The sequence below is a fragment of the Microbacterium sp. BR1 genome (assembly GCF_002812725.1).
Lineage (GTDB): Bacteria > Actinomycetota > Actinomycetes > Actinomycetales > Microbacteriaceae > Microbacterium.
The window spans coordinates 1-57,671 of record NZ_NMUN01000009.1; the positions used below are offsets into that span (position 1 = coordinate 1).

The following is a 57,671-nucleotide window of genomic DNA, read 5'->3' on the forward strand; positions in this document are numbered from 1 at the left end:
CGCAGGCGGGGCGGGAGCAGCCGCGGGTCCGATCGGGGCGGGCGCGGCGGCCGCGATCGGAGTGGCGCGAGCGACCGCAGATGCGGGCCGCTCCGTCGGCGCCCACGTCGGAGCGGATGCGACGGGGCACGCGGATGCCGCCGATCGTCCGTCCGCTCCCGTCCCGCCGCCACCTCGCGCGGACGTGCGCGGTGTATAGGCCACGGGAGGAGCTTCGGTGAGCGAGCAGACGTCGGTGCTCTCCCCCGTGAGCATGTCCCGGTTGCGCAAGCGCAGCGTGATCCTGGGGCTGTCGGCCGGGCAGGTGGTGGTGCTGGCGACCGGCGGGGTGGTTTTGCTGGCTGCCCTGTATGTTGCCGGGGGTGCCGGGGTGGCCTGGACCTCACCGGTCTGGGGACTGGCGCTGGGTCTGGCGTACGCGCCGATCGCGGGCCGCCCAGCCGTCGAATGGGCGCCCACCGTCGCACATTGGGCGCTTCGACGCGCCGCCGGTCAGACCCGATTCCGTCGACAGATCACCCGGCCGAGCCGACTGGGCCAGCTGTCGCTGCCCGGAGACGGAGCACGGCTCCGGCACATTCAGGATCAGGTAACAGGGTGCGCGATGATCCACGACCCTTACGCGTCGACCCTGACCGCGACGCTGACCATCTCGTATCCGAGCTTCGTGCTGCTGGACCCTGCCGATCAGGAACGTCGGGTCCGCGGCTGGGGACGGGTGCTCGCAGGCCTGTGCCGATCCCCCAGGATCGCCCACCTCCAGGTCCTGGAGCGCACGGTGCCCGACACCGGGTCAGGGCTTGCCGCGTGGTGGGCAGAGCACGGTGTCGACGACGGCTCCTGGGTCGCCGGCGTGTATCGCGACCTGATGGCCGACGCCGGCCCCACCGGAGAACGACACGTCGCGACGATCTCCCTGGCAATCGACCTTCGCACAGCCGCGCGGGCGGTCCGTGGCGCCGGCGGCGGACTGAAGGGGGCAGCGACGGTGCTACGTCAGGAGATGTCGGCGCTGAGCACCGGTCTGCGCGCCGCCGACCTGCAGCCAGGGCGATGGTGCACCCCTGGCGAGGTGGCCGAGATCATCCGGGCCGCGTACGACCCCGCCGCGACCGTAGTGCTGGATCAGCATCCTGTAGGCCGTGACCTGGCCACGGCCGGACCGCTCGCGATCGACGAGGAGTGGGACCACTTCCGCAGTGACTCGGCCTATCACGCGGTGTACTGGATCTCCGAGTGGCCTCGCGCCCAGACCTACCCCGGGTTCCTCGGCCCGCTGATTCTGACAAGCGGGGTACGGCGCAGCTTCACTCTGCTGGTCGACCCGATCCCCGCGCACGTCGCTGCCCGGCAGATCCGCAAGCGCAAGACCGGTCACTTGGCCGACTCCGCGCAGCGCGCGCGTATCGGACAGCTCGAGGACGCCGCCGCGACTGCCGAGTACGCCGACACGCTGCAGCAGGAGGCGGAGCTCATCGAAGGGCATGGGGCCCTGCGCTACACCGGCCTGGTCGCGGTCTCCAGCGGTTCCCGCGAAGAGCTCGAGGCCGCCTGCGCGGCGGTCGAGCAAGCAGCGCTGCAGTCCTCCTGCGAACTGCGGCGTCTTGCGGGACAGCAGGCGCAGGCGTTCACTGCCGCCGCCCTGCCCTTCTGCCGTGGTCTCTAGCCAGCAACCCCCGCGCGAACAGCGAAGACACGACCAAGCAACTCCGCTCGACGAAAGGCGACACATTGAAGTCACCCGCCAGCACACGCACCCCCGTCAGTGTCCGAGCGGAACGCGCAGACACCGACCTGCAGGACGACGTCCCGCCGCGCGGCGGCCAAGCGGCACCGCGGTCGCTGCGGATGTGGCGCCCGCTTCGGATACCGGCCCACCAGGACACCTCAGCGCGAGTCCGGGGCGTCTACCCCTTTCTCGCCGAAGGCAACCTGCCCACGGCAGGGGTGTACGTCGGCCGGGACCTGTACTCGGGCGGAGCGTTCGTGTACGACCCGTGGGTGCTCTATGCCGCCGGAGTCATCACAGCACCGAACCTGGTGATCGCCGGGATCGTCGGGGCCGGCAAGTCCGCCCTGATCAAGTCCCTGTACACCCGCAGCATCCCGTTCGGGCGAAAGGTGTACGTCCCCGGGGACCCGAAGGGCGAGCACTCGGCGATCGCCGAAGCCGTCGGCGGGAAGGCCATCATCCTCGGCCACGGGCTGCGAACCCGCCTGAACCCGCTTGACTCCGGTCCACGCCCCGCCGGGATCTCAGAGCCCGAATGGGAAGCGATGGTCGGCGCGCGCCGCCTCGACCTGGTCGGAGCGCTCGCCGAGACCATGCTCACCCGTCCCCTTACCCCGATCGAACACACTGTCATCGACCGCGCCCTCAACCAAGTGGTCGCGCAGGCCGAGACGCCGATCCTGCCCATGATCGTCGACCGCATCCTCGAGCCTGGCCCCGAGCAGGACGCACGTCTCGCCGATGACGGACGCATGGTCGGTCACGCGCTACGCCGCCTAGTCTCCGGGGACTTGCAAGGCATCTTCGACGGCCCCTCCACCGTGACCTTCGATCCTGCGCTGCCAATGCTCTCCCTGGACCTGTCACGCGTGGCGAACAGCGACGCACTGGTTTCGGTGCTGATGACCTGCGCCAGCGCATGGATGGAAGCGGCGCTTCTCGACCCAGCGGGCGGCCATCGGTGGGTCATCTACGACGAAGCGTGGCGGCTGATGTCGCAACCGGCGCTGCTGCGCCGCATGGACGCGCAGTGGCGACTGGCACGGCACTTCGGCATCGCCAACGCCCTGCTGTTCCACAAGCTCTCCGATCTGGACACCGTCGGCGACGCCGGGTCGGCTATGCGCGCCGTCGCCGCCAGCCTGCTCGCCAATACGGAGACCCAGATCATCTACCGGCAGGGAGCCGATCAAGTAGGCCCCACGACGCTCGCCCTCGGACTGACCAGGACCGAACGGCAACTGCTGCCCACACTCGGAGTCGGCCAGGGGCTGTGGCGGATAAAGGGGCACGCCCGCGTCATCGAACATCACCTCCACCCCGAGGAGATGCGGGCCTTCAACACCTCGAACAGGATGACCGGCCCCTAACAGGCAGACCGACCTCTTCACATCATCGAACACTCAGGAGTCTCCATGAAGCGCCGACGCCGCAGCTACGTTCCGGTTCCCAGCTCACCGCCAGCCCCAACGGAGCTCGAGGTGTTCATGCTCGGGGCGGATCTCGGGGTACTGCGCAGAAACAACATCACCGTGCCCGGCGGGTACATCACTCGCGCGGAGCTGCCCGCTCGCCTATCGGAGCTGGTCTCGGCCGAAGGCGCACCGACATCCGTCGTGATCATCGAACCCGACGGCACACGCCACTCCGACATCCTTCATCCGCCCACAGGGGACATCAATACGTCGTTCGACACCGACGTGCCCGGAGATCCTCTCCTGCACGGCGGCGGATTCCTGCCCGGCGAGGAAGTGCAGCTGCTCCGCCTCGTGTCCGCGACCCGCGCAGACGCTGACGGGCATGCCAGCGCGGGCGCCCACTACGGAGAGGTCAGTCTGCTGTACGGTGCGATCTCCGGCACGGTCGTCCGCGACCCGGGGAGCATCTGATGGTCTCAGGGGGGAGTGCGCCCGGCGGGGAGACCCTCACCAACGTGGCGTTGGGGGCCGTGGCAGTCGTGGTCGCTGGCGCGGGGATGCTGCGCCTCGCGGTCATCGTGTGCTGCTGGATCCAACAGCTCCCCAACCCCCCGGCAGGGATAGAGGCGTCCGCGGCGATCATCCGCACCCCCTGGCATCCTGGTGGCGCGGTCGGAGTGCCCGCGCTGAGTCCTGTCCTGTACTGGGTCATCGTCGCCGTCATGGTGGCAGTGGCGACCGGCGCCTGCTACCTCGCGTGGCGGCTACTGCGTTCAACCTCCCGATCAGATCCCCGCCGCATGATCGGAACAGCAACACGGCACGACATCACCGGTGCCGCATCGGCGCAGGCGCTGCGCACACGGAGCCGCACGCTGCGCCCGTCGCTCACGCACCCACGCCCCCGGGACGTCGGATACCTCATCGGATACGCCCGCGGCCTGCCGCTGTGGGCCAGCGTCGAAGACTCGATCCTCGTGCTCGGACCGCCCCGGTCCGGGAAGGGGGTCAACATCGTCGTCAACGCCATCCTGGACGCGCCCGGCGCAGTGATCACGACCTCCACCCGGCCCGACAACCTCACCACCACCCTCCGTGCCCGTCGACACCAGGGGCCGGTCGCCGTGTTCGACCCGCAGCAGATCGCGCCCGGACTGCCCTCCGGTCTGCGCTGGTCCCCCGTGCGGGGCTGCCAGGACCCGCTCACCGCGATGACCCGGGCACGCGGGCTCGCCGCGTCCACCGGGTTCGGCGGGGTCGAGAACGGCGACTTCTGGGAGGGCAAGGCGAGAGTTGCGATCCAGAGCCTGCTGCACGCCGCCGCACTCGACGGCCGCGATGCGTCGCACCTGCAATCGTGGGCGCTCAGCCCCGCCGCCGCCCAGGACGCGGTGCGCATCCTGCAGGCCCACCCGTCCGCCGCCCAGGGATGGGCGGATGGCCTGGACTCGATGCTGCAGTCCGATCCCCGCACCCGCGACTCCATCTGGCAGGGAGTAGCGCTCGCGTTCGCCGCCCTGGCCGACCCCCGGGTACTGAACACGGTCACACCCAGCGCCGGCGACGAATTCGACCCCGCCCGGTTCCTCGACGAGCGGGGCACGCTGTACATCCTCGCGGCCGGCGCGAGCGCCGGAACGGCCGCGCCGCTGGTCGCGGCGTTCATCGAGGACCTCGTCGAGGTCGCCCGGAAACGGGCCGCCGCATCCCCGGGCGCGCGGCTGGACCCGCCGCTGCTGCTGGCCCTGGATGAGATCGGAAACCTCGCACCGCTGCCGTCACTGCCGACGTTGATGGCGGACGGCGGCGGCACCGGCATCACCACGATGCCGGTGCTGCAGTCCCTCGCCCAGGCGCGCAGCAAATGGGGTGAGCACCAGGCCGCGGCGATCTGGGACGCCGCGATCGTGAAGATCCTGCTCGGCGGGGCCTCCTCACCGCGAGACCTCGAGGACGTGTCCGCGCTGATCGGAGAACACGACGAGACGACGGATTCGGTCAGCAGCGACCGGCACGGCGGACGATCGGTGAGCTGGTCCACCCGGCGGGTCAGGATTCTGCCACCCAGCGTGCTGCGCACCCTGCCAACCGGGGTCGGGGTCGTGCTGCTGCGCACCGTCCCCGCAATCGTCGCCACACTGCGCCCCTGGATGTCCCGACCGGACGCGAAGCAACTCCACCACGATCGCGCCGCCACCGAGGCCGCCATCGGGTCCCCGGAGGCGGCGGACCCGCGATTCGGCTCGCACACCTCCTCTGTGCACCCGATGGAAGGACCGTGAGAATCATGTCTCTGCGCACATCGACCGGAATCAGCGGATTCGTCGTCTCCGACCCGGTGCTCTCGCACACTCTGGAGCGGGCGCGGCTGTACTTCCGATTCGGGCAGGAGCGGCTCGGCGCCGGCCCGACTGGCGAACGCGAGTACGAGTACGGGGACATGGTGCTGTTCGGCCACGCGGCCGAGACCGGATACGAACACCTCCGGAAAGGCGACCGATTCACCGCGGAGGGAAGGCTGCGCACCGACGAGGAGACCGGGCGCTCCCAGTTCATCGCCGCCAGCATCGGACCCAACGGACAGAACCGGCACATCCGCATCCTGCACCGTCCTGCTGCCACCCGCGACCCGGCGATCTCGGACGCGCAGGAAGGCCCCGTGCGAGCGGTGGACCCGGTGACGCGCGGATGAGCGCGGGGCCGCCGAAGGGGCAACCACCGCTGGACGGGTTCGACGACCTGGATGCCGATCTCAGCGACCTGCTGGGGTCCGCGTTCCGTCCCGTGAACTGGCTGACTCTCACCGGCGAGGAGGCAGCGGAGGCATGGGAGGACCTCGACAGCTGGGTGGACTGGCTTCGGCACGAATACGGCCTCCCCGCCGGGATCATCCCGCCGTGCTGGCATCTTCACCCCGAGCTCCTCTGGGAACTGTCCGCGCTGCAGCGGGCATGGCTGACGAACTACGACCCGCAGCACAACGCGGACGGCCCGCTGACATGGCATCGGCAGTATGCCGAGGCGCGGGACCGCCTGCGGGAATGGACGACCACCGCGGGGTGCAAGCTCGACCGGCACCGCCGCACCCGGCAGACCAGCTGGCCGGGTGAAGCGCCCCTGCCGGAGATCATCGACGAGGTCATCGCGAACCGGACGGAGAGCTTCCGCGCCCACGTGCGGGACGACATCGCCCAACGCAGCCACGTCGCCGGCAACTCCGGGGATTAGCCCCGCCACGCGAGTCTATGCAGCGGACAGCGGGCTCGCGGTGCGTTCCGTCGTCGGGCCGAGTTCACCAGTCGACTCGGCGCCGCCCGTCCGGGAGACGCGGCACTCTCGCCAGCGGGCCGCGAGGAGGCGAGCGGTGGCGACCGGGACCAGCACGGCGAATCTCGCCGCGTTGTACAGCGCCACGAGCAGCACGAGATGCCACACGCTCGGTCCGCCCTGTGCGGCAAGCGTCCCTGCCAGTAGCGCGATCGCACCGTAGGCGAGGACTCCGGCCGCGCCGACCGGCAACGCCCAGCGGTAGCCCGTGCGGGTGAGGACGCGTCGGATCACAAGGTTGCTCGGTGTGAAACGGTGGACCGCGGTGACGATTCTCACGGCGACCGCCGTCGCGGCCAGAACGATGACGAACATGGGGACTCCCGGACAACCTCACGGTTGCGTTCGGTGCGCCACGCCCACGCGGGGCTTTCATCATCGCGGACCGTAAGTCCAGACCCGGACCAAAGCGTCCAGGTTGCTCGCACTGCGACCAGGATACTCCCCCTGCTCCGACGCCTGCCGGAGCGGCAGGCGTGTAGGTCGGTCACGACCAGACGCTGCCGGGTGACTCGCGGGTCGCGGGTGCGGCCGGCTCCGGTGTGGATGAGGATCCGCGGGCCAGGAGTTGCGCCCGGTCGCGGGCGTCGCGGGCGTGGTCGCGGTCGGACAGCCGCGTCCAGTCCCCGCTCCCGCCACTGTCGATTGCGTCTGGTGCGTCGATCCCGTATCGGTCTCGATAGGCAGCGACCGTCCCCGCCAGCGTGAACCACGCGCGGCGCGAGTGGACGTCGTAGGGCGGGGAGCCCAATTCGTGGATCCATCGTTCCTGGTTGCGGAGCGCCCGGTCGACCAGCGCGCGGCCACGCCGCCGCATCAGCGACTCTCGCTCTTGCAGTGCGAGGCGCATCTCCGCGTCCGCCCCGGCAACTGCCTGGGGAACCATTCCGACGATCCACCCCCGTCCACGCGCCCGTGGGTTGCCCGATTCCTGCAGGGCGTCTCGGAGCCGAGATGTCAGCACCGCCCCGGCGTCCTCGGAGCCGGTCAGCGGCCGACTCCTGATGGCTGCGGCGAGCAACACGTCGATGTCCTGGCCGGCGGCCTCGGCGCGCCACAGGATCGAGGTGAGCACGCCGAATGATTCTGAGTCGATCATCTGCGCGATCGCCGGGGCCGGGATGCTGCACCGGTGCAGGAGTTCGATCCACCGGTCGTGTTGTGCGCGCTGTGCGATCGTCTCGTATTCGCTGGCGATCTGGGCGATGGACCCGGCGGCTTCCTGTTCGTCGATGATCGTCTCGTGCGCGGAGCGCTCCGCGCCCACGTGGCGAACGACGCTTGCCAGCACATCGAGCGCGGTCATCTCTTCCGGCTGCTTCTGGTGTTCCTCCAGGTGGGGCTGGTCGGTTGCGACGTAGCAGGTGTTGCGCTGGCGGCCCCGACTCATGGAAACATAGAAGGTCTCTCGGGTCATTGCGCTGGAGTGCACCACGCAGTGCCCGGTGTCCAGGGTGATGCCCTGTGCGCGGTGCCCGGTGATCGCGTAGGCCAGCTCAACGTGTTCGGCGACATAGTCGCTGGGCAGCGTGACGATACCGCCATGAGAGCGTCCTACGCGCCGAACGGTGAGGGAGCCGTCGCGGCGGTGCCGCATCACGACCCATCGGTCGCCGTTCTTGACCCACCCGGATCTGCCGGTGCGCAGTCGGCGGTCGTTTCGGCGGGTGAGGATCTCGTCCCCACGGCCGGCTTGGCTTCCGCCGGCGAGGGTGACGCCGTCGGCGGAGACCTCGTCCGCGAGGATCCGGTCAGCGCGGGCGCGCTCGTTGAGTGCGGAGACGGTGTCGCCGGTCTCGGCGATGAGGGCTGTTGTGACGCCGGCGACCCGGTCGGCGTGCCAGGCGCGATACGCGGCCTCCAGCATGTCCTCGAGGTCGCCCCCGTGGATCCGGTCGTGCGCCGCGTAGGTGGGCAGGACCTCCACGTCCCCCATCCGCAAACCGAGGGAGGCATCCTTCTCCCAGACGTGTGCGAACCGGTGCACGGTCGTCAGTTCCGGTGGCGCGGCGCGGTCACGGACGAGCATCCCGAACGCGCCGCCGGACTCGATCGCCGAGAGCTGCGCCCAGTCCCCTGCCAGCAGCACCTTCGCACCCACCTCGCGGGCGTGCCGGGTGATCGCCTCCAGAGCCATGGTGCCTACAAGCGATGCCTCATCGACGATCATCAGGTCGCCCTGTCGCAGGGTCCACGCCTGGATCCCGTCATCAAGCACCCTTATTCTGCGTCTGGCGGCCGCGGTGAGCCGGGGGGCGAGGTTGGGCGAGTCCCACCGGGTCCGTTCCTCCAGCGTGTCCGCAAGGACCGGGGACATCGTCGCGATGCGACCACGCCAGCTCCGGGCCATCCACGGTCGCGCGCTGAGTGCGCCGACCCACTCGAGGAGACGGTCTCGTTCGGCGATCCGCGCAGGCGTCTGCCGGTGCTCGTGCAGCCATTTCGCCGTGTTGTCCGTGGGGATTCCGAGGTCTTCAGCGAGCACGTCCGCAGCGACGGAGGACGGTGCGACGCCGGCGACCGTGCCCTCGCCCTGATGCGCTTCCCACGCGCGCCGGAGCCCGCCGAGGGTGGTCGTCTTCCCGGTGCCGGCCGGGCCGACCAGCACATCGAGGACCCGGCCGGACGCCGCGATCGCAGCGATCGCCCCATGCTGCTCCCGGGAGAGCGGCGCTGAGGCTCGGGCCTGCGCGGATCGTTGGATGACATCCGCGGGGAGAGCGGGGCCGGTCATCTCGCTGGCCCATTCGCGCAGTGTGTCCTCGGCGGCCAGCAGCGCCGTGGAGGAGTAGATCGTGCCGGCCTTCTCCCGGAAGACGCTGCCGCCGTCCGGGCGTCGGAACGGGGTGGGGCTGGATGCGAGCTCTGGGGGTGTCAGCCGCAGGGAACGGCTTTCGGCACGGTCCACGATCTCGTCCAGGATCGCGGTGCGGTCTTGGGCGGTGGCGAAGCGCAACGGGAGAGTCACCCGAGCCGCCTCCGCCCAGAGGTTCCAGCGTCGCCACGTCGAGCGACGATCGCCGACGCCGGCGAGCACCTCGATACCGGCGGCATCCAGGTCCGCCGACGATAGGTCGTCGCGATGCAGGAGTCTCGTCGCTTCTTGGGCGGCGATCAGCTGCCGTGCCCACCCGGTGGCGTCGGTACCCAGCGTCTTTGTCGCGCGTTCCCGCCATCTCGCGGTGAGTTCCTGCAGGGAGTGCGAGTTCTTCAGGGGGCGGGTCTCCAGGGTGGCCTGCTGCCGCAGCTTGATGATCTGCACACGGCCCGGCTGCCGGCCGTGCGCCTCCACGAACTCCGCACGGAGCTGCTCGTGCCGCTCGTCGATGTCGAGGCTGCGGGTGCTGAAATCTCGCATGAGATCCTCCGGGATCCCGCTGATCTCCCACCCCGGATTGCGATCTCGGCCGCGGTCTCGCGATTCCCATCCCACCCCGAGGATGGCCGTGAGCTTGTCGGCGAGGAGCGCGTTGTAGGTCTCCGACAGTGCCACGACCGACGCGTGCAGGGGCCTGCCGTCCAGGCTGCGCCACTTCCCGTCGTGGGCGGCCTGCGCGCGGTTCCCGATGACGACATGGGTGTGCAGCTGCGGGTCGGAGGAGCGCGAGTCGTAGTGATCGAACGCGACGGCGATCACCCCCCGCACCTCGACCTGCGCCACCGCTCCGCGCGGGCCGCGCGCTCCGACCCGGGTCATCGCGACGCGCGCCTCGACGAGGCGAAGGACGTCGCCGACCGCGTCATGGTGCGCCTGCGCGATCAGCGCCTGGGTGCCCGCGTCGGCAACCGCCCACAGCGTGCTCACGCTCTTGGGAACGGAGGCCGTGAAGTCGAATCCGGCGACGGCGCGGCGGGTCTGCCGGGCGTTCTCCTCATTCTCGATCGCGACCAGCGCGGCCGCGCGGTCCTCCTCCGACAGTGTTGCGGGCAGTTTCCTGCCACGCGCCCGCACCCGGTCTCGCATGCCGGCGAAGGAACGGTACGGCCGTCCCAGCTGCGCGCCGCTGTTCGGGTCCTGCCCCGCCCCGAGGAAGCGCTTGAGCTGTTCCTCGGTCACCTCGTCGCCGACGCGGGTCGTCGCGGACGGGAGGCCAGCAACTCCGGAGCCGGCCCACTGACCGGGCGGGGTGCCCTTCTCCTGGTAGTACCGGGTCAGCGGTTCGGTGACGTCGCGGTCGCCGTCGCCGGCGGCGACGGTCCGCAGCAGGTAGCGGTAGCCCTGCCCCGCGCTCATCACCCGCATCGAGACCGTCACCTGGACACGGTGTGCGCGCCTGGCCATGCCATGGGCAGACGGCCCCGGCTCCTCGCACAGCCGCCGGGTCCTAAGGTCTGATCCTCACCGGCACCCTGACGCGTGCGGCCGAGGAGTCGATGTACGCATCCGTGCCGTGCGTGGGGGCTGACGCGTCCTCGCGCAGCCGCCCCTGCGGGTCTGCACGTGCCCGCCGCACGGCGGCGATGGCGCGCCGGCGCACCTCGGTCTCGAGGTCGTACGGGTCCGCGCCGCGCGCCTGCCGAGCGCGGGAGTCCAGGGTCACCTCGTCTCGCAGTCGCTCGCCGTGCTCGACGAGGTAGTCGGGGACGATCTGGCGGCGCCGGGCGAGAGCGGATTTCCGCATCCACTCCTCGAGAAGCGGCCGGGGCGTCCTTTCGAAGTGCTGCATCAGCCGCCGCCGTTCGGAGACGAGACGGCGGCGCGTGAAGAACTCGGTCGCGGCGGCGAGATTCGCCGCCCGTTCCTCCTCAGAGGCCGGATGCAGCCGACGCGGGGGGAGCCCGGCTTGCTGGCGGCGTCGCTCCCGGCGCTTCCACTCCCGGTTGTACGCACGCGCCTTCTCGGCGGTCTCCGGGTTCGAGCGGTAGCGCCGCTGGTTCTCTCTGACCTTCTCCGGATTGGCTTGCTGCCATCGCCGCTGCTGTTGTCGCCGCTTGTCCGGATCGGCCAGCCTGCGCTCGCGGGCGTTCTGCAGAATCTGCTCCCGATTGCGGTAGTAGTAGGCCAGCTGCAGGGCGCGGACGCGCTCCCGATTATTCTCGACGTAGAGTCGCCGTTGTTCCCGCTTCTTATCGGGGTTGCGTTGCGCCCATTCGCGTGCGCGTTCGACGTCGCGACGTCGACGTTCGGCCTCCGCCGCCATCTTCTGACGTCGTTGCTCGGCTTCGGCCTTCATTCGCACACGCCGCTCGCGTTCGCGTTCGCGGCCCTTCGCGCGGATGCTCTCCCGATTTCTCTCGCGATAGTCACGGTAGTAGTCGGGGTGGGCCTCGTTCCACGCCTTCCTCGCCGCGGTGTCCCGTGCCTTGCGCTCCTCTGGGGAGACACGTCGACTGCGACGATCCTGATCGTCACTGGTTGCCCCAGACCTCTCCGTCATACCTGCTCCTCGTCATGTCCGGCCTCACCCCTTTAGGTGGGGCAGGTCAGACACGACGAGGGCGTGTCAGCGGTGCGTGCGCGGCTCAGAGAGAGCGATCAGGGCGGCGAACGCTTCCTGGCGGTGCGCAGACGGGTCGACGATCGCTAGGGGGATCAGCTCGCGGAGCGTTGCTCGCGCATCAGTAGAGAGGTCAGTGAGGGGGTACATGCACCATTCGACATCTTGGTCGACCTGGTAGGCCGGTTCGTCGAGACGCACTTCGGGGTAGTAGATGAATGCGGCCAGCGCGATGCGCTGCAGCGCATCGTCAACCTTCTCGCGATCGATCATCTGGTTCTTCGTGCTCATCGCGAGTCATCCTCCGCTCCCGAGGACGGCCCGAGCGACTCGAGGATGTCTGCCGTGACCGGATCCACGTGGTCGTCAGGCTCGACGTAGTGCGCCCGCGTGATGTCCGTGGAGGTGTGGCCGAGCATCTCGGCCGCCAACTCGAGCCCGCTCGCCCGATCCAGGACCGTCGCGACCGTACGCCGGAACGCATGCGGTGTCACCCCGTGTATACCGGCCGCCTCAAGGATCGTCCGGAGCCGCCGACGGATATTGTTCGGGATCAGCGGAGTGCCGTTTCGGCTGCAGAACAGCAGCGTGTCACCGTCGGCCGGTACCGCTGCCAGTCGCTGCCGTATCCCGGCCGCGGTGTAGCTGGGAACCGCGACTGTACGTCGAGACTTCGCCGTCTTGGGATGATCCTGCCGGAACGCGGGTCGGCCCTTCGGGCAGACGATCGTGCCGGTGATCTTCACCGTCGCCGGCACCACCGTAACATCCACGTCGCAGCGGCGGATCGCAAGCACCTCGCCGATGCGGGCGGAAGTCCCCAGCATCACCTCGATGATGATTCCGAGCTGGCCATCAGGACGCGGCCCCGGAAGACCCTCAGCGGTGCGCCAGCGACTCACCGCTGATCTGATCGCCTGGATCTGCGGGACTGTGAGGGCGAGGATCTCTGATACCGGCTTGCGCAATCGCGCCGCGCCGCTGACAGGATTCCGGGGGATCGCGTCGTACCGCACGGCCAAGCCCAATGCCAGGCTCAGCACGTTCTTGGCCTGCTTCGCGCGGCTGTAGCTGGTCTTCGCGCACGTCTTCAGGAACCGATCGACGCGACTGACGGTCACTTCCTTCAGCCGCAACTGCCCGAACGCCGGCAGCACCAGCTTGCGCATGTTCCACTCATAGAGGTCGCGCGTCTTCACCGCGATCCGTCCCTCCAGATCGAGGTCGTCCAGCCAGAGCTCAGCGAGATCGGCGAAGGGTGTGTCCGGCGTCAACTCTCCTGCGACTGCCGGGCGGCTGCGTTCCGTGAGCAGAACCTTGAGCCTCTGCTCGGCAGCCTTTCGACTCCGCCCGCTGGCCTGGACCTGCCGAAGCGCGCCGTCCTCATCGCGGTATCGAGTCCTGGCTCTGACTATGCCGTTCGCGCCAGTCCGGAAGCTGATCGTTCCGAATGTTCCAATGGGGGTTCGGGTACTCGACATCAGGGCTCACCGCCCGTCTCTCGTCGGGATCGGATCCATTCGTCGATGTCGGCAACGAAGAACATGACGCGCCGACCGACGCGGATCCCGGGCGGGCCCTTCCCGTCCACTCTCCAGTCGTAGATCGTCGCGATGGGGACGCCGAGATAGTCCGACAGTTCCCGGACGGACAGTAACGGCTCCAGCTGGACGGGGTGAGCCTGTTGAGTATCCATACCCAACATGTGCGCCCGGCCGTCCCGCCTCCTCCAGGCGGCACCGATGCCTTCCGTGTGCGGAATCGGCAAGCGGGTGCGGGTGGGTGGCGAGGGAGTGGATGTGGTGACGACGTGGTGACCGGTTCAAGTCCTTAACCGCCTTCTGGCCCGGATTTCCGCAGAATTCCGGGCCAGAGCTGGCGGTGACGGTGGGATTTGAACCCACGGATGGGGGGTCTGTGGGTGATGAAACAGGTCCGGCATCTCATGGGTGGGACGAAGGACACGTTCCGCCCGGAGGCACCGCGCGTGGCGGGGACGTTGAACCTGCCGGGAGCGCGGGCGTCGGTGCAGCTGTGGGAGTTCGAGGGCATCGGGTGCGTCTACGACCCGCAGCACCGCACCGTATCCGTCACCGCGGAACTCGAGGTGCAGGGATTCCTGATGCAGGACACCCCGGACCGGTACGACCTCGCCCAGCAGTGGTCGACCGTGTTGGCCTCTTTCACGCAGCGCCCGGGGATCAAGCGGGTGACCCTGCAGGAGCGGACGATCCCGACGACGATTCGTGCTGCTCGCGACCACTTCGACACCGTCCAGATCCGCCGCGGAGTAGACGCCGGATCCCCCGTGGCGCAGAACTACCGGGACGTGATGGACCAGTCAGAGCGGTTCGCGGTTTCGCACCGCAACTACCTGACCTTCACTCTGGACCTGATCGTTCTCGGCGCGCAGCTGCGATCCCTCGGCGGCGGGAAGCTCGCGATCCAAGCCCTCGCCGCCCTCGAGGCGGGAAATCTCGCCGATGCTCTCGAGACCGCGCGCATCAAGGTTCGCGCGTGGCTCGCCCCGAGGGATATTGCGGCGCTCGCGCGGGTGACGGTGGACCCGGAGTTCGCCCCCGCGGTGCAGAACCGCACCGACGCACAGGCGGGGGTGGATCCGGTGGCGATCGGGCCGATGTATTTGGAGGAACCGAAAGGGCGGAACGGGATCGTCTACACGGACTCGGCCGTGCACACGACGATGTGGATTCACGAGTGGCCGCGGTCCGATGCGGCGGTCGGGTTCGTCGCGCCGATCGTGTTCGCCCGCCACCCCGGCAGCGGGGATGCCGTCACGCACATCCTTTCCCTCGTCCTCACGCCCGTCCCTGTCTCCAAAGCGCTGAAACGGATCCGGGATGAGAAGAAGGTGTGGCGGGGCAACGAACGGCTCCGCGCAAAACGCAGCGCCGACGGGTCGGCGGCGGACGCAGCGGACTGGGACGCACTGGAGAAGCAGGAACAGGAGATCGTGAACGGGCATGGCAAGTTCCGGTACGGCGCCTACCTCACGGTCTCTGAGCGAACCGAGGAGCGCCTCGACCACGCCGTCGCGGGGATGCGCAACGCACTCTCCCGCGCCGGCATGGAACCCCAGATCCTCTACTGCCAACAAGCCGAAGCGCTGCTCGTCAATGCGCTCCCACTGGGGTTGGGGATGAAATGACCCGCCGCATCCTCACCTTCACCCCGGGCGATGCGTCCCGGAAAGTCCGCGCCCAGCTGAGCCGCGAAATCGCCGCCGCGCTCCGCGCCGAACAACCCACACGCTCCAGCCGACGAGAGCGTGCCCTGCCGGAGCCGGCGGTGCCGGGACCGTTCGGGCCCGGTCTCGCCGCCGGCGGGTACTGGAATCTGGCGGGTCTGCACGTCCCGCCGCATGAGGCGACGTCGCAGCACATCGCTGGGATCTACCCGTTCGTGGCCGACGCGGGCCTTGGTCACCGGGGCCCGATCGTCGGCGTCGATCTGAACGCGGACGCGTTATGGCACTTCTCCCCGTGGGAGGCGTACATCGATCAATCCGACCGTGGGTCGTTCTCCACCAACATCCTTGTCCTCGGTGCGTACCGGTCCGGGAAATCGGCGACCGTGAAAACCCTCGTCACCCGTTCCATCGCATTCGGTCACCAGGTGGTCGTGCCGTCCGACCCCAAAGGGGAATGGGTCGCGGTGGCTGAGGCGATGCCCGGCGGACGGGTCATCCGCCTCGGCAACGGCACGAGTGCACGTCTGAACCCGCTCGACCGGGGCCCGCGACGATCGGATGCGTCCGATGAGCAGCACGAGCAGATGGTGAAGCAGCGCCGCATCGGCACCCTCATCGCCCTGGTCGAAATGGCGCTCGGCAAGCAGCGTCTCACCGCGGTCGAGCACGCCGCGATCCACGACGCCCTCGACCGGTGCGTCGCGCGCACCAGCGATCACCCCACCCTCCGCGGGATATATATGGAACTCGGATACCTCGCCGGAGAAACCGCGACCGCGTTCCGCGCCGCCGAAGGCGCCGTGCAACCCCGCTTCGTGCTCCGCCGGTTCGTCGAAGGCGACCTCGCCGGACTGTTCGAAGACGAATCGACCGTGGAGTTCGATCAGGACGCGCCCATGGTCGTCACCGACACCAGCGAACTCTTCGCCCGCGGGGAGCTCGCCGCGCAACTGACGCAAGTGTGCTCGACCGCGTGGATCCAGGCCGTGATCAGCGACCGTGCCGCACGCCGCACCCGATACGTGGTGCGGGAAGAGGGATGGCGGGACATGACGTCGCTGGCGAGTCTGCAGATGTTTCAGCAGTGGTTGAAGCTGTCCCGGCATTACGGGATCAGCAACATCGTCATCCTCCACAAGATGGGCGACCTCGACGCGGTCGGCGACGCTGACTCCCTCGAACGGTCCCTGGCGTACTCGATCGTGGGTGACATCGAGAACAAGTTCATCTTCCGCGTCAACCATCAAGAACAATCAGCCCTCCAAGAACGCCTCAACCTTCCCGCCCCGCACGTCGCGATGGCCAGGCAGCTGCGGAAAGGCGAGTTCCTCGCGTACGTCGGCCAGTACTCGTACCTGGTGGACTGCTTCGCCACCTCCACCCCCTGGGAGCAGGCCCTGTTCGACACCGACGACGCCGTCACCGCCAACGACCGCGACACCCCACTGCCCGCCCTGACCGACACCGACCTCGACGCGTTCTGGCCCACCGATGCGCCGTTCATGACGAGTGACTCCGAAGCCGTGGACGGGTGGTTGGCGCCCGCTCCGGATGTCGGAAGTACCGAAGTTCCCGACCGCCCCACTGCGGCGGCTTCTGAAGGAGGACAGCAATGAGTGTTCTGCATCCGCCGCGCGCGTACGCGACCGTGACCGGACCCACCGCGACCTACGTCGCGCCCGACGGGCACACCGAACCCGTCATGACGGACGGCGCCGAAGACATCCGTCACGCCGTCGTCCGCCGCGCCGCCACCGACGCCCGTACCGCCGGCACCCCGCTGGAGCTCGTCACCTCCGGCGACCGCGGCACCCATCACCTCCTCATCGACACCACCGGCTCCATCACCGCCATCCCAGCCGGTATCACCACCGCCCTCCCCACGCATCCCGGAACCAACGCGGGGCTCACCGACAAGGCTGACGACACCCGGGCCGACATCCGCACCGAGGACGCGCGACGGGCGGGGGCGCCGCTATTCGATGCCGTCTCGGTGCAGCACCACGGGGCGGTGAACGAGGAGGCTCCGCCGGCCGGACCTAGCGCGCCAACCGAGGAGGAAGATCCTCCGACAACGGCATCGCGGCCATCGTTCATCGCCGTCAGCACCGAGACCCCCGAGACCGGCACGGGGTGGCGGGCCGTCATGGCACGACTCGGACTCCCGGTACCCCTGTCAGTGCGGCAGATGCAGCATGCGGGGTGGGCGCGGTCGGTGTCGCGGCATTGGGCGGGATGCCGGAGCATCGCGGTCGCGAACGGGAAAGGCGGGGTGGGGAAGACGATGACCACCGCGATGCTCGCCGCCGCCTACGCCCGGTGGGGCGGCGGGAATGTGCTCGCGTGGGACAACAACGACACCCGCGGAACCCTGGGCTGGCGCACCGACACCGGGCTCTACGACACCACCGTCCGCGACCTCCTCCCCGCCGCATTGAAACTTCTCGCCCCGGATGCTGGGGTGTCGGACATCGCCCGGTTCGTGCATCACCAAGGTGTGGACCGGTACGACGTGTTGCGTAGCAACCCCGAGCTTCTTGCCACCGACCAGCGCATCCACGCCGACCAGTTCGATCTGCTGATGCGGGTCGCCGCCCGCTACTACCGGCTTGTGGTGTTCGACTCCGGGAACGACGAATCGGCAGACAGATGGCTGCGGATGATCGACTCCAGCGGGCAACTGGTGATCCCCACCCTCGCCGCCCCCGAATCCGCCGAATCCGCCGCGCTCCTCCTCGACGCACTCCGCACCCGCGACGAGCACTCCGCCTACCTCGCCGACAACGCCGTGGTGATCGTCACCCAAGCGGAGGCCGCGGGCCGGGATGTGGCACGAATCGCTGCAGGGTTCGAAGGTCACGTGCGGGCCGTTCACACCATCCCTTACGACCGGGCCCTGAAATCCGGGCCACTGCGCTTCGACACCCTCCACCCCCGCACCCGGCACGCGTGGCTCGCCGCCGCCGCCGCCATCGCTGACGGCCTCGAACAGCACAGTGGTGAGCGGTATGAATGAGGGACTCCTCGGCCGGATCATCGCGGTGGGGATCGCCTGCAGCATCCTGCTGTCCCTCGCGTTCTCGTTCCTCACCGAAACGCTCACCACCTGGATCTGCGGTACACGCCCCACACCGACCAGCCCGTTCTCCGGGCTCTGGCTCGCACTCACCGGCGACCACAACGCGTATATGCTGATTGACGGATGTGCGCTCCCGGTCTGGCAGATCCGCGCCGCGGATGCCGCGGTCGTTGTTCTGATCGTCGCGGCAGCGGCGGTGGGGTTGGGGGCGTGGCGGCGGTACCGGCACTCCGACCGGTACTTCCTCACCGACCTCCGCCAACGCCCCGGATTCGCCCCCGCATCCGAAATCAAAGACCACCTCTCCGCCAGGGCCGTCCTGCGGCGGGCGGGGCAACTCCGCCCCGACCTCACCCGCCCGACGCCCGCGGACGTCGGGTGGCGGGTCGGCAGATCCCGCGGGATGGACGTGTATGTCTCCATCGAAGACTCCGTCGCCCTCGAAGGACCACCCCGGTCAGGGAAGGGATACCGGGTGCTGATCTCCGCGATCCTCGACTGGACCGGACCACTAATCACCACGTCAACGACGAACGACAACCTCACCGCGACAATGCGGATGCGGCAGACCCGGGGTAACGTGCACGTGTTCGACCCGCAAGGCCTCTCCGGCATCCGTCACCCGTTACGCATCTCCCCCATCGCCGGATGCGAAGACCCGCTCGTTGCGATGCAACGCGGCACGGCGATCATCACCGGCACCGCTCTGGGCTCTTCCACCACGAACGCGGAGTGGGCGCACGCGTCCGGTGTGGTCCTTGGCCGGTTGCTGCACGCCGCCGCTGTCGGCGGGTTCACCATGGCTGACATCTACGAATGGGGATCCAGCCCCACCCTCGCCCGCCGCGCCGTCGACGTCCTCCGCGCCGACGGCACCCCCGGATGGGGCGACTCCCTCGAGGCCACAATCAGCGGCGACGAGAAACTCGTCTCCGGCATCTGGTTCGGAGTCCAAGGAGCCGTCGCACCCCTCGCCGTCCCCCAAATCCGCGACACCCTCATCCCCCGCCCCGGCGACCCGACATTCGACCCGAACGAATTCCTCACCGCCCCCAACACCCTCTACCTGATCGGATCGTCCTCCGGGTCCGCCGCGATGGGCGGGTTCCTCGGCGCGATGCTCGACGACATCGTCGAAACCGCCCGCACCCGCGCCCTCTCCTCACCCGGCTCACGGCTACACCTCCCCCTCGGACTCATCCTCGACGAGATCGCGAATATGTTCCGCTGGGGCAACCTGCCCCGCACTATGGCCGACGGCGGCGGACGGGGAATCTGCACCTTCGTCGTCCTGCAAGCCCTCTCCCAAGCCGAAACCGCCTGGTCCAAAGCCGAAGCCGACACCATCTGGGCTGCCGCGACCGCGAAAGTACTCCTCGGCGGTGCCAGCCACGTCGACCACCTCCGCGACATCGAGACCCTCCTCGGTGCGAGAGACACCCGCCGCACCCAACGGTCCTGGTCCACCGAGCGCGTCGGCCACCAAACCAGCGAGCAACACGAACGCCGCCCGCTGATGTCCGTCGACGAAATCCGGCGGATGCCCCAAACCACCGGACTGCTCGCCTACCGCAATCGCCGCGGCGTACTGCTCGACCTCTCCGGATGGGACGAACGCCGCGACGCCCGCACCATCACCGCCGGCAAGACCGCCACCGAGCAAGAACAACAATCCGTATTCACCGACACCTACATCACCCCCACCCGCCCGCCGGTCGCACGCACGGCTGAGGAGGGGGCGCCGTGAACAATCAACGCCGCGGGGACGTGAAGAACCTTTATCGGTACGGGTTCCTCCGCTCCCCCGCATGGTTCGCCCGCCGGGATAGCTGGTTCACCACTGAGACCCGAAGGGCAGGGGCACTCTTCTGCGCGGGATGCGGGGAACCAGCCACGCGTGACGAAGTCGAACTGCACCACCTGGACTACAGCGGCGTCACCCTGGAGGCGGGCAGGTGGCGGGCGCACGAAGAACACGGTGACCTTGCCGCACTGCACCCGTACTGCCACGAACTGCTGCACCGCCTACTGGAGCGCGACACCGTCCTCGCGAAGCACCGAGACAGGCGGACCGCATCCCTCGCCGCAATCGAGCGGCTGCGCACCAAACTCGCCCCGGAGACCTCATGAACAGCCACCCCGAACCCGTAGACCCCGTCGCGCTGCTCGCCGCTGACGCCGCCCGTGTCACCGGCAAGGCGAACCGCGGCGGGTCCTCCGCCCCATTGGGAGCGACGGTAATCAACTGGCGCACCCTCTCCGGGTCCGCCGCCGCAATGGCCTGGGCAGACCTCCGCGACTGGGTGGAATGGTTCACTATCCGCTACAACGTGCCCATCAGCACCGTTCCGACCTGCTGGTGGCAGCACGGAGCGCTCGTCGAGGAGCTCACGGCGCTCCGCACCGCGCACGCCGCAGCATTTGATCCCACCGACACAGGGAACGGGCCAATCGGCTGGCACGAACGGCTCACCGTCGCTCTCCCCCGCCTCACCCGCGCATACAGCGGCGGCTGCAACACCGGGCACCGCCCCCTCACACCCCGCTCATGGTCGAACGTGACCGACGAGCAGGAATGGGAACAGTGGACCAACGAGGCCCACGCCCACTGACACAGCCCGTGTCACCGACCGAAAGGAAGACAAGATGACAACCAGGATCCCGGTCACCATCGAGGGCAACCTCACCGGCGACCCCGAACATGGCACCAGCGACAACGGAAACGAGTACGCGAGGTTCAGCGTCGCCGTCAACGACCGCCGCCTCAACGACACCACCGGCCGGTGGGAAGACGCCGGCTCGGTGTTTCACCGCGTCGTGGTGTTCAACCAGCAAGCCCGGCACGTCGCCGACTCGCTGCACAAGGGCGACGCCGTGCTCGTCGCTGGCGACCTCCGGTTCGGCACCTATACCGACACCACCACCGGACAAACCCGCGAAACCCGCGACATCGTCGCGGACAACGTGGGCGCCTCCCTGAAGTACGGCGGCGTCACCATCGCCCGCAGCCCAAGAATTAGCGGCCCCGCAGCCGAAGCTACGGGGCCGACAACCGCACCGGCGGCCACCGGTGCAGCATTCGCGCGCTAAACCCTCGAAAAGGTGCGAGCGGGAGTCATGGTACTCCCGCTCGCACCGGTAACGTCACCGTCCCGTGTGGGGAACTTTCATTTCTCCGGGCTCGCCGTGCGCTCGCGTGCTACCGTAAACACATCACGATCAGCCCGCTCGCCTCACGGCTCGGGCTGATTTTCTTTTTGCGGGAGACGTGATGGTTGCATACGACAAACCGTGGTTGCCCATCGAGGCACAAATCGACAAACTCGCCAGCCGTGGCGTCGAGATCGGTGATGAGGCAGACGCCGCCAAGCTGCTGCGCGCAGTCGGGTACTACCGTCTCACCGGATACCTGTACCCGTTCCGCCGTTCGGAGCGCTACGACGACGAAGGTCGCACTCGAGTGCGCGTACTAAGCAGATACCGCGACGGCACAACAATGGCGCATGCAGCGAAGATCATCGACTTCGACCGGGCGCTCAGAATCCTCGTGCTCGACGGCATCGAACGGGTCGAAGTCTCCCTGCGAATGCAACTGGGCCACACCCTCGGTGCACAATCCCCCTTCGCACACCTGGACTCGGCGACATTCGTGCCACCGTTCACCACTGAATACACCGACCCGATCTCCGGACTCCCGACCAGCAAGCACCTCCAATGGATCGCGAAGGTCAACGCCCGCCGGGACGCATCCGATGAAGCGTTCGTCGCGCACTTCCGCGACAAGTACGACGGCCAGATGCCGATCTGGGCCCTCACCGAGATCCTCGAGCTCGGCCACCTGAGCCGCCTCTACAGCGGCCTGAACAACTCCCTCGCCACCGCGATCGCACACTCCTACGGGGCCCCGACGAAGCGGGTCATGGCGAGCTGGATCGCCAGCTTGAACTACGTCCGGAACGTCGCCGCCCACCACGCTCGCCTCTTCAACCGAAAGCTCGTCGTCGCCCCCAGCCGGCCACCCGTCGGAGACGTCCCGCTCCTGGACCATCTTCGAGACGACAGCAGAGCGAAAGCGGTATACGGCGTTTACAACGCCCTCGCTGTCACCGCCTACCTACTCCGCACGATCGACCGGGACTCCGGATGGCCAGAACGCGTGCTTCATCTCGCGCGAACCTTCCCGGGCATCCCCAGCTTCACCCTCGACACGATGGGCGCCCACCCGCGCTGGAAGCGCCTCGAGCTGTGGGCACCGTGACGTCGTCACCGAGACGGACCGCGACCCGGGATCGCTGGCGGCGAAGACGCGAGCTGCGGATGCTGTCGAAGTCGATCTTCAGCGGCCCGGTGCTCTGAACTCATCGAGCCGCGGAGCCCACGTTCCACGTGGACCTGATCGAGTTGCGCTTGGAAATGCTCTCGTTCGTGTTCCAGAACGTCGCTCTCCGCTGTGCGCGTCTTGATCAGCGCAGCGACCGCCTCCCAGGCGGGGTCGGAACCGTCGTTCGCTGAGGGGCCGCGCCCAGTCCCGTGATGAGAGCTTTCAGCGGCCGCGAGGGCACTTGCGCGTTCCAGCAGTGCGCGCCGCGTGGTGGCAAGCCAGGCAACCAGAACATCCTGTGAACTCTGCCTGGCGGTCAGCGTGGCGGTGATCGCCTCCGCGACACGATCAAGATCAGGCGCCATCCCCCACGGTCGGGCACTCGCATGATCCAGCGGAGGGATCCGATCGGTCGCGATCCCCTCCGGCGCGCCGGTTGGCTCTCGCGCCGCGCGCCCCAACTCCACCCGCGCGGCGCGTGCACCGTCCTCGATCGTGACCTCCACGGTGCCGCGCAACATCGTCTCCGCAATCGCCTGGCGTGCCGCGACCGGGGTGCGGGCGATCGTGATGGCCACGTTGTGCTCGCGGCCGCGGGTCATTCCGACATAGAGGCCCGACGCATTGACGCCCGGCCCCACGATAGACGCGTCGGTGGTCTCACCCTGGATGCCGTGCACCGTCGACGCGTACGCGAGGTGCACGTGCTCGGCGAGGTAATCGTGCGACACCACCCGCACGTCCCCCGCATCGTGCACGCTTCCAAGGCGTACCCCGCCGCGTTCGATCAGCTGAACGGTCCAGAGCGCTCGGTTCTCGACTCCGGTCGTGGTGTCGTTGCGGCGGGTCTGGACGATGTCCCCTTCGAGGATCCGCTGCTCCCCCTGCCCCACCGCAACCCTGCCCACGTGTAGCGCACCGCGGTCGAGCCGCTGCTGCTGGATGGCGTTGTTGATGGCATCGGCCTCGTCGTTCGTACTTGTCACCAAGGCCACCCGTTTCCCCGCACCCATCCACCGGAAGTAGGCATCGACCATTGCCTCGCGCGCTTCCGCATGGTCGGCGACGCGGTGGATGAGCCCGCGGTCATCAAGGTCCGCTGCGACGGTGAGAGCGGCATCCTCCGACGCAGGTTCGCGCATCCGCAGCGTCAGCGCCGCATAGTCGGGGTCACGGAAACGGTGCACCGCCGTCAGTTCCACCACCGCGGTCGCACGGCGGGTCAGACATGCCATCGCCCCCGAATGCCCGACCGGCATCGCCTGCAGATGATCGCCAACCATCGCGACGCCGGCCCCCGTCTCGGCCGCAAGCGCCGCCAGAGCGTTCGCGGTGTGCAGATCGACCATCCCGGCCTCATCGACCACCACCCGATCGCCCGGCGTCAGCGGGTAGCGGCGCGGCCCGGTGAACACGTTTCCGCTCGTCGGGTCGATGTCTCCGACGCTCAACCGGGACCATACCGGCGCGCCGGCTATGTCGTGGGTCCATCGCCAGCCGTGGTCGGCGAGCAGGGCGTGCAGGCTGGATGCTGTCGCCCCGATCTCGCGCGACGCTACCGCCGCAGCCTTCTTCGTCGGGGCGACCACCACGATGCGCCGGCCCTGCCGCGCCAATGCCCCGCTCGCCACACGAAGCGTCGTTGTCTTCCCCGCACCCGCCGGCCCCGTCACACTCACCAGCCGATCCGTGCCGGCAATCGATGCAGCCGCCTGCGCTTGCGCCGTATCGAGCACCACAGAATCGGTGAGAACTTGGCGGGCGACATCTTCGACAAGGTCTGCATCAAGCGGTTTCCCGGGCACGGCGAGAGCATCCAGGCGCGCGGCAAGATCCACTTTGAGCGACGCCGTCGCGACCGACATGAACCCCTTCACGTGCCCCGGCCGCGCACCCTCCCCCGCGAGCAAATCGACCGTGAGCGTGAGGGCACACGCCTCGACATCATCGATCAAGGGTTGGAAGGAGCCGCGGTCACCGACCAGCCCCGCGCCTGCGAGAGCGCGAATCACCCCTGCGCGTAAGTCAAAGGTGCTGAACCGTCCACCATTCGAAGCCGACCGGGCATCCGCATCCACCACCGCCTTCGCTGCCAGCACCTCACGATCCACACCCGCAGGCCGCTCCGGGCTCACTACCGGCGCGCGAGGCTCGAGCAGGGTCGGGTCGATCGCGGCGACCTCGTCTCGAATGAGGTGCTCCCACTCATCCTCATCGACCCGGGTCGGTTTGTTCGGGCGTCGGGTCGCCCACGCGAGCCGGTCGATTTGTTGCTGCACATCATGCGAGGGCTCCTGCCCTGGATGCTCAGCGCGCCACTGCGTGACTAGCACCGCTCGGTTTGCCTCGATCTGATTCGATCGGCGCGACAACGGCCGTACCGCCCGCGCCAACTCAGCGATCTCCCCGTTCGCGTCGACGGTATAGCCGTGGCGGGCGAGCGCGGCAATCCACGCAGGGTCCGTTCGCGCTGCGAGTTCACCCTCGGCATTGACAACAGTGTGGAACTTCATCGCGACCCGCGAGTCCACATTCGACCATTTGCCGTCCTGGCCCTGCACCTTCACGTTCAGCCACAGGTGCCGATGAATGTGCGGATCCAGCGCCCGCGACCGGCGATGCTGCAACTCCACCACCTCAACCCGATGAAGAGCCTCACGGAACCTGCCACCCGCACCTCGGCGCGCGTTCAGCTCCTGCTGCCAGGCTCCAATGATCCGGTCACGGAGACGGTCCTGAAGCGCCTCAAACTCGGTCGCCAACTCCGGATGTATGAGCGCAGCGATGCTGTACGACTTCGGCGCGTTGATCGTGCCATCCAGGATCAGATCCGCGGTCGGTCCAGAAAGATCCCGACCGCGCTGCTCCCCCGATTTCGGGTCTCGACCATCCACCCACTGCCGAAGTTGCTCGGCCGTGAGCGTGTCGCGAGTGATGATGCCGTCCGCGACAACGAGCCGAGTCATCCCCTGCGCACTGGACTCGCTGTATGCGGCGAGCGCGTCAACCCCGGCCGCAGTGAGCAAGTGCGAATCGCACACACCCTGGAACGCGTACGCCATCGCCTGCCGGACGCCCTGTGACCGAACGCCGCGCTTCCACCTCTGCAACCCACCCCGCACGCTCCGAGCGTACGCCGAGTCTGCGTATCACGCAGCGTGATTCACAGAAAGTGCCTGCGTGCATCGTCGTTTCGTCACTCTGGTCGCTCTTGGCGTCGTGGCTCGTATCGTCGGCGATCGCGTTCCGTCGATCGTCCCGAGGTGTCTCGACGTGTTCGCATGAGCGACCTTCATCGGGCACCTTCGCGGGCGGGACTTACGAGAATCGGCCCACTCCTCACTCCGCGGGCTGTGGAGTTTGCCGCTCTTTGGCGGTGTTCTGTGATCGCTTCGTGTCGCTAGTTGCCGATGACGAGAATGCTCGCGGCGGCTTCAATGACGTCGTCGGTAATGGTGTCGAGCTGGTTGATCTTCAGCACGCGATTGATCTGGGGGAAGAGCCGTTCGAGCAGGCGGAAGTTGCCGCGGGTGATGCGTTCGATGGCGGCGATGGCTTGAGCGTCGGTGAAGTCGTCAGGGTCGAGAGTCCTGCCGAGTCGCTTCCAGTGGCGGTCGAGAACGAAGAGGAGCTCTTCCCGGCCAAGGGCGCGGTAGTGGTGTGAGAAGCCGAGGCGGCTGTAGAGCTGGGGGTAGTGACGGAAGCGTTCGTCGATACCGGGCATGCCGATCAGGATCATCGCGAGATGCGTGCGGTCGTGACGGTCGCGGAGAAGCTCCAAGGCGGTCGGGGTGAGCCGTTCGGCTTCGTCGATGATGAGGAGCTCGACCAGGCGGGTGACGTCGTTCTGCCTGACCACTTCACCGTCGGGCATGAGGGAGCGGAGGTGCTCGTCGGCGCAGAGTCCGACTTTGATCTGCCAGTGGTCGATGTCGTGCATGAGGTCCTTGGGCCGGCAGAGGACTTCGGGTGTGTAGAAGACGGTGCGGGATCGGTTCGCCAGGGCATAGTGCTTTGCGTCGTGATCGCCTCTCGGTCCCCACGCGTTGATGTAGGGCTCGAGGGCGTCCCAGTTCGCGTAGCGGCGGGCGGAGTTGGTTTTCCCGACGCCGGCGGCGCCGTGGCAGATCCCGATGGTTTTCTCCTTTCGGACGGCGTTGGCGAACTCGGTGAAGCGTCGGTGTTCTTTGGTGACGATGAATGCCTGGTTCATCACTCGTCCTCTTCGTAGGTGCGAAGCCGTGGCCGCCGCTTGATCGGTTCGGGGGTGCGAGGTTCCTGGCGGGTGGCAACGGTCGGAATGCGATCGTGGATTGCACGACGCAGCTGCTTGCGGCGGGCGCGGCGGGCGGTTTCGATGTCGCGGAGGCTGAGGCGGAGGTTGGGGTGGGCCTCGTCGATGGCGGTGCAGATGAACGTGTCGCGGTCGTAGACGCGGATCTCGGAGATGTCCCGGGGGTCGTACCGGATCGTGATGGTGTGACCGACGAACGGCGCCAGGGTTGGGGCGAGGTAGCGCTGGCCTTGGAAGTGGATGCCGTCGCGTTGCACGACCCGGTTCTTCGGAACAGTAAGGAGCAGCCCGTCGAGCTCTTGAAGGCTCTCGGGCATCCGCGGAAGCCAGCCGTCCGCGACCCACGCATCCCGGGGTGAGATCCCCAGCTCGCTGTGGGGCCGGTCGTTGTAGGTGCCGATGAAGTCGCCGATGGCACGGTCGAGGCCTGCGAGGTCGAGCATAGGCATTGGTGTTCGGCTGCCGGGTCCGAGGTGGCCGGGGAGCGTGGCTAGGAGTTCGGTGTTGATGGTTCCGAAGAACCGTTCGATCTTCCCGCGGCCTTGGGGTCGCCCGACGGCGGAGTGGACGATCCTGATGTGCAGGGCGAGTGCGGTCTGCTCGAGGTGATGGCTGATGAAGTCGGAGCCGTGGTCGACGTGGAGGATTTCGGGGATGCCGCACATTGCCCACGCCGGGTCGGTCTTCCGCCAGATCGCCTGTCGGAGAGCGAGGGCGGTGTTGATGACTGAGGGTGCGCCGGTGAAGACCATGTATCCGCAGATGGCGCGGGAGTAGTCGTCCATGACCGTGGTGAGCCAGGGCCGGTCGGGTTTCCCGTCCGCGCCGACGATGAGGATGTCGAGCTCGGTGTGGTCGGACTGCCACGTCTGGTTGGGGTGTTCCGCCCGGCGCCGAAAGACGAGCTCGTGCTTGTCCCGGTACGAGACCGGTCCCTCAAGTGCCAGCGTGACAAGGGCCGGATCGAGTGCCTGGACGATCTGGCGGACGGTCGCGTAACTCGGCACCGGCAGTTCGTGAGCTTCCGCCTCCGCGGAGGCGAGCCGGTGCAAGGTGGCGATGCTTGGGCGTGGCCGGGTCAGCGCCAATCGTTCGATGAACGCGACAGTCTCCGCTGATGTTCGGCGGCCCCCCTTGTCGTTGCGGTCATGAGGTTCGAGGGCTGCGATGCCGCCTGCGCGGTAGAGCTGGTGCCAGCGTTGGAGGGTGCGGGCGGAGATCCCGGTCTCCCGGGCGAGGACGGCGAGCGGGATCTGGTCTTCGACATGAAGCCGAAGAACACGCCACCGTTCGGCCGCGTCCATGAGTCACTTACACGGTGGTGCTCTCGCGGGCCGCGAAGGCCTGCTGGTGGCGGTAGAGGGTGGCTCGGCTCCAGCCGACGAGTTTCGCGGCATCTGCCGCGGTCCGGCCCTTGGCCCTGGCCTCGGTGACGAGCTTGAGTTTGTCAGCGACGACGACAGGATCCGACAAGGGCCGGCCGAACTTCGTGCCGCCTTGCCGAGCAGCAGTGATCCCGGCATTCACCCGTTCCGTGATCAGCTCGCGCTCGTACTCAGCCAAAGTGGCAAGCATGTTCAGCATCAGCCGGCCCGAGGTCGTCGACGGGTCGATGCCATCAGAGATGCTCTGCACCTGGACGTTTCGCTCCCGAAGGAGCTTCACGGTGTTGAGAACATCGATCAGGGACCGTCCGAGGCGGTCGACTCGCCAGACGACGACCGTGTCGCCGGGCTTGGCGTAGTCGAGGAGTTTCTTCATTCCGGGCCGGGAGATCGCGGTTCGGCTACCTGAGGTGACGTCGGCGAAGATGTCGCGCTCCTGCACGCCGGATTTGACCAAGGCGTCGACCTGCAACTTCGCGTCTTGGCTTCTCGTACTGACCCGCGTGTACCCGAGATGCCTCACCCGACCATTGTGCCTCAATAACTGCTAGAAGCGGCGAAGGAAAGACAGTTTGCGGTAAGACATGTTTCCAAGACAAATGGCGTCCCGGAAATCCGCCACTTCCCTCGGCTGCTCGGAAGGGGTTTCGCGTGCCTCGGAAAACTTTAGCTTTTCGAGGCGGACCGCTGGTGCGGACAACGACGGGCTTACGGGAGCGGCTGTGGGATGACGTGGCAGATGCTGCGCTCCGAGCACGTCGCTGGATCCAGGGCCGAGCTGGTCGTCAGCATGCCCACGAGCTCTCTCTCGAGGCGGGCGAGTTCTTGTTGGCGGGCTCTGACTTCACCGAGTTTGCCAGTGAGTAGTGAATGCACGTGTGAGCACGGGGCCTGCCCATCCTCCCGGAGGGCGAGAACCCCGGCGATATCGGACAGCGTTAGTCCGGCGGTTTGAGCGGCGCGAATGAACCCGACCCGGGAAGCGACCCCGTCGTCATAGACCCGGTATCCGTTGCTTTGTCGGCTCGGGGCCGGCAGGAGGCCCTCGCGTTCGTAGAAGCGAAGGGTTTGAGTGCTGACGCCCGTGGCCGCGGCGAGGTCTCCAATGCGCATGTGACCATCACACCACTTGACCTTGTACCGGGCTGCAACGTTTACGGTCGTTGGATGGAGATCACGTTGCAGTACTTCGATGGGTGCCCGAACTGGCAGACGACCGAGGAGCGCCTCGCCGTGATCACGGCGGAACGATCCGACATCACGGTGAGCCGGCAGCTCATCGAGACACAAGCGGAAGCGGAAACGGTCGACTTCCGCGGCTCCCCGACTCTCCTGGCCGACGGTGTGCCGTTGTTTCCCGTGCCGGAGGCTCCGCCTGGCCTGTCGTGCCGGGTGTATCTGACACCAGCAGGTCTTGCCGGGTCCCCCACGACAGAGCAGATCCGCGACGCCATCGTGAACGTCGAAGCGGGCACCCGGTGAGTGACGCGTTGGACCTGCTGGTCATCGGTGCCGGCATGGCTGGCACGTCCGCTGCGAACAAGTGCGCCGCACAAGGCTGGCGGGTCGGGATCGTCGACGCGCTCCCCTACGGCGGCACCTGCGCTCTCCGGGGATGCGACCCGAAAAAGATCCTTCGCCGCGGCGCCGAAATCGTCGATGCCGCCCGGCTGATGAACGACACCGGCATCACAGAAGCTGGCCTCCGTGTCGATTGGCCGGCACTCATGCAGCGCAAGCGCGGCTTCACCAACGGGGTACCAAAAGGCATGGAAGACGAACTCACCGGCAACGGTGCCACCACCTTCCACGGTCACGCCGAGTTCACCGGCCCGAACACCATCACCATCGATGGCACCACCCACGAGGCGGAGCGGTTCCTCATCGCCTCCGGGGCCACCCCGAGGCTTTTGACATTCCCGGGCGCGGAGCACCTCATCGACAGCACCCAGTTCCTCGACCTCGATGCCCTACCGCAGCGGATCGTGTTCATCGGCGGCGGGTTCATCTCGTTCGAATTTGCCCACATCGCCGCCCGAGCCGGCGCGCACTGCACGATCATCGACCGCGGCCCGCGGCCCCTGCGCGAATTCGACCCCGACCTGGTGGAGCTGCTGACCTCACGCACCGAACAAGCCGGTATCCGCGTCCACCGAAACACCAGCGTCACCGCCATCGAGGCAACCCCCTCCGGATTCCAGCTCAACGTCGACACCAAAGGCACGACCACCCGCCTTGACGCGGACCTCGTCGTCCACGGTGCTGGCCGCGTCCCGAACCTCGAAAGCCTCCACCTGGACGCTGCCGGCATCGCGAGCAGCTCACACGGAGTAACCGTCACCGGACACCTGCAAAGCACCACCAATCCCGCCGTCTACGCGGCAGGAGACGCCGCTAACACCGCGGGACGGCCCCTGACGCCGGTCGCCGTGTTTGAGGGTAAAGTCGCGGCCTCGAACATGCTGAAAGGCACCACGACAGCGCCCGACTACACCGGAGTTCCCACGACCGTATTCACCATCCCGGAACTGAACCGGGTCGGTCTCCTCGAAGAAGAAGCTGCCGAAGGCCACAACACTGCCGTCCGCTTTACCGACACCAGCAACTGGTACTCCACCTACCGGGTCGCCGAGACCACCGCCGCCGCCAAGATCATCATCGATACCGACACCGACCAGATCCTCGGCGCACACCTCCTCGGCCCCGGCTACTCCGAACTGATCAACACCTTCGGTATCGCCATCAAGCTCGGCCTCACCACCCGGCAACTCAAATCCACCACCGCCACCTACCCCTCCCTCGGCTCCGACCTCGGCTCCCTGCTTTAACCGAGCAAAGCAGAGAGTCAACAACCCTCTGCTTTCAGCCAGTTACCGAGCCCGACGCACCCGCCAACGAGCGATCAAAAAACACTGCCAGAGAGCGGCAAAGTCCACACTCCGCGGGCCTCGTCGATTCCCCAGCATGGCCCCGCGCATCGCCCGAGGCAGGACCGGCATTCGCACGGTCGTCCACAATGTCGCAGGGTCAAGTCCTGGGACGTGGTGTATCGGTGATCGTGTGATCCCTCGTGTCGAGGTCAGGCTGTGAGGGCCCGAAGGTCGGGTTCGATCACCTCCTCTGTGGTGGGTTCGCCGACGCGGCGTGCGGCGGCGAGGGCGTCGAGGCCGAGGTAGCGGCGTTGCTCGGCCCACTCGTCGTGTTGCTCGGCGAGGACGGCGCCGACGAGCCGGATGATCGCGTCGCGGTTCGGGAAGATGCCCACGACGTCGGTGCGGCGGCGGATCTCCCGGTTGAGGCGTTCGTTCGGATTGTTGGACCAGATCTGCCGCCAGATGCTCTTCGGGAACGCGGTGAACGCGAGGATCTCCTCACGTGCGGCCTCGAGGTGCTCGAACGACCTGGGGAGCTTGTGCTCGAGCGCGTCCAGGACGCGGTCGAACTGGGCGTGCACGGACTCCGCGTCGGGCTGGTCGAAAACCGTGCCCAGCAGGGTCTTCACCCATGGCCACGAGGACTTTGGGGTCACGCTCATCAGGTTCGCCGCGTAGTGGGTTCTGCACCTCTGCCAGGACCCGCCGACGGTCGCGCCGATCGCTGCGACCAGACCTGCGTGTGCGTCGGACGTGACGAGCTTCACGCCGGTCAGGCCTCTCGCGACGAGGTCGCGCCAGAACGTCAGCCAGCCGGCGCCGTCTTCGGTCGAGTTGACTTGCAGACCGAGGATCTCGCGGTAGCCGTCGGCGTTCACGCCGGTCGCGACCAGCACCGCGACCTTCACGACCCGGCCGCCCTCGCGGACCTTCATGGTGAGCGCGTCGGCGGCGACGAACGAGTACGGGCCGGCGTCCAACGGCCGGGTGCGGAACGCGGTCACCTGCTCGTCAAGGTCGCGCGCCATCTCCGACACCTGCGACTTCGACAGCCCGGTGATCCCGAGGGTCTTCACCAGGTCATCCATCCGACGGGTGGACACGCCGAGGAGGTAGCTGGTCGCGACCACGGTGGTCAGTGCGGCCTCCGCGCGGCGGCGGCGTTCCAGCAGCCACTCCGGGAAGTAGGTGCCCTGCCGGAGCTTGGGGATCTTCACGTCGATGGTCCCGGCGCGGGTGTCGAAGTCGCGGTGGCGGTAACCGTTGCGACGGTTCACCCTGTCGTCGCTGATCGTGCCGTAAGCGGCGCCGCAGATCTGGTCCGCGTCCGCGGATAGCAGCTGGTTGATGAACGTGCCGAGCATCTCCCGCAGCAGATCGGGAGACGCCTGCGCGAGGTGGTCTTCGAGGAAGCGGGCAGGGTCGATATCGTGGGGTGAGACGGTCATCGTCGGGGTCCTTTCGAGATGGATGTGAAGAGTTCTCTCGAAGGATCACGCGGTGACCGTCGCTACGTCCGCAGCGACACGGTCACCCGATCCGTACACCACCTTGCCGGACGCCACCTGTCGCAGCTCTCGCGTGTCGAGCGTGTCGTAGCCTCCGTCTACTTTGCTGGCATGCCGAGCGGACCTGACTTCCTGCAGATGACGATTGCCATCTTGTCGGTGCCAGCTGTCGCAGCAGCCATCACCTGGTTGGCGCGCCGATTCAGTAAGGAGTCGCGTCTGCTCCTACGGCTCGAACGGTTGGCCGCGATCTATCCCAACCTTCCGGCGGGCTCGATGCAAGATGAGTTCGCAAAGAGAGTGACCGACGCTGGCTCGGAATTGAACGCCCGCCTGGATCCGCTCTTCAAGCAAGAGCGTAGGCGGAAGCGGACGGTCATCGTGTCGCTGGTCGTTGGGTCAGCGTTCGTGATCCTGTTATGGCCAGGCCATGCGGCGCTGGAGCCCGGGGGTAGCAACCTCTCAAGTCTCGCGCTGGGAGTCATCGCCGTGGCCGCCTTCCTCTTCATCGAGCGGGACACCCGTCGCCAGCGTGCTGCCATCAAGGACGAGCAGAGCGGCCAATCCAGCGCCCTCTAGACAACCTCCTGCCGCGTGGCGCCGTCGAGGCGCTAAGTGGCGCCCGTCAGCCGAAACGAGCGCGCTCGGCGACCGTTCTCGGACGAGTGAGATTGCAACTACTCCACACGCGAAAGGTCGCACGTCAGCGGTGATGAGCAGGCTCCCCCCGAGGCCGTCCGCGCCCGAGGATAGGCCCCCACAGTTACGTTGGCACAAGCTGAATCCCGTGCCGATACAGCGCCTTCGGCACGGTCGCAGCCCCAGCACCGCCATCAGTTGGGCAGTTCCGAATTTCTTGTTATCTGCCCGCGCCGTGCTCCTGTCCCCACCTGTCAGCGAATCGTAAGCAACTTGCGCGACCATGCAGGCCAGCGTGAACCTGGGTGACTCAGAATGCGCCGGAACGGTGTCCAAGACGCAAGCGGCGACATGGAACGGTTATCACATCGCAAGGACCAACGGCGGCTACCAGGTCGGATCTACGTTCTCGCAGGGAGGAAAGCATGTGAAGAAGCGATTGATCGTCCTCGCATCAGCGGCGGGTGTCGCCGGGGTGATCGCCGTTGGTGGCGCCGCCGCATACGGTGGTGCTTTCAACCCCGCCTCCAACCCTGAGGCAAACGCACCCGCAGAACCGGTTACTCAAGAGTCGTACGACGCGGCATATGCGACTTTTCGCGACTGCATGAAGGACGCAGGCGCTTCCCTTTTTTCGGAGCGCACCGTGGGTGTCGTTCACGAGTACTCCTACTGGGAAGGCGACAAATCGGCCCATGACCGGTGCTACGTGGACTTCGCCCCAGTGGACTTCCGATGGCAGGTGGCGAACTCCTACGATTCCCCGACCTACGTGAGCCTGCGGGAATGCCTCACGGATCTTGGCGTAGAGCCGGGTAAGGATGTCGAGACAGTCTGGGAGCAGGTACAGGCTGCGGACATAGATGTCGTGGAGTGCACCTTGGGCCCCGGTTTGGGCTAGCGACCTCCCGGTCTGATTGCTGATCACGGCCATCCGCCCCTACGGGGGCGGCGTGCGTGTCTATATGCAGTATCGGCGCAACGTCCGCCTTGTCCAGATACACTCTGACCGGTTCCTACATCGGGCAAGAAACCACTGCGGAATAAGTTCGCCGACTACGGCAATCATCCGATGGATGGGCACAGATCTTCCACGACCGCCCAGATCAGGTGCGAGCGGCTCATAATCGAGGGCTGAGGCCATAGGTCTTGACACCGCGCCGCCACGTCCGGCATTCATTGTTTCCACATGAGGCTTCGCTGTGTGTCAGATGGGCGTGAGGAACGAATCGGCGACAACTTAACCTGTCACCAGTTCATTCCTTGCGCCCGCGTGCCGGCAGACGCAACCGTGACGGCGTCTATCTGGAACGGTGTGCGACACAGGCGGTGGTTCGGCCGAACTTCTCTGCGAGCGGAGCGAAGTCGTCGATGAGCGGGTCCATCCGGTGCGGTCGTGGCATGGCTGCTCCTATGCTCATCGTGCGGCGCTGGGGTCGAGTCAACCCTGCTAGGTTGCCGGGATGAGAGCGTCCACCAAAAATTCTGCTCGTGCTTTCCTCGGTGTTGCTTTTGGCCGGTTGTGGGGCTTCCACACTCCCGGAGTTCGAGGCCGAGCAGACCAACCGCGACTTGATCGCCGATGCATCGACTTGGGCGCCGGAGATTAACCCCGACAGCACTCGCTATGTGGGCGAAGTCGAGGGCGCAGAGCTGTACCTTGCTCGCGGGGAAGGAAAGACATGCTTGGTCCACATCCGCGACCAGGAATGGGAGCAGATGGGCTGCGGAGCTGGCGGGGGTTTCGGCGCCGAGCTCGATAGCGGCACCCTGATCGAAGTGGGCACCTACAAGTTCCCGGAGGATAGGGTCGGTGGCGAAGAGCGGACGAAACTTAGCGAAAGCGTCTACGTCATCTCGAACCCATGACCTGCCGCATTCGCGAGCTCCTCCCGCGTCATCCCCTTGGGCGTCGCGAACTGCCTCGCTAGACGACCGGCTTACGAACTCACACGCTTCGCCGTTTGGAGACCTTCGTGAGCCCCGTGCTTAGGTTCCGGGGCTGCCCGTCCACCTTGCACTACAACGAGGCGTAGTACTTCTGGTACGCAAGAAGCTTCGAGTGCAACTCAAACCCGGCATCGCCGAGCTCGTCCGTCATCGCTGTGTGATGCTTGTACGCGTCCTGAGACACGAAATGGGCAAGCCTCGTGCTGTAGTGATCGCCGTCAGCTGAAGCCACCCGCAAGAACTTCGTGCGCCACGCTTGCGCGGTCTCCGCTAGATTGCCGAGGTGCCGCTCCAGTTGCGGGTCATGCACCGTTCGCGTCATGGGCAGTTCGGAGAGTTCATCAATCAACCGAACCGGTCCTCGCGGGATCTGGTACGGGAAGAACGAGCCCAATGTGGTCAATAGTTCCGGATCCGACGCATAGCGAAATAGCTGTTCGGCGACGGACCTGTCGATCTCACTGAGCGCTGCGCGAGGAGTCGGTGGGCCCGCTGATTCTAGATCTCTCAGTGCACCCCTCGCCTGTTCCGCCGCATTAGTTGCCGCTTCGGCATTCTGGGCTTCAATAGCCGCCGTTTGCTCAGCGACCTTGGCGACCTCAGTCACAGCTGCGAGGCGCGCGATTAGCAACACAATGGCGACAATGAGAACCACAATCGCTGCCCACAGAGACCAGACGGCGTTCTCGTTGATCCAACTGCCGATCTGCAGAATCCCGAAGATGATCGTCAGGACCGTTGCCAACGCGCCGGCGACGACTACGAGCGGCCGAAAGACGAACCTCCGGGGCGTCGATGTCATGCGCCGAGACTATCGGGGCATGGATCCAGCGCGTCTGCTTTCGCTATCAATAGCCAGCCCGGCAAAAACGGATGTCACTCACCTCATCCCGCGCTCATTGCCTGCTCGGCGGGTAAGGACCTTCGGTGGCGACACCCGAGTATCCCGCGTCGCTCGCCGCCACTCCGGCACGCTCCGCGACCGGCTGGCGGGCGCCAAGCCCGAGTGATGTCGAGCATTCTCTGTAGCTTGAGGAGATGACAAACGCTGTCACATCAGAGTGGAGCATTGTGCTTTCGCAGCCTCGGACACGAGCGGGCTCATTGGCCCGATCAGTCGTTCCGGAGCTTCCCGGTGTCTACGCGTGGTTCCGAGACGACGAGTGCGTATATCTGGGTAAAGCCTCGAGTGTCGACGACGCTCGAAAAGTAGGCCATTGCGACGTGTGAAAACGAGGCCACCTGGTTGTCGTTCGGTCAGTCTGCCGGATCTTGGGTTCTGATGCTCGGAAGGCTGTTGATCCCGCGTCCGCGGAGCCGGTAGCTGGCGCCCTTGAGGGTGAGGACGTCGGCGTGGTGGACGATGCGGTCGATCATCGCGGCGGCGACTGCTTGGTCTCCGAAGACGCCGCCCCAGCCCGAGAACGGCAGGTTGCTGGTGAGGATGAGCGAGGCGTGTTCGTAGCGGCTCGAGACGAGTTGGAAGAACAGGTTCGCGGCGTCTTGCTCGAACGGGAGGTAGCCGACTTCGTCGACGATGATCAGCCCGTAACGTCGCAGCCGTGCGAGCTCGCGAGGCAGGTTCCCTTGCCGGTGGGCGTCAGTGAGGCGGGTGACCCAGTCCGTCGCCGTTGCGAACAGCACCCGGTGACCGTGCCGGGCGGCGACGATCCCGAGCGCGGTCGCGAGGTGCGTCTTCCCGGTTCCGGGCGGGCCGAGGAGCACCACGTTCTGCGCTTCGAGGAGGAAGCCTCCCGATGCGAGCCCGGCGATCTGCTGCCGGGTCGCGGGTTGGACGTCCCAGTCGAAGTCCTCGAGCGTTTTCCGCGCGGGAAACCCGGCCGCTTTGATCCGCAACTCCGCGCCCGACGCGTTGCGGGCGCTCACTTCGCGTTCGAGGACGGCAGCGAGGTAATCCTCGAACGACCAGCCCGCATCACGAGCTTGGTCAGCCATCCGACTGGCGGCTTCGGTGATCCGGGGAGCTTTCAGCGCGCCGGCGAGGTAGGTGATCTGCTTGACCGACTCGGTCGGCTTCGCGGTGACCATCAGGCGACTCCTTCGATCCCGAACGCCCGGTCGTAGTCCGCGAGATCCCTCGTGAGGTCATCGCCGACGGCGGTCGGTCGCGGCTGCTGGAACTGCTGCCGCAACCGTTTCGCCGTCTCGACATGCGTGGGGTCGGTGACGGTGCTCCCGCGCGCCCAGACGCGGGCGTGGTCAGCGACGATCCGCCCGTCGAGCCGAACCCGAACCCGGTCGAGATCGGCGGTGACGTCGACGAGCCGTCCGATGACTTGCGGGTCGACGGAGTAATCGGACGCGTCGAGGCGGACGTAGTAGTCGCGCCCCAGCCTTACTCGCTCTCGCCAACCGAGTTGCAACGGGATCGGGGGCAACGGCAGCATCCGGGACCGGTCGTGCTCGATCAGATCGACCGGGCGGGCCTTGATCGTCCGCACGACCCTGCTGTTCGCTCTCTCGAGCCAGTCTGCGAGTTGAGCGTTGAAGTCCGCCGGTGAAGTGAACGTGCGGCCGGGCATGAACGAGGTCTCGAACCAGCCGTTGCGGCGCTCGACGATCCCCTTCGACTCCGGATCGTAGGGGCGCAGCTGGACGACCTTGGTGGCGAGGGTGCCGGCGAACGCGGCGACGCCTTGTGCGAGCCGACCCTTCTGCCCGATGCCGGGCTCGTTGTCCCAGATCAGCCTGCGCGGGACACGGCCGAGTTGCTGGATCAGCTCCCACGACCCGAGCAGCAGATCTTCCGTCTTGCGCGTTGGGATCATCTTCGCCGTCACGAAGCGTGAGTGCGCGGCGACGATCACCAACACGGGCAGCAGCACGCTCGTGCCGTCCTCGAGCGGGATCTTCGCCGGTGGGAACCAGAGATCGCATTGGGCCGCATCACCAGCAGCCCAGCTGAGCCGGTCAGCGGGGTCAACCGGGCGATGCTCCGGCCGCAACCGACGCACGTTCTCCCGGAACCAGGTGATCGACCCCGACCATTCGACCCGCTCCGCGATCACCGTCGCCGGCATCTCCGGATGCTCCGCCAGCAACGCTCGCACTTGCGCCTCGAACGGCGTGAACGACGTCTCCTGCGCCGGCCGCTCATACTTCGGCGGCCGATCCGACGCCAATGCTCTATCGACCGTTGACCTGCCGATACCCAGTTGCCTCGCGACCTGACGCTGCGGAACTCCATCCGCGACGAGCCGCCGAATCAATGCCCAATCCTCCACCGAGATCACCCACCCAATCTGTCTGGGTGGCCTCGTTTTCGCCCGTCGCTATGGCCTCGTTTTCAACCGTCGCCGACACTCGAGCCTGCGGTCGCGCCTCCGCTCGCACCTCGCCACATCTCTGGACCTGAGTCGGAGCACGCTGCGCTCCTGGGTCGCGGTCCGGGAACTCGGGCTCACGCGCGAGTACACACGTCGGCGCCCGACCGTCATGACGCCCGAGCAGGTTGCCGTTCTCACCGAGTGGATCCAAGGCTGCGACCTCTCATGGGTCACCACCACTACGAAAGAGGAGGGAGCTTTGCTCGAAGCACGTCTTCTCTCGGCGTGGCGTCCGCCGATCAACATGGCGTAGACGGACGCGCCGCAGTCACTGAGGGACCGAGTCGCTGACGGGGTCTAGGAGCCGTGTTCCGCTCTCACCCACGACTCGGGAATGCCAGCGTTCCATTCGTGGTCAGGTGGCAGTCCGACCCGTTGCGCGATCGCGAGGTCATGGTAGTTCGCAGGCAGAAGAACCGGGCAACGGCTCTGATCAGCTTCAAGCAGATCCCATCGATCCTCGTAGGCAGCAAAGGTTCGCAGCAGAACGCGGGAACGCTCCACCGGCGCGTTGCGCTTTCCTGGCGGCGCGTCGGGATGCGTGAGCCAATTCATGTGCTCGATCCATGCCGCGGCCGCAACATGGATGCGCGGCACAACAAAGTTGCGCGGGCGCTCGCGTAGGTCATGAGGAATGGCGACCATGACGAAGTACTCGCGGTCGTGAAGGCTCGGCTCCTGAGATTTCGAACCCAATGGCCAGCTGATCGAATCCATGCGGGCGCCGCGAGCGGTCTTCACCTGAATCTCAACGAGGCGTCGTTCCGCGCCTTCCGCGAGCACTGCAAGGATGTCGGTGCGTTCGAGTCCATCGCGTGTGAGCGCGGGTGCCCAGCCGCGGCGAGCGAGCTCGGAGGCAACATGATGCTCGCCGATCGTCTTCGTCTGCTTTGTGTCGACCATTGTCTGAATGGTATCGATGCGACTAGACATCGCACGCGCGCGGCCGGGCACGGCGCGCCGCGTCTCTTTTGAAGCCCCGCTCGGTGAAGGACCGGCCTGCGGGCGTGAAGTCGACCGCGTCGCGGAGGCGGAGCGCAACTTTCCGCATGAACGCGGGGCGGGTGTGGTTCGCTGGTCAGGTGCCTGCTGAACCGCACCCTTCGAGCGACTCGGACCAGTCGGAGACGAGTCCTGACGAGCCGACCAGCGCGGCCGCGGACGACGCTCAAGAGGATTCTTCTCACGAACTCGGTGACAAGCAGTCCGACGACGAGTCGGGCGATCCTCCACGGAGGACGCGTACCGTCTTGACGATCCTCGACGACGACGGCCAGCCGCCGGGATCGAAAGAGCTGACGGGCCTGAATGACGCGTTCCCGACCATGCCCACGGGCCGCATCTTCTCCGACGACTTCATGCGGACAATCAGCTCTGCGATCGCCCCGCACTTTGAGGGACTGCGGCTGGGCGACTCGGCGTCCAAGCTCATCGACCAGGCCTTCTCCACGGGCCTCTTCAACATGGAGTGGATAAACGCGGCAGGCCTTGCGCAGCATTCGTTCATCCCGCCCGGACTGAGTGAGGCCAGCACGCGAATGCTGACGTCGGCGATGAACGCGACCGAGTGGATGAAAGACGTCCCCGGACTCGCCGGCACAGGTTCCGCCATGCGTGGCTTCAACACGAACGTCCCCGGACTGACCGGCGTGGGTTCGCCCATACGTGGCCTGTTCACGGACTCTCAGCTCGAGGCGATGATGCCGGCGTTCAAACTGCCGGACCTGGGATCCCTTATCCAACTTCCGCCGTTCATCTTCGACTTCGACTTCAGCGGGTTCGCTAACGCACTGAAGCTGCGGCGCGTCACCCCCAACTGGTTGGACGTCGCTGCCGACCCTGATGCGATCGAAGCTCAGATCCACGCCGTGCTCGCGGATGGCATCCCGCTCGGCTGGGTGCCCGGCGCAACCGTCATCGACAAGCTGCTGCAGGCCGCGGATGGTCCGGCCCGCCGCCGGGTGATCAGCAACAACTGGCGTGGCATCCTCAACGACTGCGAGGACGTCGCCAGCGCGCTCCCGTCACGTCGAGCGCTGTTCCTCGCCGACATGATCCGGCGGGCGATCGCAGCATTGCGCGACCAGCACACTGAGGCGGCGCAAGCATTGGCTACGAACGTGCTCGACACCGTGATCTCGCAGTTCCGGGTGCCCAAACTGAACCTCGACAAGGGCGCGATCCTGAACCCGGATCAGAAGAAGAAGTTGGCCGCTCACGGGTGGCGTTACGCGTTCTCGCTCCTCCCGGCTCACGCGACGATGACCGGGAAATACGGGGTTGATCATCGCGGCACCGCATTCCATCGCAACGTCACGGCTCATGCCGCGACCCGCCGACAGTACAACCGCATCAACGCAGTCATCGCGATCATGCTTGCGTCATCGGTGCTCGCCTGCGCGGTTACGGATACGCCGACGTTCGACTGACCCTGAACCGCGTTTGTCCTGCTCATCGGCCGCGTGTACGCGCAGGCCCTCATCGGCGTTAGTAACGCCGATGCCAGTGACCCCGGCACCCACGCACCGCCGACCGTGCGCTCAGGGACGGACTCATGAAGCAGTCGTCGTCCTCCCGTCGCGCCTTCGAGTCAATGTCACCTCGGATTGCAGTCGAGTAGATCCGTCGAGACGTATCTCGCGAAGCTCACGACTCGACCCGCTGAGGCACATAGAGAGACCGCCCCGCTACTGTCAAAGTCGTGAGCGGCAAGAAGACGAAAGAGAAGCGGCGGGCACTTCGCGAGCGCCCCGCGGTTCTGGTCAACGCAGCATTCGCGAAGGCGAGCGCTCAGCGAGTGCTGACAGCAGACATGTCGGCCGTACCCGCCACGCGAGCGACCATCTTCATCGTCGGATGGCTTCGGAACATTTTCGAGCAGTCGCGCACCATCGCCGTACTTGCTGAGGCGGGGTTGTCGCACACCGCGGCTTCGAACCGGCGCTCGTTCGCCGAAACGATAGTCCGCCTCCAGTGGCTTCACGACATGCCGAAAGAGGAGCGTGTGAAGGCTATCGACGCGATGCTTGACCACGAGGTCGAGCTGACGAAGAAGGCATTCGACCATATACGTGAGATGGGCTACGACAGCTCAGTCGACCTGTCGGAGATGGATGAGATGGTGACCGATGCCGCGCAGGGTGAGGTCAAGAATCAGGCCCGCCAGTTCCTCGCGGCGGCGAAGTCCACCCAAGGACAGAGCGTCGGCCTGTTCTATGCCTGGCGAGAGGAGTCTCAGTATTCGCATGCATCGGGCGCCCTCGCTGCCGCGTACGCGAACCCCCAGCACGGACGGATCGGACCGACCGGACAGCCGCCGGTCGCCGACCCTGACCTCGAAGCGCACCGTCTTGCCACTTTCCTAGCCGTGTTCCTTGTCGGCCGACTGCTGATTGACGAGGGCGTCGCAGACGAGCTTGCACAGGCAGCCGCCACCGCATTCTTCAACGCGTACTGATTACATTTGGCTGGCTCGCCGAGCAGAGTTGCGCAGGACGCCGGGCCGCCGCGCGGTCAGCGACCGTCTTGCGATGAGGTCAGCGCTTCCGCCCGTCAAGAGCTAGTTGCCAGTTTGAGCCCGCGCACGAATGCTTGTGCGGACATCGGCCGTTCGGATTCCTAGCGCGACGAGTTGCGGTCGCATCTGCTGAAATTGGATCCGAGGAACAGCATGGTCTCGGGGGGCTGGTATCCGCCTGTAACCCCCTTCGGTCCCACCGAGGCCGACGGCACCGAAGGGGACCGTGAGTCACGCGCACGCCAGGTGCGCGTGACTCCTACTTCTTGCGGGTGCCGTACGGGCTCTGGTTGGTCGGCTTCAGCGAAACGCCGAGATCAGACGCGTGGGACTGAACGGCATCCGGCGTGCGACCGAGGTGAAGGCCGATGACGCGCGTGGGAGTGTTCCCCGCAGCCTCGCGGCGCAGTTGTGCGTTGTCGGCGGCGGTCCAGGGCTTGTTGTGGTTCTTCGGATCGGGCATGGTGCTGGCTCCTTACTGGTGACCTCGATCAACCGCGCCCCATAGAATCGTTGGTGTTCTTCCGGAACTCTCGACCCTGTGGCGGCACGACCGCTGCGGGGTCGTTTCGTTTGTCTCGGTTGAGACGAGCCGAGCATAGCGCATGCATGCGCAATTGGTGGAGAGAACTGAAGTTTTGGCGTGTCGCCATCGCCAAAGTTGCTAGCCGAGGTGTAGCTTTTTTGATGTCGGCAGGGCGTCGGCGCAACCAAGGGGGTCTCGCGTGGCTACACATCCGGATTGGCTTACCGAGCTGCTGGGGCCTCGCACGGTCGATGTCGTGGCCCGAATTCCGGATGGTCTGCACACCGCCAACGAGCGGGCGAAGGACGCACAGACCGCCAGCCGGCTTCGTCAACTGAACCCGTATGGCAACTCGTTGTGGCTCACCGTTCACGAAGAGATGGTCGCGGCTGCAGCCGCGGCGGGAGAGTTCGCGGCATACCGCCCCGAGGGCGCGTCGTACGACATCCCGGTCGTCAATGACACAGCCATCTATGCATATCGCCAGGACTCCCGGGTCAAGGAGAGCCTGGACAGCGCGGCAATGGAACCCCGCCGGATCCGTGATGCATTGGTTGCGCTGTCGAATCGGATGCCTCGCGCTCAGGTACTCGAGTTCGGTGCCGGTGAAGAAGAGGGCTGGGGAACCTCCGCGCCGGTGTGGCCGCGTCGCGCACTCCTCGTTCCCTTCGTCGCGAACGCCGACTCGGGGGTCCTCGGGGCAGGCCTCGGCCAGGGCCGACTCCGCGCAGACGGGTTCGTGGAATGGGTCCATTTCGTTCCTCTGGACCTCGATCTTTACCGGGCGGCACCGCAGCGCCTCCGCGAAGTCGACGCAGAACCTCGCTTCGACACCGGCATGATCCCAGTGCCTTCCATGTCTCCGCGGCGTCGAAAGGCGATTTCCCCGGTAGATGAGAACGAGATCGCGAGTGCGCGGGAAGCCGCGAAAGTTGTCTCTAATGACTAGTCCCACCGAACCTCGTACCGCCGACGTCGCGGCACTGTTCGACGCAGGCAGGCTCCGTCAAGCGCGGCGGCTCGCGGTGATGACGAAGCAGGCCCTGGCATCTCAAGTGGGGGTCTCGGCCGCTGCGGTTGGCCAGTGGGAAGCGGGAGTGAATGCTCCCCGTCCGAATGTGCTGGAAGCCGTAGCACGCGTTCTCGATGTTCCGGTCCCGTTTTTCGCGACAGGTCGGCCACGCGCTGTTCTCGACAGCTCCGACGCGCACTTCAAGTCTCTACGTGCTACGACGGTGGGGCAGCGAAGTAAGGCACTCGCCTACACGGAGCAGGTATGGGAGTTGACTCACGCGCTCGAACGCTGGGTGCAGTTCCCTGACATCAATCTCCCCACCCCCCGATCTGTTGACGGGCCTCTTGGCCGGGCCGCGTTGCGTGAAGCGGCAGAGGGCTTGCGTGAGCAATGGGGGATCCGTCTAGAAGAGCCGTTTCCGCACTTGACTCGTACTGCAGAAGCCAACGGCATCGTCATCGTCTTCGCCTCCTTCGCCGATGACGCCGAGGTCAAACGAATAAGCGCGTTTTCCACAAGCAAGCTTTCCCGGCCGCTTGTCGTCACGCCCCCGGACCGCATTGATGACGTCTACCGCCACCGCTTCAACCTGGCGCATGAGCTCGGTCATTTCGCTCTCCACCAGGACGAGGTGCACGGGGAGATCGAGATCGAACGGGAAGCCGACGCGTTTGCCGGCGAGTTGCTTCTTCCTGAGCGCGCGATGCGCGCAGCGTTGAGGCCGAAAATCGAATGGGACTACGTCGCGCACCTGAGTCAGAAATGGGGAGTCGAGATGAAAGCGATTGTGTACCGCTCCCGCCAGCTCGGCTTGCTCTCCGACGCCTCCGCGCGGCGTGCATACCAGCGGCTGGAGATGATGAAGAGCGCGGGTCTTGTGAAGTCCTCGCCGACAGCGAGGTACGAAGGTGAGACGCCTGTTCTGCTCAAACGGGCCTTCGACTACGCGCGGTCCGAAGGTGTCACCGTGACGGATCTCGCGCATGAACTTGGCTGGCGGGAGTCCACTGTTGAGCGGCTTCTTGGCAATGGCGACCGGCGCCCTCACCTGCGCCCACTTCTCTGACCGCGGTCAGTAGGCCGGCGCAGGCATTGGGGAGAGCGAAGCAGGCCAAGAAGCAGCGCCGTCAGCAGCGGGATCAGCTTCGGGACGTAGAGTTCTGGCACGGCGGTGCTGGCGATCTTCGTGCCGGCGGCTGGCTGCTTGCACCGAACATCACGCGGGATCCGAGAAGCGTGTCAACCCGCCTCATCGAGCTCTCGTGAGGTTAGTCCAAGCTCGCGCATGAGCGCGCGGGCGGCGGAACACGGACCGACGATTCGTGCCCAAGGGTTCGGTGCGAGCGCAGGGTTGGCCTCGCCGTGGCGGCGGCATGTGGGTCCTTCACGTCCCGATCGGACCGATCCGGAAGGCCTTGCCAAGAGGGATTTACGCCGGCCTCACGGGCGGCTCGGGAATAGGCTCCGGCGCCCATGCGTTGCACATAATGGGCGTGGCGCACGCCCTACTCCGATGTCTCGGTCCGCGCACCGACACAGACGACGACAAGGTCCACGGGATCGCGCTGTATCCAATTCTCAGTTGTCTTCGATTTCCCTCGTCGATTGCTGCGCGGAGCACATCGACGAAAGGTTGAGATCGTGACTACCCACCACAGCCGCAAGGCGCAGGTTCGCGCGTTCGCGGACCTGAACTCCATCAGCTACACCACCGCGTTCCGTCAGTTCGACGCGACCTCCGGACGCCCGTTGTATGCGGACCCGACACTGGCTCTGCCCGGACGTGAGGAACGCGAACGCGCGTGGGCTGCGGACCACGGGCTCAGTGTGGGCACGCGTGACTCGTGCTTCCACATGCTCGCGAGCGACAGCGGCCTCGTCGGCCGCTTCCACAAGTACGAGTCACGGGCATGTCTGTTCCGAGAGCCCACCCACGTGAGGGATCACGGCCGGGCCTACAACGTCAGGCCAGCTGGAGGGCGCTCTCGACTCGCCGTCGTCACCTTCGCTCCCTACTCGTCTTGGGACTACGACAAGCTCCAGGCTGAGGTCCGAAGCACCGCCGAAGAGTACGACTTGCGCTTCCGCATCGGCATGAGCGGTGATCAGACGTACGGGCTCTCGACAGTGCCGGTCGTCCTGTGGAACCCGCGGGTACTCGACCTGAGCTGAGGTTCCAGGACTTTCACCGCAGGGCGCTCACGCGGGTGCGTTCGAAGGTGGAGCCGCTCGGCGATTCCACAGTTCGTGCGCCTGGGAGATCATCTTGTGGGCGACGTCGAGGTGATTCCAGATGGCGACGGCGCTAGGTTCGACGTGCGCGATGGGTTGGTCCCGAACGTCCACGCCGATAAATTGCATGTCGGCCAGCAGGTTTATAGTGGACGGTTCGGCGTGCGCGATAGAGCTCGCCGTCGACCAATACCAGTAAGTCAGCGCGGGAGACAGCTCGTCCACATATTGACCCGCCTCGATCACCAGATTCCCCGGGGTGATGGCTTTGCGGACAGTGCGCGCATCGAGCCCAGCCTGTGACGCCATTTGGGTGAGATCCTCGAGCTGGCCGGCGACGAAGTCTTCCTGCGCCTGCAGGCCCGTGTCGTCGTCGGCGAGCTCGGCGTACTTGATAGTGAGCTTGCGGGAGTGGGTCAGTTCCCCAAACCGTAAGCGAAGGGAGTGGGTGATTCGCTCATCGCTGCTGTCCGGACCGAGCACCCACAGCGCGGCGGCCGCGGTCTCGTAGAGGGCGCGTATCATCACAAACTCCGCGGATAGGTGCAGGCGCAACTCGTCGCGGTTGTCGTTGACCACCATGCTGTCGAATCCGCGCATCAGGTTGTGGAACGTGAGGATGGCGTGGTCCGCCTGCTGCGCGGGGGTCACGTGTAGCAGCGGATCGTTCTTCGTTGCGACGCTCCGCTCGGTCGCCGGGAGCTTCGGCAACCTGAGCTCATCCCCGCGAAGGTCGGAACCGTCCTCGCGGGACATCACGCCGTCACGGTCGTGCATCGACCTTCGCCACACCTCGAGAAGGCCGCCGAGCTTCTGCTGCGCTTCCTGCTCAGAGACCTCGTCGCCGTGACGCTGAATGTATGTGCCCACCAGGCCTGCGAAGCGGTGGAAGCCGTCCGTCGTCATGCGATTACCCTAGGGTCCGCTTTGCCGGTCGCGCGGTAGCCGTCGGTGACCCGGTCGCGGGCAGCCTGTCGTTTGACGCTGGGAAGACGACCGTTCACGCGACCGAGGCGGCGCTCACTTGACACTCGACATATCGTCACCGCAACGGCAGGCGCTACGGATGAGTCGCACACCGGTGACCTTGCAGGCAAGAGCCCTGTTCAGCTGCACGCCTCGGCTCCCTACACGAACTACGACCGCCGTAACGGGGTCGAGGTGCCCGGCGAAGGATCCGAATCGTGTGGCGTGGACCACGGAGGGCGACGCTTGGGCAATGGATGGAATACAGATTGGATACGCCAGGGTCTCGACTACGGATCAAGACCTCACCGCTCAACGCGACGCACTACTGCGTTTGGGCGTTCACGATGAGCACATCTACGTCGACCACGGCATGACCGGCGCGAATCGCGCCCGGCCGGGCTTGCGGGAGGCGCTCGCTGCGGTGCGAAGCGGCGACACGCTCGTCGTGACGAAGCTTGACCGCCTCGCCCGGTCGCTGCGGGACGCTCGCGAGATTGCGGATGAACTCACGGGCAAGGGCGTCGCGCTCAGTCTCGGCGGGAGCCGTTACGACCCGACCGATCCCGTCGGGCGACTGTTGTTCAACGTGCTCGCCATGGTTGCGGAGTTCGAGCGAGATCTCATCAGCATGCGCACGCGGGAAGGGATGGCGGTCGCCCGTGCCAAAGGAAGACTGAAGGGCAAGCAGCCGAAGCTGTCGAAGACGCAGAGAGCGTTGCTGTTCGAGGTGCACGACCGAGGCGAGTACACCCAGACCGAGATCGCGGAACTGTTCAGCGTCTCGCGCGCCACCGTCTATCGCGAGCTTCAGCATCGCCGGGAGAAGTTCCTCACGGGCTGCGAAGCGCACATCTTCTAACGCCCCCTCGGCCGCGGTCATCTGAGTCGGATGTCCAATCCGACTCAGCCGCGGCCAGCTAGAAGATCCCGCCGCGCAACTCGCTCGTTAGGCCGCACGAGGACGCTCGATCGCGCCGACTGAACCCTCAGCTCGCCCCACCGGGCGTTGGGCCGCTGACTCCGATCCTGTTTCAGCCGATAGGTTCGAACAGCCGCGGAGGGCGATCATCCTGCAGACGCAATGTGACGACCGCCGCAAACAGGCTTCGCCCCGACGCGGAGTGGCAGTTCAAGCGGTGCTTTTGAGGATCAGGCGTGTCGCTTCCGTTGGCCGGTCCCAGTGCGGGAAGTGTCCGCAGTTTTCGAACCAGTGCAGCGTGGCATCTGGGAACAGCTCCGTTGCCCGCGTTGCCTCGCTGGGAACGGTAACCCTGTCCTTCCGCCCCCAACCGATGACCATTTTGCCCTTGAGGGAACCGGCCGGCGCTCCCTTTTGGCGAGGCCCGTGAACCAGCGCCTTGAGGGCCGGGTCCAGGCTGGTCGAGGTCTTGAAGCCGCGGAGCTCGTGCAGGACCAGATCCTGCGGCAGCTTCCAGGGATGGGCAGAGAACTGCAACAGCAGGGCAGTGCGGCCAACAGGATTGCCGGTGAGGAAGGGGAGCGCTGGTTGGATGCGGCGCACCAGCGCGACCGACGCCTTGACACTCGCGCCGAAAATCGCTGCCTGGCGGTCGTTCCAGAATCCACCGGGGTCCAGCGCGACAGTCGTGCCGGCGTGCCCTCGACGTGCCATCTCCATGGCGATACGGGCGCCCATGGAGCTGCCGACCACATCGATGTCGCCCAGTTCCGCGTCGCGGATGAAGGCTTCGACGGCACCGGTCAGCGTAGCGATCGTCGTTTCCCCGGCCAGCGGCGGAGATTCGCCGCAACCGGGGAGGTCGACGGCAATCACCTCGCGTTCAGCGGCCAGGGCCGGGACTACCGGGTCCCAGTTGCCGATGCTGGAACCGAGCCCATGGACCAACAGCAGTGGCTTGCCGGAGCCTTGCCGGGTCGAGTGGAGCATGAAGTCACGGTAAGGCATTGGGGACTGAGCGCCGAGACCGTTGCAAAGTCCGCATTGAGCGCGTATGTGCTCGCGGACGTGCTGCGCCGCGCGCAAGGCGACCCTGTTTCGCGTACGGCCGGAACGAGTTGCGGCGGGTGAGCGCTGCTGAGGGGTCATCTGTCAAGGCCGCAGAGCCCTCTGTGTACTTTCGTGCGCGGGCGGCTCTGCCATGCTGACCAGGTGGATTGCTTCTGTTTCATCTACGCGCTCTGGTGTCACGCGACTAAAGACGTCACCGCTGGCTCGTGGGCGGAGTGGGTGACCGCGTTCATCGCTGCCCTGGCGCTCGCCGCTGCCGTCGTTGCGGGTTTCTACGCGGCCAGCTCCGCAAAGAGCACGAGGGATGCCGCCCAGAGCGCGAAGGACTCCGCCGAGATTGCTGTCGATGCGTTCCTGTCGGACGCGAAGGTCCGCATCGAAGCCCAGGCGCGGAAGGTGTACACAACCACAGGTGTGCCGAGGTACCAGTACGCGAAGCAACCGGCGCCGTCGGAGACCAACATCATCTACAGCTCGGACCTTCGGGAGCCGAGCACAGCACCGGAGTACCGCGGGAAGCCGCCCGCGGGCGCCTGGCAGTACACCGCGAACGCGCTGCAGCTCGAGTTCGTCGTGCACAATAGCAGCGACGAGATAGTGGGACCCGTCCAGCTGTTCGCGACCGACGTTCACAGGGGCGAGAAGACGCCCGTAGGTGTCCCGACGGAAGTCATCCTTCCCGCCAAGGAGCAGAAGGTGTTCGTGGTCGTCCCCCTGCTCCCGGGCACCAACCTTCAGGAGACCGATCCGGAACTGGTCGCCCTCCGCTGGGTTCCCGTGCTCAGGTTCCGTGACACCGCTGGGATCCATTGGGAGCGGACCGGGTTCGAGCCAATCCATCAGATGGATTACGACCCGTTCTCGCCGGACGCACCCCCGCACATGTGACGGTCAAGAGGAGGCGTCCGTTCCGCTGAACTCGCGGTCGCCGAACTTCTGATGCGTCGCCCTTTTCACGGGCTGCGGCGAGGGCCCGATGCCCGCGGTCAGTGAGATGCAGCGCGCGATCTGGTCGGACATGTCCAGAAACGCAGTGCCCGTGGACTGACGTAACGGCAGCCGTCATCTGATTGGACCGGTTTCCGGGAGCTCCACCTGCGCCGTTGCTGAATCTTCGCCGTCGTCACGCTTGACGCGCCGCTTCACCCGCAACAGTCTGCTGAACGTCGGTTCGACTGATCGCAAGTCGCGCTCGCCAGCCTCGCTCAGTTCGACCTGCCAGACACTTCCCGCGTAGTCGTCCTCGGGCGGGGCGAAGCCGAGATCCCCACGCACGCGAAAGACAGTTCTCGCCCTCCATGTCCCGTCCTCCCCCAGCCACTCAAACGGCACGTCCATCGACGGTCTCCACCCGAGCCGGCGAGCGAAGGACGGGTTGATTGCGATCCACTGAGGGCGCTCCGGGTCGGACAGAAACTCCTCGGAACGGACCACGAGAGTCTTGTCGCCCGAATCGAACTCTTCATAGGCGCGGGACTCGAGGTCCAGGCTCGTCACCGACGCAGTCCGTATCAGGCGCAGGCCTTTGGACCGGAGTCCAACCACCGGCACGAGGGTTCGACGCTCGCTGGGAGTGTTCCACACGAGTGACTTCCATTCACCCACCTCGGCAAGGACGAAGGTCTCAGCATCACGATGGGCGCTCGCATACGCCTCAGCGGCAGCGGTCGCCTCTTCAGTCCAAGTGCGGGTGTCATATCCGCGCACAGACTCGTCGCGCCAAGGAAGAGGCGTCGATGCATTCAACGGCCGCGGAGTAGGCGAGTCAATGCTGTCGAGAAGGCCCATTTCGACTGCGAGATTGCCCGCTGAGCGAAGGTTGCCGCTGTCGTGCAGCAGGGCGGCGACGTGCCCCACGGCTCTTCGCCCAACCATCAGCGCCCAAGGCCGATAGATCAGCTTCTGGCCGCGGCGCTTTAGCCGTTCTGCCTGCGCCCTGTGCCCGCCTGCGAGCCATAGGTCGGTTTGGGTGCGCGCGATCTCGCTGGCGTAGTGAAGCACCGCAGACTCGTCGAGCCCCGATACATCCGCGATCTTCAGAAGTAGGTCCTCATACGGGGCAACGACTTCGAGGGGGTTGGTCATGTCGACCACGGGCACCCCTTCAGCATCGACGAGGTAGCTCTTGTACCCGGAGAGCGGCGGAAACGACAGCCGGATTGCCGGCGGCAGCTCGCGGACCGGCAGAGTCGGGGGATCCACCCCACTCGTGACTAGGACTTCTTGCGCGAGCGCACGGACGATGAGGTCGTCGTTTCGCGCGGCAACCGCGATTTCTCCAAGCGCGGCGTCGCTGAGACGGTGTCCGTGAGCGGCTGCGCGAAGCAGGATGGCAAGCGCGCCTTCGGCTAGCCATCCACCGCTGGCGAGCAAGTCGACTGTAGCGAGTTCTGCTGACGCGCTGCGTGCGTTGATCAGCGCCTCAAGCACGTTGCGCGCGCCGAAGTCTATGGCTCGGGTGGGGTGTCCAACGAACCCAGACACCCACTTCGCCCCCGCTTCAGCGGGGCTGATTGCATCGGTGGGGGCCGTGAGTGATGCAGGTCTGGTAGCGCTTGGTGCGAAGATGTCGAGACTCGGTCGTGCCGATACCCAGGCATCGCCCACCGCCCGGTCACCTACGAGGACGCCGAGAATATGGAGGAGGTCATGGATCGGGATATCTGCCGACAAGGCGCCCGAGGTGATCGCTCCGGCAAAGTCGTTCAGACTGATGCGCTGAAGCTCCGGATCATTTCCGCCCAGCGCCGCCTTTACCAGGGCGAGCCGGGTCCCGCCGTCGTAGCGGCGCCACCACCCAGTTATGGGCAAGCGTGTGAGCGCTTCGCTAAGCGCATCCGTAGCCTTCTTACCGCCGCCAGCGGCCGCGCAGATTGCGATCACCGAGCCCATGAATGGGCCTGTGAGACCCATCCTGCGGCCCTCATCAACAAGCGCTTCGGCTACCGGGCGCGACGGAAGGTGAGTCGATTCGGCGAGCGCCGCTTCCCAGGCTGCCAGGGTCGCACCGCTGACGTCCGCTGCATCTGCTTCGCGCATCTGTCGGAGCAGCGCGGAAGGGCTCCCAGGAATAGGCGGGGGAACCGCCTGGGGCTCATCAGGTCCGGGTGGCTGTTCAGCATCGGTCTCGCTGGTTCCGGCGCCGTTCTCCGAACCGATCCGAAGCGATTCGGCCCAGGCCAAGGTTGCTTTCGAAGCCGACTGTGATGCCGCCCGGGTGACGTCGGCCCGCACAGCGGGAGCGATGTATTGCGATGTGGGGGCGAGCATGTGGCAGTAGATCGACAAACCGACCTCAGCTCCGTCCGTAGACGCGACGAGTCCGCGCACGATCGACCCGATGGCGGCACTCTCCTCGAACACTCCCAGATCGCAGAAGAACGTAGCCAACTGGCATGCGAGAGCGGGGCTCGCGCGGAAGGCGGCGATGGTGATTGCTTCCGCGGCCGCTTTCGCCTGGCTTGAAGCGTCTGCCGATGCGCGCTCCACTCGGCTGGCGAAATCCAAGATGTCCTCCACGAATGGATTAACCCCGATCGCGCCGCTTTCGAAGGCCAGTTCGAGCCACTCCGCATAGTGCGCGAGCTGCTCGTTTTCGTCGTTTTGGCTTGGCCCCCACCCTTGCTCGACTGCTGATTGAAGTGCCACCCTCGCCCGGTTCTCGAATCCTGCAGCAGCCCAGCTACGGGATTGCGTTAGCCAGGTGTCGACTCGGTCATGGACATCCCAGGCAGCGCCATCGATTTCCGTATCGATGCTCGTCAAGATTTCCTGCGTCAAATCGGTCAATCCGGGAACGTGCTCTGCGACCCATTTGACGATTCCCGTTCGAAGGGACGGGTGCCAGTAGACCCTGCGGGTACTCGATGACCAAGCGTCCTGGAAGAGCCGGATCACGCTCTCCACGGTGTCGTAGGGTGACGCGAGAGCGGAAGCAAGGAGTCGCTCCCATAACTCCGGCGCTGCGTCCCGGAATGAATACCAGCTGGACCAGTCGTGAGTCTGGCGACTAGGTACCTCGAGCAAGCGCACGATCGGATCCGCAAGGGACGAAATTGGTGGAGTCGTCCCAGGTTCCACGGTTGGAGAAGGCCAAGCGAGCGTCTCAATCTGTGCCAGGACGCGTAGCGCCTCCTCGAAGCGGCGACGCCCGGCATGGCGAGGATCCAAGTCGGAGTGCGTAGGGGTCGCCGCAACTGCATCGTGATGTGGGAGGACCAGCTCCAGCCGAGTTGTCGCGAGGTAGGGCAGAAAAGGTGCGAGACCCTGACCAGAAAGCGAGGTGTCCGGCCAGCGGCGCATAAGTGGTCGCTCCGCGAGGATCGACGCCTCGCTCAGGTCGCCGAGTCCTGATCTCAGCAAAGTCTCGAGCATGGCGTGACGCAGCGCTTCAACGATGAGGTGAGACCCCCTCGCTGCGTGCGAATCTTCACCAAGGTTAGGGTCCGGCGGGGGTTGCACGGAGCGCCGGTCGAGTGAAACGACGGATTGAGCATGTTGGGCCACCTCCCCCAGGAGCCCATCCTCCGCGGCAGTTCGAGCACGAACGACGTGCATGCGGGCGATCCAGTTCGGATCGCCGATGGCAGAGACTTCGGCCGAGATGCGCTCAAGAGCCTCGTTGTCTCGTACTTCCGCCGCCAGCTCACTGCAACAGGCAAGCGCGCGCTGACGTATGACACGAGTCGAATCGATCGCGTCCTCGTGATCCTGATCGTCTAGGTCGACGTGCCGGGGACCTTCGACAGCGTCCAGAGCGGCGAGCACCCGGTCAAATCCCCCGAGAAGATAGTGAGCCCGCGTCCACGCCGTGATCGTATCCGTCCGGCTTCCCTCGCTACGACTGCGTCTCCCGAGGGAAGACCTGGGATCGTCGGCAGCGCGGAGCAGCTCATCGGCAAGCAGGTAGGAGCCCGCGCTCGCGAGATGCGCGGCTGCCCGGAAGGCCGCGGCGTCCTCAACTACAAGTCGGCCGCTTTGAAGTAAGTGCTCACGTACCTCCCCCGGGGGCAGGACCTCCACCGCCGCTTCAGCTAGCGTCGATGGGTTAAGAATGTAGTCGCGCTGTACAAGTTCGGCAGCGAACAGGAACAACGGCACCATCGCGGCCAGATCACCAAGCTCTGACGCAGCCCGCAACGCAATGTTGGCGTGCGAGCGAACGACCCGCGTCGGGCGAAGTTGAACCAGTCTCGATCTCAAAGCCGCTGGTGTGGCGAGCTCCACGACACGGTGAAGCTGACCGGCAAGGTATCGATGACTCAGCTCCTCGTCTCGGTAGACGACGGAGGAGCTTGTCGCGCATATATCAGCCGTCCGGGCGTACTGGCTACGGTCCCGCTCGCCGCTGAAGACTCCAGCGACCGCAGATGTCCTCTCGATGAGAAAGAGTCGAAAGCTGTTGTGGATGAAATGCCACTCGTCTCCTGCTCGCGCGAAGAAGGGGTACGTCCTGCTAGTGAACTTCTCGGCGAGCTCAGCACTCGTCCAGCTCGCCAGCCAGTCAATTCGAACGGGCGCGCGAACCCTCGATACAACGGCGAGCAGTTCCATCAGTGCTGCGTCTCCACCGACCGACTCTAGGTAACCGTTGTAGCGGCGAAGGACATCGCCCCTAAAGGCCGTCAATTCCCGCAAACGGCTTGTTGCTTCGAGATTGCGGTCGCTTGCATTACCCACAGATGATTCGACATCGGCCAGATCTTGCAGGAGATAGGTGAGAGCGAGGGGATGCCCCTCACTCTCGTTGTGCAGGGCTTCTCGCACTGACTCCGTGATCCACGCCCCCACGCCGCTCTTGTCGATGATCGAATCCACCTCGGCGCGCGCGAGCGCTGGAAGCTCAATATGTCGGGATTCCGCGAGGGTGTCTCGAATGTTGGAAGGGAGCATCGCGACGGACTGCGAGCCGAGTGCAAAGTAGACACCAGACTGGAGAAGTTCGGGCGCTGGCAACTCGTCAATTAGAGATCGAGTCGGAGATTGCTCGCGAGAGATGTGATCAAGCCCGTCAACAATGACGATCGTTGGGCGGCCCTCTCTCTCGTAACGACGATGAGCGTCTTCCAAGAGGGAAGCAAGAACCGATCTTTGGCCCGTCAAGTCGGCCCCGAAGTGTCGCGAGTAGAGACCGGTGTCTTGGAGGGCCAAGTTCAGATCATGAAGAAAGGCCTGGGCCTCACCTCGAGCGCTTATGGGTCCGGTGGAATCAGGCACGAACGCGTAGTAGCGGACGACGGCCGCGTCCGCCCGGAAGCTCTCGAGAAGCGTTGACTTGCCAGTTCCGGCCGCGCCCACCAACGCGAGATAGCCAGACTCATGATCCTTGAGCGCTTCGCTGAGAGACGCTACGGCTGCAGCATTCGGGGTGTAAACCTCGGGCACCGGGAATCGGTGTGGATGACGGTAGGCGAGCCGGTTCCACCATCCAAGCTCCGTGAGTAGTTCGTCCCGCGTTAGGTGCACGATGTGCCTGGCGTCGCTTACCAGACGTTGGATCGTCTGTGCAATGTGGTGTTGATCAGACGACTGCTCGCTATCAGCAAGAAGCTCGTGGGGTGCGGAAATTCCCAGCCTGACCTCGATCGCAGCGAGATAGGCCACAAAGTCCACGTCGGAGAGCCCACTCGCGGCTTGGACTCGGTCCCACGCCGATCTCCACTCTCTAACTAGGTCGTGGTCCTCGATGGTCGACCAATCGTCAAGACCACAAGCGATCAAGTGTTGGACCGGTTGGAACGACCGCGCAAGAAAAGCCGCGAGGTGATGCGGCCCCGTCGCCGTGACCTGCTGGAGAGGACTGCCTGCCTGCGGTGTTGCGCTCGATGCGTATCTGTTGGAGCACAGATGGATTCGAAGGACACCATCCCTCTCATCCCTAAGCCGTCGCCAGGCAGTTGCAAGGTCCCCGAACAGGGAGGTTTCGGAGTTGGGAGTTCCAAAGAGATCTGACCAAGAGAACGAGTCAGGGTACAGAGCCCACTTCACCTGGATGGCGTGGCGAGCGTTGCTGGTTCCGAACTGGAAGTCGTCCGCCACACCTGCCGTCGGGTCTGCAAGTCGAATCCATTGAAGGTCGCGAAGATGGCGCCGCACGATCTCTGCAGCTATCCCGTACTGCGCAGAGTAACCTGCGATCGCCGCGCGCTCTCCTGCGGACGGGGGACTGTCGTTCATCGGCCTGCGCATTTCCTGGTCGAAGGGACTGCAGAGGGGTGGCTCCTGGCCGCGAGCTTAATGATGCGACTCCAGCGGGGCATCACGCCACTCGGCACTGCCCGTTGAAGGATCCCCCGCGTGCACCTCAGTTCTTCTCACCCCCGGCGCTCCCGGCTTCTCCCAGCACCTCCGCCACGCGGAGTATGGAGACCGAGGAGTACCGCAGGACTGGAGTGCGGCGAGGCCCGAGGCCACGCGCGAAAGCGCCACACGCAGCGCGACGGATGTGCAACATCGGCAGGTGACTGACTTCGAACCCCGTCGCCCAACCGATAACCTTCCGGAAGGAGGGCAGATGCGCGTTGATTTCTCGCCGTGGCGTTTCCGGGATGCCCCCGCTTTCGAAGCGCTCAACGAAGTCGCCCATCAGTCGATCGCGACACTCCTTGCGCAATCTCGGACCGGCCGCATGCCCGCGGAAGAAGCTGCCGCACGAGTTCGTGAGTTGCGCTCGCTCGTCCAGGCCATTGACGGCTACGAAGCGGAGGCGATTGCTGGCGCGATTGCCGAGTTGCAGTCAGAGCTCGATGAAGCACGGCGGGGCACGTGACTGATGCTCTCCGATGAGATCGACCGGATCTTCGACCGCGACATCCGCCCGCTCGTTTTCGCCGACCTCGAGGACATCGCGCCTGAGCTCGTGATCCTGTCGGGGCAGCACGGGTCAGGTCGCGCGCAGGCGATTCTGCGCATCCAGTCCGCAGCGCAGCATCGTCTCGCCGTAGTGAGCGGCGATGAGTTGCGTGCCTTCCATCCGCGGTACACCGAGCTCGTCGGCACTGTCGACGGTGAGGTTGAGTTGTCGGACGCGGCGGCCCAGTGGGTGGGCGCCTGCATCGCGTATGCGCGGGATCATCGACGGTCGGTGCTACTGGAGGGGTCGTTTGAGAACCCGGAGGCCGTCACAGGGACTCTGCGGTTGTTCGCGGAGCAGGGGTTTCGGACGCGCGTGATCATGGTCGGCGTGCCAGCGCGCGAGAGTCTGCTGACGTTGGCGTCGACGCACGTCTCACGTATCCGGGCTGGCCGTTCGTCGCAGTTCACTGACGCGCGTGACCACCAGGCAGGCTTCGATTCGACACGGGCGCTCGTCGCTGCAGTCGAGACCGACGCCTCCAAGAGTGGGCTCGTGGTGCTCGACCGTCGCGGTCGCGCTGTCTTCGACAGCGAGACGAGGGTACCTGACCAGGGCGGCAGCGGTGTTGAAGCGCTCGTCGAGGCGCAGTCCGCGCCGCCCTCGACGATGGACATGGTGGAGTGGTTGGGTGAGCTTCGCCGGGTGACTGAGTTCGTGCAGTCGCTGCGCCGACCGGACCGAGAGGTGCTCGAGGCTCTAGTCGAGTTGCACGATCTTGCATTGCGGGAGGTGAACCCGCAGCTGCCGTCCTTCGAGGGCTCCGATGTGCTCTCCGTCCAGGAGCGGAGCATCGCTACCCGACTGGTCGAGCTGCGCCGGACGTTGGCGCCGACGGAGACAGTCGACGCGACGGGTCCGGTCGTCGGTCCTGCCAGCCCTGACCGCGGGGGCGTGTCTCGATGAGCCGGGAGCTGCAGGTGCCGGTGACTTCGGAACTCCAGCGCTTCGGCCGTCAGTGACTCTGGGAGGTCCGGAGTTGCGAACTTCGGGAGTCCGATAGTTTGCGGATGGTTGCTTCGGTCTGCGGGTGTCCTGGGATAGTCGG

At 66.0% G+C, this 57,671-nt stretch carries 48 protein-coding genes and 1 pseudogene; 29 read left to right on the forward strand and 20 right to left on the reverse strand.

Going from position 1 to position 57,671, the window contains the following annotated elements; all coding sequences use genetic code 11:
• From CGU35_RS18635 to CGU35_RS14230, 7 genes and pseudogenes are all read left to right on the forward strand, one after another.
• Window positions 1-199: pseudogene (locus CGU35_RS18635) on the forward strand (conjugal transfer protein TrbL); the annotation flags it as partial.
• A gap of 54 nt (window positions 200-253) precedes the next feature.
• Window positions 254-1,666: an SCO6880 family protein gene (locus CGU35_RS14205; protein WP_100812408.1), complete on the forward strand. Its 1,413-nt coding sequence runs from the start codon at window positions 254-256 to the stop codon at window positions 1,664-1,666.
• Complete coding sequence (locus CGU35_RS14210; protein WP_374935780.1) at window positions 1,651-3,102, forward strand: ATP-binding protein; 1,452 nt, start codon at window positions 1,651-1,653, stop codon at window positions 3,100-3,102. Before CGU35_RS14205 ends, CGU35_RS14210 begins: the two co-directional genes overlap by 16 nt.
• A 45-nt stretch (window positions 3,103-3,147) precedes the next feature.
• Entirely contained in the window at window positions 3,148-3,621 is a 474-nt protein-coding gene (locus CGU35_RS14215; RefSeq protein ID WP_146048051.1) for a hypothetical protein, read from the forward strand.
• On the forward strand, window positions 3,621-5,432 hold the full coding sequence (locus tag CGU35_RS14220; protein WP_100812199.1) for a type IV secretory system conjugative DNA transfer family protein: 1,812 nt from the start codon (window positions 3,621-3,623) through the stop codon (window positions 5,430-5,432). Before CGU35_RS14215 ends, CGU35_RS14220 begins: the two co-directional genes overlap by 1 nt.
• A 5-nt stretch (window positions 5,433-5,437) precedes the next feature.
• Complete coding sequence (locus tag CGU35_RS14225) at window positions 5,438-5,842, forward strand: single-stranded DNA-binding protein (protein ID WP_100812200.1); 405 nt, start codon at window positions 5,438-5,440, stop codon at window positions 5,840-5,842.
• Window positions 5,839-6,378, forward strand: coding sequence for a hypothetical protein (locus CGU35_RS14230; protein ID WP_100812201.1), 540 nt, complete (start codon window positions 5,839-5,841; stop codon window positions 6,376-6,378). The genes CGU35_RS14225 and CGU35_RS14230 overlap by 4 nt, the downstream gene beginning before the upstream one ends.
• Window positions 6,379-6,393: 15 nt before the next feature.
• On the opposite strand, the gene CGU35_RS14235 is transcribed toward CGU35_RS14230, so the two are convergent.
• From CGU35_RS14235 to CGU35_RS14260, 6 genes are all read right to left on the reverse strand, one after another.
• Window positions 6,394-6,792 (reverse strand): hypothetical protein, encoded by a 399-nt coding sequence (locus tag CGU35_RS14235; RefSeq protein WP_100812202.1) that lies wholly within the window; start codon window positions 6,790-6,792, stop codon window positions 6,394-6,396.
• A 172-nt stretch (window positions 6,793-6,964) separates the two neighbouring features.
• A complete protein-coding gene (gene mobF / locus CGU35_RS14240; RefSeq protein WP_157813997.1) occupies window positions 6,965-10,732 on the reverse strand; it encodes a MobF family relaxase in 3,768 nt (1,255 codons plus the stop codon).
• 70 nt (window positions 10,733-10,802) lie between these two features.
• Complete coding sequence (locus CGU35_RS14245; RefSeq protein WP_100812203.1) at window positions 10,803-11,855, reverse strand: hypothetical protein; 1,053 nt, start codon at window positions 11,853-11,855, stop codon at window positions 10,803-10,805.
• A 66-nt stretch (window positions 11,856-11,921) separates the two neighbouring features.
• On the reverse strand, window positions 11,922-12,206 hold the full coding sequence (locus tag CGU35_RS14250) for a hypothetical protein (protein ID WP_100812204.1): 285 nt from the start codon (window positions 12,204-12,206) through the stop codon (window positions 11,922-11,924).
• On the reverse strand, window positions 12,203-13,189 hold the full coding sequence (locus CGU35_RS14255) for a tyrosine-type recombinase/integrase (protein WP_232711327.1): 987 nt from the start codon (window positions 13,187-13,189) through the stop codon (window positions 12,203-12,205). The genes CGU35_RS14250 and CGU35_RS14255 overlap by 4 nt, the downstream gene beginning before the upstream one ends.
• A 206-nt stretch (window positions 13,190-13,395) precedes the next feature.
• Window positions 13,396-13,611: a helix-turn-helix transcriptional regulator gene (locus CGU35_RS14260; RefSeq protein ID WP_100812410.1), complete on the reverse strand. Its 216-nt coding sequence runs from the start codon at window positions 13,609-13,611 to the stop codon at window positions 13,396-13,398.
• A gap of 228 nt (window positions 13,612-13,839) precedes the next feature.
• Here CGU35_RS14260 and CGU35_RS14265 point away from each other — a divergent pair, with 228 nt between their 5' ends.
• From CGU35_RS14265 to CGU35_RS14300, 8 genes are all read left to right on the forward strand, one after another.
• Window positions 13,840-15,084, forward strand: coding sequence for an SCO6880 family protein (locus CGU35_RS14265; RefSeq protein WP_100812206.1), 1,245 nt, complete (start codon window positions 13,840-13,842; stop codon window positions 15,082-15,084).
• Window positions 15,081-16,742: a hypothetical protein gene (locus CGU35_RS14270; protein WP_100812207.1), complete on the forward strand. Its 1,662-nt coding sequence runs from the start codon at window positions 15,081-15,083 to the stop codon at window positions 16,740-16,742. Before CGU35_RS14265 ends, CGU35_RS14270 begins: the two co-directional genes overlap by 4 nt.
• The gene (locus CGU35_RS14275; RefSeq protein WP_100812208.1) at window positions 16,739-18,142 is read left to right on the forward strand and encodes a ParA family protein; all 1,404 of its coding nucleotides are present in this window, start codon (window positions 16,739-16,741) and stop codon (window positions 18,140-18,142) included. The genes CGU35_RS14270 and CGU35_RS14275 overlap by 4 nt, the downstream gene beginning before the upstream one ends.
• Window positions 18,135-19,952 carry a type IV secretory system conjugative DNA transfer family protein gene (locus tag CGU35_RS14280; protein WP_100812209.1) on the forward strand — a complete coding sequence of 606 codons (1,818 nt, stop codon included), beginning with the start codon at window positions 18,135-18,137 and terminating at the stop codon, window positions 19,950-19,952. Before CGU35_RS14275 ends, CGU35_RS14280 begins: the two co-directional genes overlap by 8 nt.
• The gene (locus CGU35_RS14285) at window positions 19,949-20,335 is read left to right on the forward strand and encodes a hypothetical protein (protein WP_100812210.1); all 387 of its coding nucleotides are present in this window, start codon (window positions 19,949-19,951) and stop codon (window positions 20,333-20,335) included. Before CGU35_RS14280 ends, CGU35_RS14285 begins: the two co-directional genes overlap by 4 nt.
• Window positions 20,332-20,817 (forward strand): hypothetical protein, encoded by a 486-nt coding sequence (locus CGU35_RS14290; protein WP_100812211.1) that lies wholly within the window; start codon window positions 20,332-20,334, stop codon window positions 20,815-20,817. Before CGU35_RS14285 ends, CGU35_RS14290 begins: the two co-directional genes overlap by 4 nt.
• 34 nt (window positions 20,818-20,851) lie before the next feature.
• Window positions 20,852-21,295, forward strand: coding sequence for a single-stranded DNA-binding protein (locus tag CGU35_RS14295; protein ID WP_100812212.1), 444 nt, complete (start codon window positions 20,852-20,854; stop codon window positions 21,293-21,295).
• A gap of 181 nt (window positions 21,296-21,476) precedes the next feature.
• Complete coding sequence (locus CGU35_RS14300) at window positions 21,477-22,463, forward strand: Abi family protein (protein WP_100812213.1); 987 nt, start codon at window positions 21,477-21,479, stop codon at window positions 22,461-22,463.
• A gap of 5 nt (window positions 22,464-22,468) precedes the next feature.
• On the opposite strand, the gene CGU35_RS14305 is transcribed toward CGU35_RS14300, so the two are convergent.
• The 5 genes from CGU35_RS14305 to CGU35_RS14325 form a co-directional block, all read right to left on the reverse strand.
• Entirely contained in the window at window positions 22,469-25,588 is a 3,120-nt protein-coding gene (locus tag CGU35_RS14305; RefSeq protein ID WP_100812214.1) for an AAA family ATPase, read from the reverse strand.
• Window positions 25,589-25,926: 338 nt separating this feature from the next.
• Complete coding sequence (locus CGU35_RS14310; RefSeq protein ID WP_100812215.1) at window positions 25,927-26,739, reverse strand: AAA family ATPase; 813 nt, start codon at window positions 26,737-26,739, stop codon at window positions 25,927-25,929.
• Complete coding sequence (locus tag CGU35_RS14315; protein ID WP_100812216.1) at window positions 26,739-28,124, reverse strand: Mu transposase C-terminal domain-containing protein; 1,386 nt, start codon at window positions 28,122-28,124, stop codon at window positions 26,739-26,741. Before CGU35_RS14315 ends, CGU35_RS14310 begins: the two co-directional genes overlap by 1 nt.
• A 7-nt stretch (window positions 28,125-28,131) precedes the next feature.
• Window positions 28,132-28,728 carry a recombinase family protein gene (locus CGU35_RS14320; RefSeq protein ID WP_100812217.1) on the reverse strand — a complete coding sequence of 199 codons (597 nt, stop codon included), beginning with the start codon at window positions 28,726-28,728 and terminating at the stop codon, window positions 28,132-28,134.
• A 185-nt stretch (window positions 28,729-28,913) separates the two neighbouring features.
• On the reverse strand, window positions 28,914-29,318 hold the full coding sequence (locus tag CGU35_RS14325; RefSeq protein ID WP_100812218.1) for a heavy metal-responsive transcriptional regulator: 405 nt from the start codon (window positions 29,316-29,318) through the stop codon (window positions 28,914-28,916).
• Window positions 29,319-29,372: 54 nt separating this feature from the next.
• Between CGU35_RS14325 and CGU35_RS14330 the strand changes: the two genes are divergently transcribed.
• Window positions 29,373-29,687: a thioredoxin family protein gene (locus CGU35_RS14330; protein ID WP_100812219.1), complete on the forward strand. Its 315-nt coding sequence runs from the start codon at window positions 29,373-29,375 to the stop codon at window positions 29,685-29,687.
• Window positions 29,684-31,033 carry a dihydrolipoyl dehydrogenase family protein gene (locus tag CGU35_RS14335; protein WP_100812220.1) on the forward strand — a complete coding sequence of 450 codons (1,350 nt, stop codon included), beginning with the start codon at window positions 29,684-29,686 and terminating at the stop codon, window positions 31,031-31,033. Before CGU35_RS14330 ends, CGU35_RS14335 begins: the two co-directional genes overlap by 4 nt.
• 251 nt (window positions 31,034-31,284) lie before the next feature.
• On the opposite strand, the gene CGU35_RS14340 is transcribed toward CGU35_RS14335, so the two are convergent.
• Window positions 31,285-32,526: an IS256 family transposase gene (locus tag CGU35_RS14340; protein ID WP_100809640.1), complete on the reverse strand. Its 1,242-nt coding sequence runs from the start codon at window positions 32,524-32,526 to the stop codon at window positions 31,285-31,287.
• A gap of 18 nt (window positions 32,527-32,544) precedes the next feature.
• Here CGU35_RS14340 and CGU35_RS14345 point away from each other — a divergent pair, with 18 nt between their 5' ends.
• The 3 genes from CGU35_RS14345 to CGU35_RS14355 all read left to right on the forward strand — a co-directional run bounded on the left by CGU35_RS14345 (window position 32,545) and on the right by CGU35_RS14355 (window position 35,094).
• On the forward strand, window positions 32,545-33,165 hold the full coding sequence (locus tag CGU35_RS14345) for a hypothetical protein (RefSeq protein ID WP_157813999.1): 621 nt from the start codon (window positions 32,545-32,547) through the stop codon (window positions 33,163-33,165).
• A gap of 487 nt (window positions 33,166-33,652) precedes the next feature.
• Window positions 33,653-34,126 carry a hypothetical protein gene (locus tag CGU35_RS18245; protein WP_198519608.1) on the forward strand — a complete coding sequence of 158 codons (474 nt, stop codon included), beginning with the start codon at window positions 33,653-33,655 and terminating at the stop codon, window positions 34,124-34,126.
• Between the two features lie 590 nt (window positions 34,127-34,716).
• Window positions 34,717-35,094 carry a hypothetical protein gene (locus tag CGU35_RS14355; RefSeq protein ID WP_100812223.1) on the forward strand — a complete coding sequence of 126 codons (378 nt, stop codon included), beginning with the start codon at window positions 34,717-34,719 and terminating at the stop codon, window positions 35,092-35,094.
• A gap of 151 nt (window positions 35,095-35,245) precedes the next feature.
• On the opposite strand, the gene CGU35_RS14360 is transcribed toward CGU35_RS14355, so the two are convergent.
• From CGU35_RS14360 to CGU35_RS14375, 4 genes are all read right to left on the reverse strand, one after another.
• On the reverse strand, window positions 35,246-35,977 hold the full coding sequence (locus CGU35_RS14360; protein ID WP_100812224.1) for a hypothetical protein: 732 nt from the start codon (window positions 35,975-35,977) through the stop codon (window positions 35,246-35,248).
• A gap of 455 nt (window positions 35,978-36,432) precedes the next feature.
• A complete protein-coding gene (istB, locus tag CGU35_RS14365) occupies window positions 36,433-37,224 on the reverse strand; it encodes an IS21-like element helper ATPase IstB (RefSeq protein ID WP_100812225.1) in 792 nt (263 codons plus the stop codon).
• Window positions 37,224-38,429 carry an IS21 family transposase gene (gene istA / locus CGU35_RS14370; protein WP_100812226.1) on the reverse strand — a complete coding sequence of 402 codons (1,206 nt, stop codon included), beginning with the start codon at window positions 38,427-38,429 and terminating at the stop codon, window positions 37,224-37,226. The genes istB and istA overlap by 1 nt, the downstream gene beginning before the upstream one ends.
• 390 nt (window positions 38,430-38,819) lie before the next feature.
• On the reverse strand, window positions 38,820-39,425 hold the full coding sequence (locus tag CGU35_RS14375; protein ID WP_100812227.1) for a hypothetical protein: 606 nt from the start codon (window positions 39,423-39,425) through the stop codon (window positions 38,820-38,822).
• A 179-nt stretch (window positions 39,426-39,604) separates the two neighbouring features.
• Between CGU35_RS14375 and CGU35_RS14380 the strand changes: the two genes are divergently transcribed.
• Together CGU35_RS14380 and CGU35_RS14385 are read left to right on the forward strand one after the other, a co-directional pair.
• Window positions 39,605-40,951: a hypothetical protein gene (locus tag CGU35_RS14380; RefSeq protein ID WP_157811341.1), complete on the forward strand. Its 1,347-nt coding sequence runs from the start codon at window positions 39,605-39,607 to the stop codon at window positions 40,949-40,951.
• Window positions 40,952-41,223: 272 nt separating this feature from the next.
• Window positions 41,224-41,979 (forward strand): DUF5677 domain-containing protein, encoded by a 756-nt coding sequence (locus CGU35_RS14385; protein ID WP_100812229.1) that lies wholly within the window; start codon window positions 41,224-41,226, stop codon window positions 41,977-41,979.
• Window positions 41,980-42,298: 319 nt separating this feature from the next.
• Here CGU35_RS14385 and CGU35_RS14390 read toward each other — a convergent pair whose 3' ends face one another.
• Complete coding sequence (locus CGU35_RS14390) at window positions 42,299-42,502, reverse strand: hypothetical protein (RefSeq protein WP_100812230.1); 204 nt, start codon at window positions 42,500-42,502, stop codon at window positions 42,299-42,301.
• 262 nt (window positions 42,503-42,764) lie between these two features.
• Here CGU35_RS14390 and CGU35_RS14395 point away from each other — a divergent pair, with 262 nt between their 5' ends.
• The 3 genes from CGU35_RS14395 to CGU35_RS14405 all read left to right on the forward strand — a co-directional run bounded on the left by CGU35_RS14395 (window position 42,765) and on the right by CGU35_RS14405 (window position 45,752).
• A complete protein-coding gene (locus tag CGU35_RS14395) occupies window positions 42,765-43,514 on the forward strand; it encodes a hypothetical protein (RefSeq protein ID WP_100814541.1) in 750 nt (249 codons plus the stop codon).
• Window positions 43,507-44,646 (forward strand): XRE family transcriptional regulator, encoded by a 1,140-nt coding sequence (locus CGU35_RS14400; protein ID WP_100812232.1) that lies wholly within the window; start codon window positions 43,507-43,509, stop codon window positions 44,644-44,646. The genes CGU35_RS14395 and CGU35_RS14400 overlap by 8 nt, the downstream gene beginning before the upstream one ends.
• Before the next feature lie 575 nt (window positions 44,647-45,221).
• The gene (locus CGU35_RS14405) at window positions 45,222-45,752 is read left to right on the forward strand and encodes a hypothetical protein (RefSeq protein WP_100812233.1); all 531 of its coding nucleotides are present in this window, start codon (window positions 45,222-45,224) and stop codon (window positions 45,750-45,752) included.
• A gap of 27 nt (window positions 45,753-45,779) precedes the next feature.
• On the opposite strand, the gene CGU35_RS14410 is transcribed toward CGU35_RS14405, so the two are convergent.
• Entirely contained in the window at window positions 45,780-46,718 is a 939-nt protein-coding gene (locus tag CGU35_RS14410; protein ID WP_100812234.1) for a hypothetical protein, read from the reverse strand.
• 313 nt (window positions 46,719-47,031) lie between these two features.
• Between CGU35_RS14410 and CGU35_RS14415 the strand changes: the two genes are divergently transcribed.
• The gene (locus CGU35_RS14415; RefSeq protein WP_198517742.1) at window positions 47,032-47,640 is read left to right on the forward strand and encodes a recombinase family protein; all 609 of its coding nucleotides are present in this window, start codon (window positions 47,032-47,034) and stop codon (window positions 47,638-47,640) included.
• 270 nt (window positions 47,641-47,910) lie between these two features.
• Here the strand turns inward: CGU35_RS14415 and CGU35_RS14420 are convergent, their stop codons facing one another.
• The gene (locus tag CGU35_RS14420; protein WP_100812412.1) at window positions 47,911-48,690 is read right to left on the reverse strand and encodes an alpha/beta fold hydrolase; all 780 of its coding nucleotides are present in this window, start codon (window positions 48,688-48,690) and stop codon (window positions 47,911-47,913) included.
• Between the two features lie 300 nt (window positions 48,691-48,990).
• Here CGU35_RS14420 and CGU35_RS14425 point away from each other — a divergent pair, with 300 nt between their 5' ends.
• Window positions 48,991-49,659, forward strand: a complete 669-nt coding sequence (locus CGU35_RS14425; protein WP_157814000.1) for a hypothetical protein — start codon at window positions 48,991-48,993, stop codon at window positions 49,657-49,659.
• Between the two features lie 174 nt (window positions 49,660-49,833).
• On the opposite strand, the gene CGU35_RS14430 is transcribed toward CGU35_RS14425, so the two are convergent.
• A complete protein-coding gene (locus CGU35_RS14430; protein ID WP_157811271.1) occupies window positions 49,834-55,947 on the reverse strand; it encodes an ATP-binding protein in 6,114 nt (2,037 codons plus the stop codon).
• Window positions 55,948-56,230: 283 nt separating this feature from the next.
• On the opposite strand from CGU35_RS14430, the gene CGU35_RS14435 reads away from it, so the two are divergent.
• Window positions 56,231-56,539, forward strand: coding sequence for a hypothetical protein (locus tag CGU35_RS14435; RefSeq protein ID WP_157814001.1), 309 nt, complete (start codon window positions 56,231-56,233; stop codon window positions 56,537-56,539).
• 3 nt (window positions 56,540-56,542) lie between these two features.
• Window positions 56,543-57,529: a zeta toxin family protein gene (locus CGU35_RS14440; protein ID WP_100812238.1), complete on the forward strand. Its 987-nt coding sequence runs from the start codon at window positions 56,543-56,545 to the stop codon at window positions 57,527-57,529.
• Window positions 57,530-57,671 lie beyond the last annotated feature (142 nt).

Bases quoted from the DNA above. Each gene is read 5' to 3' on its own strand.
- CGU35_RS14205 (WP_100812408.1), top strand. From the start codon at position 254: ATGTCCCGGTTGCGCAAGCGCAGCGTGATCCTGGGGCTGTCGGCCGGG.
- CGU35_RS14215 (WP_146048051.1), top strand. From the start codon at position 3,148: ATGAAGCGCCGACGCCGCAGCTACGTTCCGGTTCCCAGCTCACCGCCA.
- CGU35_RS14220 (WP_100812199.1), top strand. From the start codon at position 3,621: ATGGTCTCAGGGGGGAGTGCGCCCGGCGGGGAGACCCTCACCAACGTG.
- CGU35_RS14225 (WP_100812200.1), top strand. From the start codon at position 5,438: ATGTCTCTGCGCACATCGACCGGAATCAGCGGATTCGTCGTCTCCGAC.
- CGU35_RS14230 (WP_100812201.1), top strand. From the start codon at position 5,839: ATGAGCGCGGGGCCGCCGAAGGGGCAACCACCGCTGGACGGGTTCGAC.
- CGU35_RS14235 (WP_100812202.1), bottom strand. From the start codon at position 6,792: ATGTTCGTCATCGTTCTGGCCGCGACGGCGGTCGCCGTGAGAATCGTC.
- CGU35_RS14245 (WP_100812203.1), bottom strand. From the start codon at position 11,855: ATGACGGAGAGGTCTGGGGCAACCAGTGACGATCAGGATCGTCGCAGT.
- CGU35_RS14250 (WP_100812204.1), bottom strand. From the start codon at position 12,206: ATGAGCACGAAGAACCAGATGATCGATCGCGAGAAGGTTGACGATGCG.
- CGU35_RS14260 (WP_100812410.1), bottom strand. From the start codon at position 13,611: ATGGATACTCAACAGGCTCACCCCGTCCAGCTGGAGCCGTTACTGTCC.
- CGU35_RS14265 (WP_100812206.1), top strand. From the start codon at position 13,840: ATGAAACAGGTCCGGCATCTCATGGGTGGGACGAAGGACACGTTCCGC.
- CGU35_RS14270 (WP_100812207.1), top strand. From the start codon at position 15,081: ATGACCCGCCGCATCCTCACCTTCACCCCGGGCGATGCGTCCCGGAAA.
- CGU35_RS14275 (WP_100812208.1), top strand. From the start codon at position 16,739: ATGAGTGTTCTGCATCCGCCGCGCGCGTACGCGACCGTGACCGGACCC.
- CGU35_RS14280 (WP_100812209.1), top strand. From the start codon at position 18,135: ATGAATGAGGGACTCCTCGGCCGGATCATCGCGGTGGGGATCGCCTGC.
- CGU35_RS14290 (WP_100812211.1), top strand. From the start codon at position 20,332: ATGAACAGCCACCCCGAACCCGTAGACCCCGTCGCGCTGCTCGCCGCT.
- CGU35_RS14295 (WP_100812212.1), top strand. From the start codon at position 20,852: ATGACAACCAGGATCCCGGTCACCATCGAGGGCAACCTCACCGGCGAC.
- CGU35_RS14300 (WP_100812213.1), top strand. From the start codon at position 21,477: ATGGTTGCATACGACAAACCGTGGTTGCCCATCGAGGCACAAATCGAC.
- CGU35_RS14305 (WP_100812214.1), bottom strand. From the start codon at position 25,588: ATGGCGTACGCGTTCCAGGGTGTGTGCGATTCGCACTTGCTCACTGCG.
- CGU35_RS14310 (WP_100812215.1), bottom strand. From the start codon at position 26,739: ATGAACCAGGCATTCATCGTCACCAAAGAACACCGACGCTTCACCGAG.
- CGU35_RS14315 (WP_100812216.1), bottom strand. From the start codon at position 28,124: ATGGACGCGGCCGAACGGTGGCGTGTTCTTCGGCTTCATGTCGAAGAC.
- CGU35_RS14325 (WP_100812218.1), bottom strand. From the start codon at position 29,318: ATGCGCATTGGAGACCTCGCCGCGGCCACGGGCGTCAGCACTCAAACC.
- CGU35_RS14330 (WP_100812219.1), top strand. From the start codon at position 29,373: ATGGAGATCACGTTGCAGTACTTCGATGGGTGCCCGAACTGGCAGACG.
- CGU35_RS14340 (WP_100809640.1), bottom strand. From the start codon at position 32,526: ATGACCGTCTCACCCCACGATATCGACCCTGCCCGCTTCCTCGAAGAC.
- CGU35_RS14345 (WP_157813999.1), top strand. From the start codon at position 32,545: ATGGATGTGAAGAGTTCTCTCGAAGGATCACGCGGTGACCGTCGCTAC.
- CGU35_RS14360 (WP_100812224.1), bottom strand. From the start codon at position 35,977: ATGACATCGACGCCCCGGAGGTTCGTCTTTCGGCCGCTCGTAGTCGTC.
- istB (WP_100812225.1), bottom strand. From the start codon at position 37,224: ATGGTCACCGCGAAGCCGACCGAGTCGGTCAAGCAGATCACCTACCTC.
- CGU35_RS14375 (WP_100812227.1), bottom strand. From the start codon at position 39,425: ATGGTCGACACAAAGCAGACGAAGACGATCGGCGAGCATCATGTTGCC.
- CGU35_RS14390 (WP_100812230.1), bottom strand. From the start codon at position 42,502: ATGCCCGATCCGAAGAACCACAACAAGCCCTGGACCGCCGCCGACAAC.
- CGU35_RS14400 (WP_100812232.1), top strand. From the start codon at position 43,507: ATGACTAGTCCCACCGAACCTCGTACCGCCGACGTCGCGGCACTGTTC.
- CGU35_RS14410 (WP_100812234.1), bottom strand. From the start codon at position 46,718: ATGACGACGGACGGCTTCCACCGCTTCGCAGGCCTGGTGGGCACATAC.
- CGU35_RS14415 (WP_198517742.1), top strand. From the start codon at position 47,032: ATGGATGGAATACAGATTGGATACGCCAGGGTCTCGACTACGGATCAA.
- CGU35_RS14420 (WP_100812412.1), bottom strand. From the start codon at position 48,690: ATGCTCCACTCGACCCGGCAAGGCTCCGGCAAGCCACTGCTGTTGGTC.
- CGU35_RS14430 (WP_157811271.1), bottom strand. From the start codon at position 55,947: ATGAACGACAGTCCCCCGTCCGCAGGAGAGCGCGCGGCGATCGCAGGT.
- CGU35_RS14440 (WP_100812238.1), top strand. From the start codon at position 56,543: ATGCTCTCCGATGAGATCGACCGGATCTTCGACCGCGACATCCGCCCG.